The organism is Variovorax sp. efr-133-TYG-130 (assembly GCF_030208835.1).
Lineage (GTDB): Bacteria > Pseudomonadota > Gammaproteobacteria > Burkholderiales > Burkholderiaceae_C > Variovorax.
This window is the reverse complement of record NZ_JARVTD010000011.1, coordinates 1-56,491: the sequence shown is the minus strand read 5'-3', so window position 1 is coordinate 56,491 and position 56,491 is coordinate 1. Positions and strand designations below refer to the sequence as shown.

General features: G+C 66.3%; 53 protein-coding genes and 1 tRNA gene (1 of these 54 cut by a window edge). 30 read left to right on the top strand and 24 right to left on the bottom strand.

Features of this window, described 5'->3' with window-relative positions; genetic code table 11:
- Together QRN67_RS14735 and QRN67_RS14730 are read right to left on the bottom strand one after the other, a co-directional pair.
- On the bottom strand, positions 1-383 hold the 5' portion of the coding sequence (locus tag QRN67_RS14735; RefSeq protein ID WP_285412350.1) for a TonB-dependent siderophore receptor. Its footprint begins 1,804 nt before the window's first position; the window shows 383 of its 2,187 coding nt (coding positions 1-383); the start codon lies at positions 381-383; its stop codon lies beyond the left edge, outside the window.
- A gap of 271 nt (positions 384-654) precedes the next feature.
- Positions 655-1,749, bottom strand: coding sequence for a DNA glycosylase AlkZ-like family protein (locus tag QRN67_RS14730; protein WP_285412348.1), 1,095 nt, complete (start codon positions 1,747-1,749; stop codon positions 655-657).
- Positions 1,750-2,604: 855 nt separating this feature from the next.
- Here QRN67_RS14730 and QRN67_RS14725 point away from each other — a divergent pair.
- Positions 2,605-3,858, top strand: coding sequence for an alpha/beta hydrolase family protein (locus QRN67_RS14725; protein ID WP_106934951.1), 1,254 nt, complete (start codon positions 2,605-2,607; stop codon positions 3,856-3,858).
- A gap of 413 nt (positions 3,859-4,271) precedes the next feature.
- On the opposite strand, the gene QRN67_RS14715 is transcribed toward QRN67_RS14725, so the two are convergent.
- From QRN67_RS14715 to QRN67_RS14675, 9 genes are all read right to left on the bottom strand, one after another.
- Positions 4,272-5,150, bottom strand: a complete 879-nt coding sequence (locus QRN67_RS14715) for a sugar phosphate isomerase/epimerase family protein (protein ID WP_285412347.1) — start codon at positions 5,148-5,150, stop codon at positions 4,272-4,274.
- Positions 5,151-5,158: 8 nt separating this feature from the next.
- The gene (locus QRN67_RS14710; protein WP_285412346.1) at positions 5,159-6,346 is read right to left on the bottom strand and encodes a dihydrodipicolinate synthase family protein; all 1,188 of its coding nucleotides are present in this window, start codon (positions 6,344-6,346) and stop codon (positions 5,159-5,161) included.
- A 7-nt stretch (positions 6,347-6,353) separates the two neighbouring features.
- Complete coding sequence (locus tag QRN67_RS14705) at positions 6,354-7,517, bottom strand: Gfo/Idh/MocA family protein (RefSeq protein WP_081266627.1); 1,164 nt, start codon at positions 7,515-7,517, stop codon at positions 6,354-6,356.
- Positions 7,518-7,565: 48 nt separating this feature from the next.
- Complete coding sequence (locus tag QRN67_RS14700) at positions 7,566-8,996, bottom strand: enolase C-terminal domain-like protein (protein ID WP_285412344.1); 1,431 nt, start codon at positions 8,994-8,996, stop codon at positions 7,566-7,568.
- Positions 8,997-9,007: 11 nt separating this feature from the next.
- On the bottom strand, positions 9,008-9,787 hold the full coding sequence (locus QRN67_RS14695; protein ID WP_106934948.1) for an ABC transporter ATP-binding protein: 780 nt from the start codon (positions 9,785-9,787) through the stop codon (positions 9,008-9,010).
- A 57-nt stretch (positions 9,788-9,844) separates the two neighbouring features.
- Entirely contained in the window at positions 9,845-10,846 is a 1,002-nt protein-coding gene (locus QRN67_RS14690; RefSeq protein WP_285412342.1) for an ABC transporter substrate-binding protein, read from the bottom strand.
- 39 nt (positions 10,847-10,885) lie between these two features.
- A complete protein-coding gene (locus tag QRN67_RS14685; RefSeq protein ID WP_081266631.1) occupies positions 10,886-11,659 on the bottom strand; it encodes an ABC transporter permease in 774 nt (257 codons plus the stop codon).
- Positions 11,660-11,681: 22 nt separating this feature from the next.
- On the bottom strand, positions 11,682-12,674 hold the full coding sequence (locus QRN67_RS14680) for a tripartite tricarboxylate transporter substrate binding protein (RefSeq protein ID WP_285412340.1): 993 nt from the start codon (positions 12,672-12,674) through the stop codon (positions 11,682-11,684).
- 158 nt (positions 12,675-12,832) lie between these two features.
- Complete coding sequence (locus QRN67_RS14675; RefSeq protein WP_081266633.1) at positions 12,833-13,507, bottom strand: TetR/AcrR family transcriptional regulator; 675 nt, start codon at positions 13,505-13,507, stop codon at positions 12,833-12,835.
- A gap of 93 nt (positions 13,508-13,600) precedes the next feature.
- Here QRN67_RS14675 and QRN67_RS14670 point away from each other — a divergent pair, with 93 nt between their 5' ends.
- Positions 13,601-15,331 (top strand): thiamine pyrophosphate-binding protein, encoded by a 1,731-nt coding sequence (locus tag QRN67_RS14670; protein ID WP_285412339.1) that lies wholly within the window; start codon positions 13,601-13,603, stop codon positions 15,329-15,331.
- Here QRN67_RS14670 and QRN67_RS14665 read toward each other — a convergent pair.
- Entirely contained in the window at positions 15,291-15,590 is a 300-nt protein-coding gene (locus QRN67_RS14665) for a hypothetical protein (protein WP_285412338.1), read from the bottom strand. The genes QRN67_RS14670 and QRN67_RS14665 overlap by 41 nt on opposite strands.
- A 103-nt stretch (positions 15,591-15,693) precedes the next feature.
- On the opposite strand from QRN67_RS14665, the gene QRN67_RS14660 reads away from it, so the two are divergent.
- Entirely contained in the window at positions 15,694-16,440 is a 747-nt protein-coding gene (locus tag QRN67_RS14660; RefSeq protein WP_285412336.1) for a helix-turn-helix transcriptional regulator, read from the top strand.
- Positions 16,441-16,528: 88 nt separating this feature from the next.
- Here the strand turns inward: QRN67_RS14660 and QRN67_RS14655 are convergent, their stop codons facing one another.
- Positions 16,529-16,981: an SWIB/MDM2 domain-containing protein gene (locus tag QRN67_RS14655; RefSeq protein WP_081266636.1), complete on the bottom strand. Its 453-nt coding sequence runs from the start codon at positions 16,979-16,981 to the stop codon at positions 16,529-16,531.
- A 154-nt stretch (positions 16,982-17,135) separates the two neighbouring features.
- A complete protein-coding gene (locus tag QRN67_RS14650; protein WP_285412335.1) occupies positions 17,136-18,059 on the bottom strand; it encodes a DMT family transporter in 924 nt (307 codons plus the stop codon).
- A 41-nt stretch (positions 18,060-18,100) separates the two neighbouring features.
- Here QRN67_RS14650 and QRN67_RS14645 point away from each other — a divergent pair, with 41 nt between their 5' ends.
- From QRN67_RS14645 to QRN67_RS14530, 24 genes are all read left to right on the top strand, one after another.
- Positions 18,101-18,493 carry a gamma-glutamylcyclotransferase family protein gene (locus QRN67_RS14645; RefSeq protein WP_285412334.1) on the top strand — a complete coding sequence of 131 codons (393 nt, stop codon included), beginning with the start codon at positions 18,101-18,103 and terminating at the stop codon, positions 18,491-18,493.
- A gap of 227 nt (positions 18,494-18,720) precedes the next feature.
- On the top strand, positions 18,721-20,052 hold the full coding sequence (gene aceA / locus QRN67_RS14640) for an isocitrate lyase (RefSeq protein ID WP_007832492.1): 1,332 nt from the start codon (positions 18,721-18,723) through the stop codon (positions 20,050-20,052).
- 314 nt (positions 20,053-20,366) lie between these two features.
- Entirely contained in the window at positions 20,367-22,274 is a 1,908-nt protein-coding gene (gene thrS / locus QRN67_RS14635; RefSeq protein WP_106934939.1) for a threonine--tRNA ligase, read from the top strand.
- Positions 22,275-22,375: 101 nt separating this feature from the next.
- Positions 22,376-22,999: a translation initiation factor IF-3 gene (infC, locus tag QRN67_RS14630; RefSeq protein WP_285412465.1), complete on the top strand. Its 624-nt coding sequence runs from the start codon at positions 22,376-22,378 to the stop codon at positions 22,997-22,999.
- A 151-nt stretch (positions 23,000-23,150) separates the two neighbouring features.
- Positions 23,151-23,354, top strand: a complete 204-nt coding sequence (gene rpmI, locus QRN67_RS14625; RefSeq protein WP_007832497.1) for a 50S ribosomal protein L35 — start codon at positions 23,151-23,153, stop codon at positions 23,352-23,354.
- A gap of 24 nt (positions 23,355-23,378) precedes the next feature.
- Positions 23,379-23,738, top strand: a complete 360-nt coding sequence (gene rplT / locus QRN67_RS14620) for a 50S ribosomal protein L20 (RefSeq protein WP_012747009.1) — start codon at positions 23,379-23,381, stop codon at positions 23,736-23,738.
- Positions 23,739-23,850: 112 nt separating this feature from the next.
- Entirely contained in the window at positions 23,851-24,927 is a 1,077-nt protein-coding gene (gene pheS, locus QRN67_RS14615) for a phenylalanine--tRNA ligase subunit alpha (RefSeq protein ID WP_285412318.1), read from the top strand.
- Between the two features lie 41 nt (positions 24,928-24,968).
- A complete protein-coding gene (gene pheT, locus QRN67_RS14610) occupies positions 24,969-27,410 on the top strand; it encodes a phenylalanine--tRNA ligase subunit beta (RefSeq protein WP_285412317.1) in 2,442 nt (813 codons plus the stop codon).
- Positions 27,411-27,415: 5 nt separating this feature from the next.
- Positions 27,416-27,793, top strand: a complete 378-nt coding sequence (locus QRN67_RS14605) for an integration host factor subunit alpha (protein ID WP_081266764.1) — start codon at positions 27,416-27,418, stop codon at positions 27,791-27,793.
- Between the two features lie 72 nt (positions 27,794-27,865).
- Positions 27,866-28,333, top strand: coding sequence for a MerR family transcriptional regulator (locus QRN67_RS14600; protein WP_081266643.1), 468 nt, complete (start codon positions 27,866-27,868; stop codon positions 28,331-28,333).
- A gap of 26 nt (positions 28,334-28,359) precedes the next feature.
- Positions 28,360-28,436, top strand: a tRNA-Pro gene (locus QRN67_RS14595).
- A 232-nt stretch (positions 28,437-28,668) separates the two neighbouring features.
- Complete coding sequence (locus tag QRN67_RS14590; protein ID WP_172839801.1) at positions 28,669-28,899, top strand: hypothetical protein; 231 nt, start codon at positions 28,669-28,671, stop codon at positions 28,897-28,899.
- Between the two features lie 204 nt (positions 28,900-29,103).
- On the top strand, positions 29,104-29,802 hold the full coding sequence (locus QRN67_RS14585; protein WP_285412316.1) for a Crp/Fnr family transcriptional regulator: 699 nt from the start codon (positions 29,104-29,106) through the stop codon (positions 29,800-29,802).
- Between the two features lie 121 nt (positions 29,803-29,923).
- On the top strand, positions 29,924-30,184 hold the full coding sequence (locus QRN67_RS14580) for a hypothetical protein (protein WP_081266673.1): 261 nt from the start codon (positions 29,924-29,926) through the stop codon (positions 30,182-30,184).
- Positions 30,185-31,071: 887 nt separating this feature from the next.
- Positions 31,072-32,496 (top strand): EAL domain-containing protein, encoded by a 1,425-nt coding sequence (locus QRN67_RS14575; protein WP_285412315.1) that lies wholly within the window; start codon positions 31,072-31,074, stop codon positions 32,494-32,496.
- Positions 32,493-32,699, top strand: a complete 207-nt coding sequence (locus QRN67_RS14570; RefSeq protein WP_081266675.1) for a hypothetical protein — start codon at positions 32,493-32,495, stop codon at positions 32,697-32,699. The genes QRN67_RS14575 and QRN67_RS14570 overlap by 4 nt, the downstream gene beginning before the upstream one ends.
- Before the next feature lie 131 nt (positions 32,700-32,830).
- Positions 32,831-33,340: a hypothetical protein gene (locus QRN67_RS14565; RefSeq protein ID WP_081266767.1), complete on the top strand. Its 510-nt coding sequence runs from the start codon at positions 32,831-32,833 to the stop codon at positions 33,338-33,340.
- Positions 33,341-33,356: 16 nt separating this feature from the next.
- Positions 33,357-34,766 carry a CsgG/HfaB family protein gene (locus tag QRN67_RS14560; protein ID WP_081266676.1) on the top strand — a complete coding sequence of 470 codons (1,410 nt, stop codon included), beginning with the start codon at positions 33,357-33,359 and terminating at the stop codon, positions 34,764-34,766.
- A gap of 105 nt (positions 34,767-34,871) precedes the next feature.
- A complete protein-coding gene (locus tag QRN67_RS14555; RefSeq protein WP_285412314.1) occupies positions 34,872-39,572 on the top strand; it encodes a beta strand repeat-containing protein in 4,701 nt (1,566 codons plus the stop codon).
- Positions 39,573-39,758: 186 nt separating this feature from the next.
- Entirely contained in the window at positions 39,759-40,541 is a 783-nt protein-coding gene (locus tag QRN67_RS14550) for a Crp/Fnr family transcriptional regulator (protein WP_285412313.1), read from the top strand.
- 119 nt (positions 40,542-40,660) lie between these two features.
- Positions 40,661-41,332 carry a DUF1345 domain-containing protein gene (locus tag QRN67_RS14545; RefSeq protein WP_234382670.1) on the top strand — a complete coding sequence of 224 codons (672 nt, stop codon included), beginning with the start codon at positions 40,661-40,663 and terminating at the stop codon, positions 41,330-41,332.
- A 43-nt stretch (positions 41,333-41,375) separates the two neighbouring features.
- Positions 41,376-42,230: a hypothetical protein gene (locus QRN67_RS14540; protein WP_285412312.1), complete on the top strand. Its 855-nt coding sequence runs from the start codon at positions 41,376-41,378 to the stop codon at positions 42,228-42,230.
- Between the two features lie 142 nt (positions 42,231-42,372).
- The gene (locus tag QRN67_RS14535; protein WP_106934930.1) at positions 42,373-43,341 is read left to right on the top strand and encodes a Bug family tripartite tricarboxylate transporter substrate binding protein; all 969 of its coding nucleotides are present in this window, start codon (positions 42,373-42,375) and stop codon (positions 43,339-43,341) included.
- Between the two features lie 220 nt (positions 43,342-43,561).
- Complete coding sequence (locus QRN67_RS14530) at positions 43,562-43,915, top strand: alpha/beta hydrolase (protein ID WP_081266769.1); 354 nt, start codon at positions 43,562-43,564, stop codon at positions 43,913-43,915.
- A 75-nt stretch (positions 43,916-43,990) separates the two neighbouring features.
- On the opposite strand, the gene QRN67_RS14525 is transcribed toward QRN67_RS14530, so the two are convergent.
- From QRN67_RS14525 to QRN67_RS14490, 8 genes are all read right to left on the bottom strand, one after another.
- Positions 43,991-44,575 carry a DNA-3-methyladenine glycosylase I gene (locus QRN67_RS14525; protein WP_081266681.1) on the bottom strand — a complete coding sequence of 195 codons (585 nt, stop codon included), beginning with the start codon at positions 44,573-44,575 and terminating at the stop codon, positions 43,991-43,993.
- A 9-nt stretch (positions 44,576-44,584) separates the two neighbouring features.
- Complete coding sequence (locus tag QRN67_RS14520; protein WP_081266682.1) at positions 44,585-44,902, bottom strand: chaperone modulator CbpM; 318 nt, start codon at positions 44,900-44,902, stop codon at positions 44,585-44,587.
- Between the two features lie 2 nt (positions 44,903-44,904).
- Positions 44,905-45,867: a DnaJ C-terminal domain-containing protein gene (locus QRN67_RS14515; protein ID WP_081266683.1), complete on the bottom strand. Its 963-nt coding sequence runs from the start codon at positions 45,865-45,867 to the stop codon at positions 44,905-44,907.
- Between the two features lie 58 nt (positions 45,868-45,925).
- On the bottom strand, positions 45,926-46,576 hold the full coding sequence (locus tag QRN67_RS14510; protein WP_285412310.1) for a histidine phosphatase family protein: 651 nt from the start codon (positions 46,574-46,576) through the stop codon (positions 45,926-45,928).
- Positions 46,577-46,589: 13 nt separating this feature from the next.
- Positions 46,590-48,992 (bottom strand): acylase, encoded by a 2,403-nt coding sequence (locus tag QRN67_RS14505; RefSeq protein WP_285412308.1) that lies wholly within the window; start codon positions 48,990-48,992, stop codon positions 46,590-46,592.
- 94 nt (positions 48,993-49,086) lie between these two features.
- Positions 49,087-49,668: a glutathione S-transferase family protein gene (locus tag QRN67_RS14500; RefSeq protein ID WP_285412306.1), complete on the bottom strand. Its 582-nt coding sequence runs from the start codon at positions 49,666-49,668 to the stop codon at positions 49,087-49,089.
- Between the two features lie 27 nt (positions 49,669-49,695).
- Positions 49,696-50,334, bottom strand: a complete 639-nt coding sequence (locus QRN67_RS14495) for a CDP-alcohol phosphatidyltransferase family protein (protein WP_081266687.1) — start codon at positions 50,332-50,334, stop codon at positions 49,696-49,698.
- Positions 50,335-50,445: 111 nt separating this feature from the next.
- Positions 50,446-51,186 (bottom strand): glutamine amidotransferase, encoded by a 741-nt coding sequence (locus tag QRN67_RS14490; protein WP_285412305.1) that lies wholly within the window; start codon positions 51,184-51,186, stop codon positions 50,446-50,448.
- Positions 51,187-51,239: 53 nt separating this feature from the next.
- Here QRN67_RS14490 and QRN67_RS14485 point away from each other — a divergent pair, with 53 nt between their 5' ends.
- From QRN67_RS14485 to QRN67_RS14475, 3 genes are read left to right on the top strand one after another with little or no spacing between them, the layout of a single operon-like run.
- The gene (locus tag QRN67_RS14485; protein ID WP_285412304.1) at positions 51,240-51,749 is read left to right on the top strand and encodes a hypothetical protein; all 510 of its coding nucleotides are present in this window, start codon (positions 51,240-51,242) and stop codon (positions 51,747-51,749) included.
- Between the two features lie 13 nt (positions 51,750-51,762).
- Positions 51,763-52,230, top strand: coding sequence for a ribonuclease HI family protein (locus tag QRN67_RS14480; protein ID WP_285412303.1), 468 nt, complete (start codon positions 51,763-51,765; stop codon positions 52,228-52,230).
- Positions 52,231-52,277: 47 nt separating this feature from the next.
- Positions 52,278-52,550: a DUF3297 family protein gene (locus QRN67_RS14475; RefSeq protein ID WP_285412302.1), complete on the top strand. Its 273-nt coding sequence runs from the start codon at positions 52,278-52,280 to the stop codon at positions 52,548-52,550.
- Between the two features lie 25 nt (positions 52,551-52,575).
- Here the strand turns inward: QRN67_RS14475 and QRN67_RS14470 are convergent, their stop codons facing one another.
- Positions 52,576-53,442 (bottom strand): DUF2272 domain-containing protein, encoded by an 867-nt coding sequence (locus QRN67_RS14470; RefSeq protein ID WP_285412301.1) that lies wholly within the window; start codon positions 53,440-53,442, stop codon positions 52,576-52,578.
- Between the two features lie 693 nt (positions 53,443-54,135).
- Entirely contained in the window at positions 54,136-56,181 is a 2,046-nt protein-coding gene (locus QRN67_RS14465; protein ID WP_285412299.1) for an ATP-dependent nuclease, read from the bottom strand.
- Positions 56,182-56,491: the final 310 nt, after the last annotated feature.

Sequence of the window (56,491 nt, the reverse complement as noted above, 5' to 3'; positions counted from 1 at the left end):
GAATCGACGCGGCTGTCGAAGTAGCTCGACACCACGCCGGCCGTGTAGTTGGTGGTTTCGCGCAGCGTGAGCGCGCCTTGGGCCTCCATCTGGTCGCGCGTGACCACCGAGATGGCCTGCGGCGTCTCGATCAGCGGGGTGTCGGTCTTGGTGGCGCTGCCGCCGCGCCTGGCGACGAAGCCGGTGACCGGGCCGGTCGCGGTCTCGCCGGCATCGCCCGTCACGGTGACCGTGGGCAGCGCCTTGCGGGTTTCGGCGGCGTCGTCCTTCTCCTCGGCGTAGGCCGGCACGGCGGCGCCCAGCGCCAGGGCGGTTGCCGCGAGCGTGACGCGGCGGGTATGGGAATGGCGCCAAGCGGGGCGCCGATGCTTCTTCGATGTCATGTGCAGCTTCTCCTGTGTCCTGCGTTTGGGGGGAGTGGCTGCGGCGCGCGACGAATGCGGGCGCGCCATGGCTTCTCGTCTCTGATCCGGTCGATGCGGTTCGGACGAGCGCAAACCGGCGGCTGGCTTCGGGCTGGCGGCCGGTGGGTTTTATGGGTTCTTGTTGCGTCGTCGCGGGCAGCTGTCGAAGCTGCGGTCTTCGTTCCTTCGAAGACGGCTGGCGCCCGTTGCGGGCAGCTGGCTGAGGCTGGCGATTATAGGAAGAAAGGCGTCATCGTCCCGCGAGAAACAGCGCCATTCGCTGCAGTTCGTCGTCGAGCGCCGCGCGGAATGCCGCGTCGCGCGGCTTCCTGCCGGCATAGCCGAACACCGGGTTCATCCGTCCCTCGGCCGAGCTGCCGAAGTTGCCCCAGCCGATCACCCGGTCGTGCCACAGCATCGGCAGCGCGTAGTAGCCGAACTGGCGCTGGGGCGCGGGTGTGTAGGCCTCGAACTTGTAGGTCCAGCCCCAGAGCAGCTCGAAACGGCGGCGGTCCCACACGACAGGGTCGAAGGGCGCGAGCAGGCGCACCGCATCGTCGGGCGCGTGGCGGCGCGAGGCCGGGTTCTCGTCGGCGGGCCAGTACCAGGTCGTGCCGTCGATGCGGCAGCTCGCGAGTTCTTCGCGTGCGATGCGCAGCGCTGCCTGCGTCTGCGCCGAGAGATGCGGCGCGCCGTAGCCGAGCAGGCGCACGAGGTAGGTGAGGCTCGCGGCCGGCAGCGGCGCGTATTTGCGCACCACCAGTTCGATGAGCGCGGCGGCGCGTTGTGCGCGGCCGGCTGGGCTGTCGTCGGCGGGCTGGTGCGTCACGGCTTCGTAGACGCGCGTCCCGCTGTCGCGCCGCACCACGCGCAGCATGCCGCGGTAGTGCATGTCGTCGAGCAGGTGCGTGGTGGCGTTGCTCGAGCCGCCCCAGTAGTTCGTGATGCGGCCATGCGCGAAGTGCTGTTCGACTTGTCGTGGATGCACAGGGCCGTGTTCCTGCACATAGGCCAGCACGTCTGCAGCCTTGCGCTGTGTGTCGGCGTCCCACACGCGCTTGGCTTCGCGCGGATGCATCAGCGCCAGGTGTTCGCGCGGCAGGAAGCCGTAGTTGACGAGGCAGTCTTCTTCGATGGCGAGCCGTGTGTAGCGGCTTTCCAGATCGCCCGCGCGGTAGTCTTTTACGCGGTGGCGCAGGGTGAGGTCTTGTGCGCGCGCAGGTGCGCGGATCGGGTCGGCCTGCACGAAGCCGAGTTGGCGGATCGCTGCCGGCAGCGTGGTCGGCTTGAAGAGGGTGCGCGCGACGGCGTAGCGGCGCAGGTCGTCCAGGGTCGGGGCGGGCATTCGCGGATTGCAGCACAGGTCGCGGCTTTGCGCTTTGCTGCGCTGTTGTTCAGGGCGCGATCACGTCGATGGGGTACCTTGCTCCGCGAATGTCCCCCGGCCTTCGGCCTCCTCCTTTATTTCGCTGCGCAAGGCACCCCATCGACGTGATCGTGAAGCGCCGTCGTGGAAGCTGCATTTGTTGGCGCTCTGCGGGACTACGTGTCGCATGAAACGGCTGCTTTGCCCAGTTCTTCTCTAGAGTCAATGCCCCTGTCACTCAGCACCCCACCAAGGGGAGAAGGAAGGCGCGACACCCCACCACTGCCCAGATGTTTGAAGGCTGCTTGCCTCGCGGCAGGTCGTCGGTGCGAAAGCAGCGATGCAGATGCGAGGTATCAAAAGGCGACGGCCGGGGTGTTAGAAGCACCCCGGCCGTCTGACCAGGTTCGTGCACACACCTTGGAAGGAACGCACAAAAATGGCTAGCAAGACTATAGCCCGGCCTCGCACGCCGGTAGCTTCCGCAGAAACCGCCCAAGACCCGGCGGATCTTCTCGAAAACACACTCTCTCAACTCGAAGCGCTCCTGTGGGTCTGCCACGGGGAAGACATCGACTGGTGCAGCGGCGATGGGCCTCGACGACTGGACAACCTGCTTTGGCTTGCGGCCGATCTTGCTCGCAAGGCTGGAGAGTTGTTTCAGGTGAACGAGATGGCGCGACGTGGAGCGCTTGGGGCTGGCGGTTAGCGGCTGGTCTGCGGGCCGCGGATTTCGCGGCCCGCCTGGGGAACGGGTTGCTGTCAGTCGAGCACTCGTGGTGTACGCTCCCCGTCGTCCACTACCCAACGTTTGAAGGTGTCGCTCGATAGCCGATGACCGCAGACCAAGAGATCACCACAATCTGGCCCGGATTCATGAGCGCCCTGGAGCCAGACGCATCGGAGAGCACAGGCGCCGCTGCTCTTCCGGCAGACATCGCGGTCGAGAAGCCGTCTGCCGATCTGCCGGCATCAATTTCAGCTTGGTCCGGGGAGTGGTCAGGATGGGCCGATCAGGGCCGGCGCTGCGACGTCAAGCTGATAGTCGAACGGCTTTCCCGGCGCGCCGCCACGATCGTTTGTGCGCGAGCATCTGTGAGCCATGATCCTTTTAACGAACGTCTGCTCGCGCAAATTCACGGAAACGAACTTCGCGGTCAGCTGAAAAGTGGCGCAACCCTCCAGCTTCGAATGAGAAACCCGAGTGTTGTTGAGCTTTTGTGGCGAGAGCCGGACGGCCGCTGGATCGCTGGTGTCCTATCACAGCTGAGTGCTGGAGGACGGCGCATCATCGAACGCGTGCCCACCGGCATGTTCGAGCATGGTGAGCAGATCACGCTTGAGATGGTGACGTTCAAACCGGATGGGCCGGGTCCTTTCCCGACGCTTGTGTTCAATCATGGTTCGACGGGTATCGGGAATGATCCGTCTGTGTTTACCAGCACGGTGACCAGTCCAGCATTGGCGAAGCACTTCAACGACCGCGGCTGGATGGTCGTGTTCCCCCAACGGCGCGGGCGCGGAAAGTCAGGGGGAATTTACGACGAGGGCTTCGAACCAGATCGGTCGCAGTACTCTGACGATCCCCAATATGCTCTTCCAGGCTTCGAGCATGCGCTGGTAGACGTGGCGTGCGTTGTGGAGCACCTGCTTGCGAGGCCTGACGTGAACCGTGAACACTTGATGATCGGCGGCCATTCTCGTGGAGGCTTCCTTGCACTGGCATCTGCCGCGTCTCGACCCGATCTCTTCGGCGCCGTCCTAAATTTTGTGGGTGGCTGGGTTGCTGAAAATGGGCCTGCATCCGAGATGATCAATACTGCTATTGCCCGAAGAGGCGCGAAGTTCTCCGGTCCCAGCGTATGGCTATACGCGGAAAACGACCCCTTCTATAGCGTTGCTCATAGTCAAAAGAGCTTTAACGCCTTCTTGCTTGCTGGCGGTCAGGGGCAGTTTCATGCACTCGATACACGTCCTGGGCAAGACGGCCATCACATCCTTTCCTTGACCGACCTATGGGGACCAGTCGTAGATGGTTTCCTGGATCGCGACAGCAACCTGAGTCGCGGGCCTTCCACGTCGAACTGACCAGTGAGAGCGGTCACATTGGAGGCCGCTTTGAAGCCGGAAGCCCAAGGAAAGCCAATTCCGGGCTCGAAATCGTCCGTCGACGTGAGGCAGCCACGCAGCGGAAGTTGCAGCATTGACCCGTCAGATCAGGAGATTGCCCGCCGGGCTGATGAAGACTGGCCTGGAACCGGGGGCGCGAGATGACTGCTCATCGCAAGTTCTCCGTAGCAACCGACGTGGATGTGTACTTCTGCGTCGTTCTGAGCACTTGTTGATCGGCCGAGCACCAGCAACGTGTCCTCGTGTACAGGGCATCGGGTGCTCCCCGCAGCGAAATAAAGGAGGAGGGGCGCAGCCCCGGGGGACATTCGCGGAGGGGAGTACCCGATGGCCTGTGCACGCGCCCCGAACACGGCGAACACAGAGCAGCGCTAGACAGCCCGCTTGTGCCGCTCGATACAGACTTCCAGAGTCTCAGCCCCAGCCCGCTGCCACCAGTCGAGATTCGAAAAAATCTCCACTTCGCTGAAGCCAGAGAACCCCGCGTCCTCCACCCACCCCCGGATCTTCTTCAGCTCGACCACCCCGTCACCCATCATCCCGCGATCGCTCAGCAGATCGCGCGTGGGCGTGAGCCAGTCGCAGACGTGATACGCCAGCAGCCGCTCGGGGCCCGCGCGGGCGATCTGCTGCTGCAGCTTCGGGTCCCACCACACGTGATAGATGTCCAGCGCCACGCCCAGCATGCCGCTCTTGCCCGCGTCGAGCTCGTCGCACAGGTCGAGCGCATGCTCCAGCGTGTTGATGCACGCACGGTCGGCCGCCTGCATCGGGTGCAGGGGCTCGATGGCCAGCGGCATGCCGACCTCGCGGGCGTACTCGAGCGATGCGGCGATGCCGTCGCGCACTTCGCCGCGCGCGCGGCCGATGTCCTTGTAGGCCGCCTTGCCATCGAGCGCACCAGGCAGCGCGCCGACCACCAGCACCAGGCAGGGCGCATCGAGCGTCTTCGCTTCGTCGATGGCGCGGCGGTTGTCTTCCAGCGCGGCCTTCAGGCCCGCTGCATCCGGCGCGGGGAAGAAGCCGCCGCGGCAGTAGCCCGAGAGGCCGATGCCGTGCGCCTTCAGCTGCTTCGCCACCTTGTCGAGACCGACAGCCGCCACCTGGTCGCGCCACGGGCTGATCGCGCGGATGCCGCGCTCGGCGCACTGGTCGATGATGCGGTCCAGCGGCACCTCGGCGCCCAGTTGCTTGCGAACCGTGGCGGTGTTGATCGACAGCCAGTCGTGGTCTTGCGAGAAATCGCGCATGGGCTGCTTCAACCTTCCACGCCGTGCAGGGCCAGCAGCGTCTTCATGCGCTGCACAGCCAGCTCGGGCTGCTCCAGCAGGTTGGCCGCATCGGCCAGCCGGAACAGTTCCGCAAAGTGCTGCAGCGAGCGCGTGCTCTGCTGGCCGCCGACCATGGTGAAGTGCTTCTGGTGGCCGTTGAGCCAGGCCATGAACACCACCCCGGTCTTGTAGAAGCGCGTGGGCGCCGCAAAGATGTGGCGCGACAGCGGCACCGTGGGGCCGAGGATGTCGTGGAACTTCTTCTCGTCGCCCTGCGCCAGCGCCCCGAGGGCCGCGCTGGCCGCGGGGGCGATGGCGTCGAAGATGCCCAGCAGTGCATCGCTCTTGCCGTGCGTGGGCTCGCTGCCGAAGCCGTCGCCCGCGATTAGCTCGGCGTAGTTGAAGTCGTCGCCCGTGTACATGCGCACGCCGGCCGGCAGGCGGCGGCGCATCGCAATCTCCTTGTCTTTGTCGAGCAGGGAGATCTTGATGCCGTCGACCTTGTCCGGGTGCGCGGCGATGATGCCCAGCGCCGTGTCCATGGCCGCATCCACGTCCTTGGTGCCCCAGTAGCCGGCCAATGCGGGGTCGAACATGTCGCCCAGCCAGTGCAGCACCACGGGCTGCTCCGCCTGGCTCAGGATGCGGTCGTACACGCGCTCGTAGTCGGCAGGGCTCTTCGCCACGCGGGCGAGCGCGCGGCTGGCCATCACGATCAGCTTGCCGCCCAGGGCCTCGATGGCGGCCATCTGCTCTTCATAGCCGCGGATCACGTCGTCGACGCTCTTCACGCTGTCGATGTCCAGGTGGTCGGTGCCGCAGCCCGAAGCCACCAGCGCGCCCGGAACGTCCTTGGCCGCATCCAGCGAGCGGCGGATCAGCTCCAGCGACGTGGGCCAGTCCAGCCCCATGCCGCGCTGCGCGGTGTCCATGGCCTCGGCCACGCCCAGGCCCAGCGAGAACAGGTGGCGGCGGTAGGCGATGGTGGTGTCCCAGTCGACCGCGCATTGCAGCCACGGGTCGATGGCGGCCAGCGGGTCGGCCACCACATGCGCGGCCGAGTACGCAATGCGGTTGAATTTCACGCCCGCGCCGGGCTTGACCGGCGCGGTGCCGCGCAACGCGTAGGGCGCAAGCGCGCCGCCTGCGGTGGGGAGGGTGAGGGAAAGCGCCATGCCTGCCTCAGACCTTCAGCGCCGGCACGTCGACCCAGCGGCGGTCCTGCCACGATTCGAGCGCGGCCTCGACCAGCTGCACGCCCTTGGCGCCTTCGGGCAGCGTCCACTTGTAGGGTGCGTTCTCGACCACGTGGCGGATGAAGTGCTCCCACTGGATCTTGAAGCCGTTGTCGTAGACCTGCGAGTCCGGAATCTCCTGCCACTGGTCGAAGAAGTTCATGGTCTGCTTCTCGTCGGGGTTCCACACCGGGCGCGGCGTGGCCACGCGCGACTGGGCGCGGCAGCTCGACAGGCCGGCCACCGCGGAGCCGTCGGTGCCGTCGACGTGGAAGGTCACCAGGTCGTCGCGGCGCACGCGCGTGACCCAGCTCATGTTGATCTGCGCGATGACCGGTTCGCCGTTGTGGCCGGTGAGTTCGCAGGTGGCGTAGGCGGCGTCGTCGGCGGTGGCCTCATACGGCTTGCCGGCTTCGTCCCAGCGCTTGGGGATGTGCGTGGCGCCAATGCACGACACCGACTTCACCTCGCCGAACAGGTTGTCCAGCACATAGCGCCAGTGGCACATCATGTCCAGGATCATGCCGCCGCCGTCTTCCTTGCGGTAGTTCCAGCTCGGGCGCTGGATGGGCTGCAGGTCGCCTTCGAACACCCAGTAGCCGAACTCCAGGCGCACGCTGAGCATGCGGCCGAAGAAGCCGGCGCGGCGCAGCATGTCGAGCTTGCGCAGGCCGGGCAGGAAGAGCTTGTCCTGCACCGCGCCGTGCTTGAGGCCCGAGCCTTCGGCCAGGCGTGCGATTTCGACGGCCTCGTTCAGGTTGGTGGCAATCGGCTTCTCGCAGTACACATGCTTGCCGGCGCGGATGGCCTTGGCCAGCAGCGTGGGGCGCATCTGCGTGGTGCCGGCGTCGAAGAAGATGGTGTCGTCCTTGTTCTCCAGGGCCTTGTCGAGGTCGGTGCCCCAGCGCGGGATGTTGTGCGCCTTGGCCAGCGCTTCCATCTTCTCGGCGTTGCGGCCGATGAGGATCGGGTCGGGCATCACCTTGTCGCCGTTCGACAGCGTGACGCCGCCTTGCGCGCGGATCGCGCAGATCGAGCGGATCAGATGCTGGTTCATGCCCATGCGGCCGGTGACGCCGTGCATGATGATTCCGAGACGTTGGGTGGCCATCGTTTTCTTCCTTGAGATGCGAGAGAGACAGGGATTGAAGAGGGTGCTTCAGTAGACGGAACGCATGGCGTCCCACGAGATGCCGGCGCCGGGTTTGCCGGTGGCAAAGCCGGGCGCGTTGGCGAGCGAGGACAGATCGAGCTGCCCTTCGCGGATGGCGAGGCGCACTGCGCCGTCGCTGGGTTCGTAGAGGCCGGGATGCAGCTTCAGCAGCGCCTGCTGCTCGGCCTCGGGCGAGGCCGCGAGGCCGTTGACGTAGTGGTGGCCGTTGCGCTCGACGTGCGAGAGCCCGAGCCAGGCGACCAGCGCCAGGTCCTGCTGCACGCCGATGCCGGCCTGCATGGTGAGGTCTTCGCCGGACAGGAAGTGGCGTGCCGTGTCGCCGGCCGCGTTCCACTGCGCGCAGCGCGCGGCATTGACGATCGACTTGTAGAAGCCCTTGCAGCTCTTGCTCGACACGCCGGTGTAGCCCAGCGTTCGGGCCTGCACGAAGGCGTCGAGCGTGCTGTCGGATTCGTCGATGAGAAGCGGAATGCGCTTGCCCAGTGCCGACACGTCGCGCTGCAATGCGGCGTCGCGGCGGATCGGCTGCTCGACGAACGCCGTCTTCTGCACCAGCGTGCGCAGCGAGGGCGTGGACAGCATGCGGTCGAGGAACGCACCGAAGCCGTCCGCGTCGGCGTACTGCTCGTTGCCGTCGAGCGTCACGAGCTGGGCGTGCCCGTCGATGACGTTGGCGATGCGTTCGAGCCGCGCGATGTCCTGCGCGGTGTCGCCGCAGAGCTTGAGCTTGAAATGCGTGAGGCCGTAGCGGCGCACGGCGGCTGCGAGCGTGGCGGGCAGGCCGTCATCGGGCGCATCGGGCAGCGCGTCGCTGTCGTCGACAGCATCGGCCAGGCCCACGGTGTGGCGCGCGGCGATGCGGGTTCGCGGCGATTGCCTGGCCAGGAAGCCCGGCATGTCGAAGCCCGCGAGGTCGTCGGCCAGGCCGCTTCCTGCGATGTCGATGCCGGCGAGGTTGCCGCTCATCGCGGTAGCAAAGCCCAGGCCGCTGTGCAGGCACAGCGCGTCGAGCAGGGCGCGGTCGATCAGCGCCGGGCCGTAGCTGGCCACCAGCGGCTGCAGGCCCTTGGCCTTGGCGCGGCCCTGCAGCGCGGCGTAGTTGGAGGCGAAGTGCGTCCACGCGGTCTGGGCGTCGGCCTCGGCGGTGTAGGCCTCGCGCGCATCGCGCAGGGCGAAGCGCAGTTGCTCGAAGTTCTGTTCGTTGGTGAGCGCGGGGTTCTTGTCGAACCACTTGGGCACCATCATCTCGGCGGCGCAGCCCTCGGCCGTGCGGCCGTCCGCGAAGCGGATGCGGGCCTTCACGTAGACCTGAGGGCAGGCCGTGACCGTGGCCGCGCCGAAGCGGAACGGCAGCCGCAGCGCCACGTTGCGCTCGGCGAAGCGGATCTCCTCGACATGAAAACGGATCGCGTCCATGGCCGTCGCCTTCAGTGGTCCAGGATGCCCTGCGAGAAGAAATGCGCGCGCACCAGCTTCGTGTAGGCCCCGAACTCGGGCGAGGCCATCATGTCGAGCGTGCGGGCGCGCGGCAGGTCGATGTCGTACACGGCGGCAATGGAGCCGGGCCGCTCACTCATCACGATCACGCGGTCCGACAGGAAGATGGCCTCGGGAATGCTGTGGGTGATGAGCATCACCGTCTTCTTCGACGCCATCCAGATGCGCTGCAGCTCCAGGTTCATCTTCTCGCGCGTCATGGCGTCCAGCGCGCCGAAGGGTTCGTCCATCAGCAGCACCGACGGGTCGTGCAGCAGCGCACGGCAGATCGATGCACGCTGCTGCATGCCGCCCGACAGCTGCCACGGGTACTTGCCCTCGAAGCCCTTCAGGCCGGCCATCTCCATCAGGTTGCGTGCACGGGCCTTCGCGGCGTCCATGGGCAGATGGCGCATCTCGGCCTGCAGCAGGATGTTGTCTTCCACGCTGCGCCAGGGCAGCAGCACCGCGCTCTGGAACACGATGCCCACGTCTTTCTGCGGGCCCTTGATGGGCTTGCCGGCCAGCGTGAGGCTGCCGCCGCTGATCGGCAGCAGGCCCGCCACCATCTTCAGCAAGGTGCTCTTGCCGCAGCCCGAGGGGCCGACGACGGAGACGAACTCGCCTTCCCCGATGGCGAAGTCGAGCGGCTTGAGCGACTCGACCGGGCCGTCCTTGCTTTGGTAGATCTTCGAGACGCCGCGCGCTTCGATCAGGTTGACTTGGGACATGGAATGCGTGAGAGGTGGCGGCAGCGAAAAAGCGCGCGGTTCAGGGGCAGGGGCGGGTCAGGGCAGGAAGTCGAGGGTGACGTAGTCTTCGGGCTTGCCGCGCGTGGAAGCGTCCATGCCGCCGTACTGCACCAGCAGGTCGAGCGAGTCGCTGACGTTCTTCATGGTCACGCGGAACGGGCGCTGGTTGGCGGTTTCCTTCGTGTGATAGAGGGCGATGCTCTGCTTCATGCCCACGATGAGCGTGTCGCGCACGCCGGCCTTGGCGTTGGCCTTGAGCATGGCGTCGACCGCCGCCTCGGGGCTCTTCTCGGCGGCTTCCGCGGCCTTGGTGGAGGCGCGCATGAAGCGCTTCACCAGGTCAGGGTTCTCGGTCAGCAGGTTCTTGTTGGTGATGATCCCGGAGCTGATCTGGTTCACGCCGGAGTCGGCGAAGCGGATCGGCGTCACGGGCTTGCCGGTGGCGTCCTGCAGCTTGATGGCCTGGTCCATCACGTAGCCCAGCAGCAGGTCGGCCTGGCCGTTGGTCACGGCATTGAGCTTGGTCTGGCCGTCGCCAGAGACGATCTTCACCTGGTCGGGCTTGATGTCGTTGACCTTCAGGAAGAGCGGCCACATCTGCGACATTGAGTCGCCGGGCGTCACGGCCACGGTCTTGCCGATGATGTCCTTCGGCGTCTTGATGTTCTTCTCGGTGAAGCCCATGACCGACATCGGACTCACCTGGAACAGCACGCCGGTCGACTTCAGCGGCGCGCCCTTGGCGGCGGCCTTGATCATGGTGGTGACGTCGATGTAGCCGAAGGTGGCCGACTTGGCGGCCACCGCCTGCGCGGTGACGGCGGAGCCGCGGCCTTCCTGGATGTCGAGGTCGATGCCCTCTTCGGCGTAGAAGCCCTTTTCCTTGCCGAGGAAGAAGGGCGCGTGCTCGCTGTACAGGTACCAGTTGAGCATCAGCGTGACCTTGTCCTTGGGCTTGTCGCCCTGGGCATGGGCCGGCGCCATGGAAAAGGTGGCGAGCGCTGCTGCGGCGAGCAGCGAGGGAAGCAGTTTCTTCATGGTGTTGTCTCCGGGAGTTGTCGGTTTTTGCGAAGTAACTCAGTGCGTGTGGCGCTGCGAGGCATGCCACGGAATCATCACGCGCTCGACCAGGTCGACCGCGACGAAAAGAATGACGCCGATGCTCGACAGGACCACCAGCGCGGCAAACATCAGGGGCAGGTCGAAGTTGCCGTTGGCCACCTGCAGCACGTACCCGATGCCCGAGTTGGAGCCGACGAATTCACCGACCACCGCGCCCACCACGGCCAGCGTGACCGACACCTTCAGGCCGCTGAAGATCTGGGGCAGCGCCTGCGGCAGGCTGATCTTGAAGAAGGTCTGCAGGCGGCTCGCGCCCATCGAGCGAGAGAGATCGAGCATGTCGGGCTCCACCGACTTGAAGCCCATCACCGTGGACACCACCACCGGGAAGAAGCCCAGCAGGAAGGCGCTGATCACCTTGGGGAAGATGCCGAAGCCGAACCACACCACGAACAGCGGCGCGATGGCCACCTTGGGAATGCTCTGCGAGAACACCAGCAGCGGGTACACATACGACTCGACCACGCGCGAGTAGGCGATGACCATCGCGATCGGAATGCCGATCAGGATCGTCAGGCCGAAGCCGCCGAGCGTGGCGAGCGTGGTCTTCCAGCTTTCGGCGAGCAGGTGCGGCCAATCGGCCGCGAGCTGCTTCACCACCTCCCACGGCGGCGGAATCAGGTAGGCGGGAATCTTGAAGAGGCGGATCGCCAGGTCCCACAGCACCAGCAGCATCAGGATCAGCAGGAAAGGGCGCAGGGCAGGGGAGAGCAGGAGCTTGCGGAGCATGGAGGTGCCGGGACTTTCTGGCTTACTGTTGGACCGACAGGCCGGCGGCCTTCACGAGGTCGGCGTTGCTGGCGATCTCTTCCTTGATGTAGGCGTCGAACTGCGCGGGCTTGAGCGTCCACGGATCGGCGCCGAGCTTGGCGAAGCGCTCCTTCACCTCTGGCGTGGCCAGCGCCTTCGCCACTTCGGCGTGCAGCCGCTCGACGATGTCGCGCGGCGTCTTGGCGGGCGCCATCATTCCGATCCAGAAGTTGAACTCGGAGCCGGGCACGCCGGCCTCGGTGGTGGTGGGCACGTCGGGCAGCGCGGCGGCACGCTTGGGCGAACCGACGGCCAGCGCCAGCAGCTGGCCTTCCTTGATCTGGCCGATGACCGGCGCGATGGGCGAGAAGTAGTAGTCGACGCGGCCGGAGAGCACCTCGGTCACGGCTTCGCCCGACCCCTTGAACGGGATGTTGGTCGCGTCGATCTTCGCGGCCAGCTTGAATTTTTCGGCGTTCAGGTGCGTGGCGCTGCCCTGTCCGGCCGAGGCGAAGTTCATGCTGCCCGGCTTGGCGCGCGCGGCGGCCAGCAGCTGCGGCAGGGTCTTGATGTTCTTCGACGGCGAGATCACCAGCGCGTTGGGCAGCGACGAGATCGGCGTGATGCCGGCGAAGTCGTGCACCGTGTCGAAGGGCAGCTTGGCGAATGTCGATGGGCTGACCGTGTGCGACGACGAGTGGATCATCAGCGTGTAGCCGTCGGGCGCGGCCGTGGCCACCGCCTGCTGCCCGATGGTGCCGCTGGCGCCGCCGCGGTTGTCGATGACCAGCGGCTGGCCCATGCTCGCGCCCATCTTGTCGGTGATGGCGCGCGCAATGATGTCGGTGGTGCTGCCTGCAGCGAAGGGCACGATCACGCGGATCGGCTTGGACGGATAGCCGTTCTGTGCCGAGGCGATGCCCGGCAGCAGGGCGGCGATGCAGGTCAGCGAGGCAACGGCAGTGGTGCGTGCAGCGCTTGCAAAGAACTTCATGGATGTCTCCGCGCGGTCGGGCCGCTTCTTGTGTCGATCAATTCACCATTGAGTGAATTATGGATTTTAGAAATGGCCGCGCCGCAGCGTCAACGGCCGCTGCCTAGTGAATACCCGGAGAGTCGGAGGGCGCGCCGCGGATGTGCGCGCCCGGTGCGTCAGTGCAGGACGTAGCCCAGCACGAGGTCTGTCATGTGCGAGAGGCGTTGCGCCATCGCCTTGGGGGCCCGCAGGTCACGGCCGAAGATGGCCGACAGCGTGTGGTTGTTCGACAGGTAGAAGTAGCACAGCGATGCGATGGAGATGTAGAGCTGCACCGGGTCCACGCCGGCGCGGAACAGGTTGTCGCGGCGGCCGCGTTCGAGCACGGTGTCGAGCAGCTGCACCAGCGGCGAGTTCATTTCCTGGATGCGCTCGGAACGCTTCAGGTGCGACGCGCAATGCAGGTTCTCGCTGTTGAGCAGCGTGATGAACTCCGGGTGCTCCAGGTAGTAGTGCCAGGTGAACGACACCAGCTGGCGGATGGCCTCCACGGGGTCGATCTCGTCGAGGTGCAGGCGCTGCTCGGCCTCGCGGATGTCGGCGTACACGCGCTCCAGCACCGCCAGGAACAGGTCGTCCTTGCTGCCGAAGTAGTAGTAGATGAGGCGCTTGTTGAGCCCGGCGCGCTCGGCGATGCTGTCCATGCGCGCGCCGGCGAGCCCGCGCGCGGAGAACTCGTCGCGCGCCGACGCGAGGATGGCGAGCTGCGAGCGATCGGCGTCGCGCGAGCGTGGCTCGAGCGTTTCGGTCGCTTCATGGGCGTCGGGCGTGGAGTCCTTGGGGGCCTTCATGTCGCGAATTTAACCAATTGGGGAATTAACGCAAGGCGTCTGCAGGGGGCGCACATAATTGCCGGAGACATTCGTAGCGAGGTTCTTCTTCACATGAGTACATCACAACCCGCAGGCCACCTGATCGTGGAGTGCCTGGTCGAGCAAGGGATGAATATCGCGTTCGGCGTGCCGGGCGAAAGCTTCCTGGCGGTGCTGGACGGTTTTCATGCATACCGCGACCGCGCGCGCTTCATCGTCAACCGGCAGGAGGGCGGCGCGGCCTTCATGGCCGAGGCGCACGGCAAGCTCACGGGGCGCCCGGGCGTGTGCTTCGTGACCCGCGGCCCGGGCGCGACCAATGCGTCGATCGGCGTGCACAACGCCTTCCAGGACTCGACGCCGATGGTGCTGTTCGTGGGCGACGTCGGCAGCGACTTCCGCGACCGCGAGGCCTTCCAGGAGGTCGACTACGGCAGCTTCTTCGGACCGAGCACCAAGGGCTTCGCCAAGCGGGTGGAGCGCATCGACGACGCCGACCGCATTCCGGAGTACGTGGCGCGCGCCTTCGCCACCGCAATGAACGGGCGGCCGGGCCCGGTGGTGCTGGTGCTGCCGGAAGACATGCTGCGCAGCGAGACCAGCGCGCGGCCGCTGGCGCGTGTGGAGGCTGTCGAGCCGTGGAGCGACCCTGGCGCCCTGCGCACGCTGCGCGAGCTGCTGCTGAAGTCGCAGCGTCCGCTGGTCATCGCGGGGGGCGGCGGCTGGACGACGCAGGCCGCGCAGGCGCTGCAGCGCTTTGCCGAGAACTGGCGGCTGCCGGTGGCGAATGCCTTCCGCTTCCAGGACACCTTCGACAACCACCATCCGCTGTACGCGGGCGACGTCGGCATCGCGATCAACCCGAAGCTTGCGCAGCGTGTGAAAGATGCGGACCTGATCCTGGCCATCGGCCCTCGCCTGGGCGAGATGACGACCGGCGGCTACACGCTGCTCGAAGCGCCCAAGGCGAGGCAGACGCTGGTGCACATCCACGCGAGCGCGGAAGAACTCAACCGCGTCTACCAGGCCGACCTGGCCATCAACGCCGGCATGAGCGCCGCCGCGCGCAGCCTCGAGGTGCTGAGCGCGCCGCCGACGCTGCCCTGGGAAGAATGGGCCCTGCAGGCCCACGCGGACTACGAGGCCAACCTCGAGCCCCAGGCGCTGGCCGGCATGCCCGCCGAAACACCGCGCGGGCCGGTCGACATGGCGGCGGTCGTCGCGCTGCTGCAGAAGCACCTGCCGGCGGACTCCGCCATCACCAACGGCGCGGGCAACTTCGCGAGCTGGGTGCACCGCTACTTCCGCTATCACGGGCTCGCCAAGGGCGCCAAGACGCAGCTGGCGCCCACCAGCGGTGCGATGGGCTACGGGGTGCCGGCCGGCATTGCGGCCAACCTGGCGACGGGGCGTGTGGCGTTCACCATTGCGGGCGACGGCGATTTCCTGATGACGGGGCAGGAGCTGGCGACGGCTTCGCAGCACGGCGGCAAGAGCATCGTCGTGCTGCTGAACAACGGCATGTTCGGCACCATCCGCATGCACCAGGAGCGCGAATACCCTGACCGCATGAGCGGCACGGCGCTGCGCAACCCCGACTTCTGCGGCCTTGCGCGCGCCTACGGCTATGCGGCCGAGCGCGTAACGCAGACGTCGCAGTTCGAGGCCGCGCTGCTGCGCGCGCTGGCGGCCGACACGGGCACGCTGATCGAGATTCCCCTGGACCCCGAGGTGATCACCACGCGCGGCACGCTGGCGTCGATCACGCGCGCGGCAAAGCAGCAGCAGCAGGCGCGGGGCTGAGCGCCGCGCGATGACGTGCCACCTCGGCGCGCAAGGCGGGCGAGCGCAGTTCGAACACGTCGAACAGGCCCAGTGCGTCGAGCGTGGGAATCAGGGAAGCCAGGTCTTGCTCGGCGGCTTGCCTGTCGGCGGCCGGCATGCTTGCGTCTTCGAGGATGCGCACGTTGGCGAGGAAGGCGGCCACCGATCCCTTGCGCAGGGGCTGGCCGTCGATGACGGCGAAGTCCTGGCCGTCGGGCAATACGTCTTGGGCTCTCATCTTTGTTCCTTTGAAGGGGCAGTGAAGATGAGACCGATGCTAGGCAGCAGCGGGTCTTCGGGCTTGCGGCGCGGGGCCAATCGATACCGCCGGCGGGCCACCCATGGCTGTTGATGGCCCTGTGAAGCTCTGGATCAGCGCCTACGAGGCGCCGCGCGTCACGGGCTACCACGCCCATGAGGACGGGCAGCTGTTCGCCTTGCGCGAGGGTTTGCAGGTCATCGAGACGCCTTCGGGCCGCTGGGTCCAGCCACCGGGTTGGATCGGATGGATCGCGCCGCGCTGCGCTCACGCGGCGCCGCAGAGCTTCGGTCCTACGGCGGGCTGGAGCCTGCACGTCGATGCTCGGTTGGCCGGACTCCTGCCCGATGGGCCGCATGTGTTTGCCGCAACGCCTCTGGTGCAGGGGCTGGTCGACCGGCTGACCTCGCTCGATGCTTCTGCCGGTTCGCTCGATGCGCGCCGCGCGCGCTTGGTCGGCGTGCTGGTCGATGAACTCGCGGTGGGCGAACGTCCTTCATTGCACCTGCCGATGCCGCAGGACAAGCGCCTTGCCACGATGGCCGCCGCGCTGGCCGACGACCCGTCGCTGCCCGACACGATCGACGATTGGGCCGATCGCATCGGCATGGCCCGCCGCACGCTCACGCGCCGCTTCGCTGCCGAGACCGGGCTGAGCTTCGCGCAGTGGCGCCAGCAGGCGAGGTTGCTCAAGGCGGTGGAGCTTCTGAGCCTGAAGGAGCCGGTGACGGCGGTGGCGCTGACGGTGGGCTACACCTCGGTCAGCGCCTTCATAGAGGCCTTCCGCAAGCACTTCGGGCGAACGCCGTCGCGCTTCTTCGAGGCGTGAAAGGCACCTGAAAGGCCCCGCACGCAGGCGAAAAAAAAGCCGGCTGGAAGCCGGCTTCTTGATTCAGGAGCGCGAGGCCCCTGGGCGCTTACTTGACGTGCTTGCCGATCAGCGCGGCCAGTTCGAACATCGACACTTGGGCCTTGCCGAAGATTTCCTTCAGCTTGGCGTCGGCGTTGATGTTGCGCTTGTTGGCCTTGTCTTGCAGGTTGTTCTTCTTGATGTAGTCCCACAGCTTGCTCACGACAGCGGTACGCGGCAGCGGCGTGGACCCGACCACGGCAGCCAGTGCGGGGCTGGGGGTCAGTGCCTTCATGAACGCTGCGTTGGGCGTGCGCTTCTTGGCGGGAGCAGCCTTCTTTGCGGGAGCGGCCTTCTTTGCAGGAGCAGCCTTCTTCGCCGGTGCGGCCTTCTTGGCGGGAGCAGCGGCCTTCTTTGCCGGTGCAGCAGCCTTCTTGGCCGGAGCGGCCGCCTTCTTCGCAGGAGCCGCAGCCTTCTTTGCCGGAGCTTTCTTGGCCGGAGCCTTCTTTGCAGTTGCCATGGTTGATTTCCTTTTTTGGTTGAACACTCACCAATGAAAAACTTGCGTCTCCAGTGGCAATGCGGATGCTAAATGAGAAGAAACGCGTTTCCAAGGGAAAAAGCGCTTTTTTCATTGGGAGTTGTTGTTTTTTCAGAGGGGAGAAGCCCCGTTTTCACCGCCGGCGCCCGGGCCACGTCGCCAGCACCACGCCCACGAGTGCGATCACGAACGCGAGCAGCTGTGTCGAAGAGAGGCTTTCGCCCAGCACGAGCACGCCCACGAGGGCCGCGCTGACCGGCAGCAGCACAGCGAAAACACCCGCTTGTGCGGCTGGTACGTTGCGAAGTCCGGTCATCCAGAGCCACACCGTCCAGATGCTCGCCGCGAGCGCATAGGCCACGAGCAGTGCCCATGTACCGAAGCGCACGGCGGTGAAGTCGAACTGCAGCGCGAACCAGATGCCGAAGGGCATCGACAGCACGAAGCCCCAGAGGTTGATGAGCGACGCGATGCGTTTGGGGCCGAGCCGTCCGGTGAGCGACTTGCCGATCACCGCATAGGCCGTCTCGCAGAGCACCGCGCAGAACACCAGCAGGTTGCCCAGCCAGGGCATCGACGCCGGCGAGGCGGAGGGCGTGGCCGATGCATGCGCGGGCGAGAGCGCCAGCAGGCCGATGCCGAGCGCGGCGCATGCGATGGCCAGGCCGATGCGCACCGTGATGCGCTCGCGCAGGAAGAGCCAGCTCGCGACAGCCACGCAGGCGGGGATCGACGCCATGATCACGCCGGCCGACACAGCGCTCGTCAGGCTCACGCCGAACAGCATGCAGATCGAGAACAGGAAGTTGCCGAGGAACGATTCGAGGAACACGAGCCAGCGCGTGTGCGCCGTCATGGGTGGCTCGTCGGGCGTGCGCTTGAGCCAATGCGGCATGGCCAGGGCGGCGATGCCGAAGCGCAGCCATGCGAGCAACAGCACCGGGAAGGCGGCAACGAGGGGCTTGGAGAGGGCAACGTAGCCGCCGACGAGCGACATGCTCAAGGCCAGGCAGCCGTAGGCCACGAGGCGGCCTGGTGTGGGGGCGGCGGAGTTCAATAGACTGAAGTTTTCGTAGTTGCTGGGAAGGCGGTTTTTCGATGATGCCCCACGTTTTTGTTTACGGCACGCTGCGCCGCGGCGGACGCAACGACATCGCGCGCTACCGGCCCGCGCCTGTGCTGGTGGGCGAGGCGGCGATCGGCGGCACGCTGTACGACCTGGGGGCTTATCCGGGCGTGGTGCTGGGCGGGGCGCGGTGCGTGAAGGGAGAGGTGTATGCGATCGACCCCTCGGTGGAGGCGGCGCTCGATCTGCTCGAGGAGGTGGCCGACGATGACACGGGCGAGTACATCAGGCGGCGGGTGCGCGTGGAGGTGGGCGGGCGGTGGGTCGATTGCCTGGTGTACGAGATCCATCCGTCGCGCATCGTGGGCCGGCGCGTCATCGAAAGCGGGGATTGGATCGCGCACGCGGTGCGCATCGGTGCTTGATTTTCACCACCGAAAGATTGATTGCGCATTGCGAAATCTTTCGCTGCTGCGCCGCAATATTTTTTCTCAATACGAGAAAAATAATTTTGCATTGAGAAATATCTCTGTAAGTGGTTGATTTCAATGAGTGAAAAATATGTCTTCTATAAGACATAAGAGTCCGCAGCCGGATTAAAGTAGCTTCACGGCCGCAGCGCCCAACCCTCAATCAACCTCACGGAGTGACCATGCCCCAGACCCTCACAGAACAACTCAGCCGCGAACAGCAAATCGCCGCCCTCGAAAAAGAGTGGGCCACCGACCCCCGCTGGAAGGGCGTCAAGCGCGGCTACAGCGCGGCCGACGTGGTGCGTCTGCGCGGCTCGTTCCCCATCGAGCACACGCTGGCCAAGCGCGGCGCGGAGAAGCTCTGGGACAAGATCAACGGCGGCGCCAAGAAGGGCTACGTGAACGCGTTCGGCGCCATCTCGGCGGGCCAGGCAATGCAGCAGGCCAAGGCCGGTCTGGAAGCCGTGTACCTGTCGGGCTGGCAAGTGGCAGCCGACGGCAACACGTCGGAAACGATGTATCCCGACCAGTCGCTTTACGCCTACGACTCGGTGCCGACGATGGTCCGTCGCATCAACAACACCTTCCGCCGTGCCGATGAAATCCAGTGGGGCCGCGGCATCAATCCGGGCGACAAGGAATTCATCGATTACTTCCTGCCGATCGTGGCTGACGCGGAAGCCGGCTTCGGCGGCGTGCTGAACGCCTTCGAGCTGATGAAGAACATGATCGCCTCCGGCGCTGCCGGCGTTCACTTCGAAGACCAGCTGGCCGCAGTGAAGAAGTGCGGCCACATGGGCGGCAAGGTGCTCGTGCCGACGCAGGAAGCCTGCGAGAAGCTGATCTCGGCCCGCTTCGCCGCCGACGTGATGGGCGTGCCCACCATCGTGCTGGCCCGTACCGACGCCGAAGCCGCGAACCTGATCACCTCCGACCACGACGCCAACGACAAGCCCTTCCTGACGGGCGAGCGCACGCAGGAAGGCTTCTACCGCGTCAAGAACGGCCTGGAGCAAGCCATCAGCCGCGGCGTGGCTTACGCCCCCTATGCCGACCTGGTGTGGTGCGAAACCGGCGTGCCCGACATCGGCTTCGCCCGTGAGTTCGCGCAGGCCGTGCACGCTGCCTGCCCGGGCAAGCTGCTGTCGTACAACTGCTCGCCTTCGTTCAACTGGAAGAAGAACCTCGACGACAAGCAGATCGCGTCGTTCCAGGAAGACCTGTCGGAGCTGGGCTACAAGTACCAGTTCATCACGCTGGCCGGCATCCACGTCAACTGGTTCAACACCTTCCAGTTCGCCCACGCATACGCTCGCGGCGAAGGCATGAAGCACTACGTCAACATGGTGCAGGAGCCCGAATTCGCGGCGCGCGACAAGGGCTACACCTTCGTGTCGCACCAGCAGGAAGTGGGCGCAGGCTACTTCGACGACGTGACCACCGTCATCCAGGGCGGTTCGTCCAGCGTGAAGGCGCTGTCGGGCTCGACCGAAGAAGAACAGTTCCACTGATCCGCGGGTCTATTTCGCTGTCACTTTGAGCCCGGCCGCGCGCCGGGCTTTTTTGCGCCCGGGATCAGGCCTCGAGGATGCAGCGCCCGCATCCCGAGCGGGCAGCGGCTAGAATCGCGGACTCTGCACTCAACAAGAGCGAGAAAGGCACCTTGGTTATGACACCGCGAACTACTCCGCAAGGATTCAGCGGCTTTTTCTTCACTGAAGGAAAAGGCCGGTAGCCCCGCGCACGCTGGTTTCTGCCAGCTCTACAACCAAGCAAAGCGCGGTCTTCCACCGCGCTTTTTTGTTTTTCTCCCCGAGGTTTTCACATGATCCAGATCACGCTCCCCGACAACTCGCGCCGCGAGTTCCCCGGCCCGGTTTCGGTGGCCCAAGTTGCCCAGTCCATCGGCCCCGGCCTGGCCAAGATGACGGTGGCCGGCAAGGTCGACGGCAAGCTCGTCGATGCCAGCGACGTCATCGACCATGACGCCAAGCTGCAGATCATCACGCCCAAGGACGACGAGGGCCTGGAGATCATCCGCCACTCGACGGCCCACCTGGTCGGCCACGCGGTGAAGCAGCTCTACCCGACGGCCAAGATGGTGATCGGCCCCGTGATCGACGAAGGCTTCTACTACGACATCTCGTTCGACCGCCCCTTCACGCCCGAAGACATGGCCGCCATCGAGGCGCGCATGCGCGAGCTGATCGCGCAGGACTACGACGTGATCAAGAAGATGACGCCGCGCGCGGAAGTCATCGAAGTCTTCAAGTCGCGTGGCGAAGACTACAAGTTGCGCCTCGTCGAGGACATGCCCGACGAGCAGGCCATGGGCCTCTACTACCACCAGGAATACGTCGACATGTGCCGCGGCCCGCACGTGCCGAACACGCGCTTCCTGAAGGTCTTCAAGCTCACGAAGCTGGCAGGCGCCTACTGGCGCGGCGACGCCAAGAACGAGCAGCTGCAGCGCATCTACGGCACGGCCTGGGCCGACAAGAAGCAGCTCGACCAGTACATCCAGCGCATCGAGGAAGCCGAGAAGCGCGACCATCGCCGCCTGGGCAAGGAGCTCGACCTGTTCCACATCGACGAAGTGGCTCCAGGCGTGGTGTTCTGGCACCCGAAGGGATGGGCGATCTGGCAGCAGGTGGAGCAGTACATGCGCGGCATCTACCGCGACACGGGCTACTGGGAAGTGAAGGGCCCGCAGATCCTCGACAAGAGCCTGTGGGAGAAAACGGGCCACTGGCAGAACTACCGCGACAACATGTTCACGACGGAGTCGGAGAAGCGCGAGTACGCGCTGAAGCCGATGAACTGCCCGGGCCATGTGCTGATCTTCAAGAGCGATCTGCGCAGCTACCGCGACCTGCCGCTGCGCTACGGCGAATTCGGCCAGTGCCACCGCAACGAGCCCAGCGGCGCGTTGCACGGCATCATGCGCGTGCGCGGCTTCACGCAGGACGACGGGCACATCTTCTGCACGGAAGACCAGATCCTCGACGAGTGCATCGCGTACACGGCGCAGCTGCAGAAGGTCTATGCCGACTTCGGCTTCACGGACATTCTCTACAAGGTCGCCACGCGGCCGGAGAACCGCGTGGGCTCCGACGAACTGTGGGACAAGGCCGAGCACGCGGTGATGGAGTCGCTGCGCCGCTCCGGCGTCGACTTCGTCATCGCGCCCGGCGACGGTGCCTTCTACGGCCCGAAGATCGAATACACGCTGCGCGACGCCATCGGCCGACAGTGGCAGTGCGGCACGATGCAGGTCGACTTCAACACGGCCGAGCGCCTGGGCGGCGAATACGTGACGGAATCGAGCGGTCGCGCACACCCTGTGATGCTGCACCGCGCGATCGTCGGCAGCCTGGAGCGCTTCATCGGCATGCTGATCGAACACCACTCCGGCGCAATGCCCGCATGGCTCGCTCCGGTGCAGGTTGCAGTGCTCAATATCAGTGAAGGGCAGGCCGATTACGCTGCGCAAGTTGCGAAAACGCTGCAAAATCAAGGGCTTAGGGTCCAGCTGGATCTGCACAACGAAAAGATTACGTATAAAATACGGAAGCATTCGTTGCAAAAGCTCCCTTACATCGTTGTCGTAGGTGACAAGGAAAAGGAAGCAGGTGCCGTCGCAGTGCGCGCCCGGGGAAATCAAGACCTCGGTGCAATGTCCCTCGAATCGTTTGCACAACGGCTCGTCCAGGATGTTGCTGACAAGCGTTGATTTGTCTCTGAAACACCCTATATGTTTCCTTGCCAAATCGTGCCGCTTGTCCGCGAGGACTGAACGGCGTTCGCTACAGATTTTGTAGCAAATTTTGAAGGATTCTGACCATCGCTACTGCATTTCGCGACCGCCGCCACCGCGAGGAACGCCAACACCGCCTGAACCGGGAAATCATGGCCCCGGAAGTCCGCCTGATCGGCCCGGATAACGAGCAATTGGGTGTCGTGAGTCTTGCCGAGGCCTTGCGCCTTGCCGGTGAGCAGGACGTGGATCTGGTGGAGGTCGTCGCGGCGGCCAATCCGCCGGTGTGCCGCCTGATCGAGTACGGCAAGTTCAAGTACCACGAGCAGAAGAAGGCGGCCGAGGCGAAGTCGAAGCAGAAGGTCATCGAGGTCAAGGAAATCAAGTTCCGCCCCGGTACCGACGATGGCGACTACAACATCAAGATGCGCAACATCAAGCGCTTTCTTGAAGACGGCGACAAATGCAAGATCACGCTGCGCTTCCGCGGTCGCGAGATCACGCACCAGGAGCTGGGTCTGGCACTGCTGCAACGCATTCGCGACGAACTGGGCGACCTGATCATGGTCGAGCAGTTCCCGAAGCTCGAAGGCCGGCAGATGATCATGATGATCGCGCCAGGGCGCAAGAAGGCTGGTGGCGGAGCGCCAAAGCCTGCGACCGACGCTGCTGCACCGGCGGCGACGCCTGCGGCGGCCTGAGGTCTGCGGTAGAGAGGTTTTGAAGGGATTTCGCCTCTGCCCGCACTTCGCAAGAAGGGCTGGCAGGGGCGAGATAAAGAAGTGTCTCGGGGCCAACAAGTCCGTGGAGCATCCATGGCGCCTCACGAGCACAAACTAAAGGAGCATTCACATGCCCAAAATGAAGACCAAGAGCAGCGCGAAAAAACGTTTCCGCGTTCGTCCCGGTGGCACCGTCAAGCGCGGTCAAGCCTTCAAGCGTCACATCTTGACGAAGAAGACCACCAAGAACAAGCGTCACCTGCGTGGTGCAGTCGCAGTGCATGAAACCAACATGGTTTCTGTCGCCGCCATGCTGCCCGGCCGTGGCATTTAACTTAGACGAACAAGGAGTACACACATGCCTCGCGTCAAACGTGGTGTAACGGCTCGCGCCCGCCACAAGAAAGTTCTCGCACTCGCCAAGGGTTTCCGCGGTCGTCGCGGCAATGTCTTCCGCATCGCCAAACAGGCGGTGATGAAGGCGGGCCAATACGCCTACCGTGACCGCCGTACCAAGAAGCGCGTGTTCCGTCAGCTGTGGATCGCGCGTATCAACGCCGCCTCGCGTGAACTGGGCCTGACCTACAGCCAGTTCGCCAATGGCATCCGCAAGGCCGGTATCGAGATCGACCGCAAGATGCTTGCGGACATCGCCGTGCACGACAAGGCCGCATTTGCCGGCATCGTGGAGCAGGTCAAGGCCAAGCTGGCTGCTTGATTCTGCACAGCAGGCTGCCGCCTCCGGGCGGCTTCCTGCGCCCACGGCTCAAGGGCTGGCGCTTTAAAAGGCTCCAGCTCTTTTTTATTTCCCCTCGAAGATTTTTGTTGCTATGAACGAGTTGGACTCCCTTGTCGACACCGCACGCGCCGCCTTCGCCGAAGCGAAAACGCCCGCAGAGCTCGAAAACGCCAAGGCCCAGTTCCTCGGTAAGTCGGGCCGCATCACCGAGCTGATGAAGGGCATGGCCGCGCTGAGCGTCGAAGAGAAGAAGTCCCGCGGCGCGGCGATCAACGTGGCCAAGCAGGCCATCGAGGCCGCGCTGACCGATCGCCGCCAGCAACTGGCCGACGAAGAACTCTCCCTGCAACTGCGCGCCGAAGCCCTCGACGTGAGCCTGCCCGGCCGCCGCCGCATTCCGGGCGGCCTGCATCCCGTGAGCCGCACCCTGGAGCGCATCGAGGAAATCTTCTCGAGCATGGGCTTCGACGTGGCCGATGGCCCCGAGATCGAAAGCGACTGGCACAGCTTCACCTCGCTCAACAACCCGCCGAACCATCCCGCGCGTTCGATGCAGGACACCTTCTACGTCGACATCAACGGCGACGACGGCATTCCCTACAACCTGCGTCCGCACACCAGCCCGATGCAGGTGCGCTATGCGCATCAGCACATCAAGAAGTACGCCGCCGAGTTCGCCGCCGCGGCGGCCGACACAACCGGCACCGTGAAGGCGCCCGAGATCCGCGTGATCGCGCCGGGCCGCACCTATCGCGTCGACAGCGACGCCACCCACTCGCCCATGTTCCACCAGTGCGAAGGCCTGTGGCTCGGCGAGAACGTGAGCTTCAAGGACCTCAAGGTCGTCTTCACCGACTTCTGCCGCATCTTCTTCGAGCGCGACGACCTCGTGCTGCGTTTCCGCCCGAGCTTCTTCCCGTTCACCGAGCCGAGCGCCGAGATCGACATCCAGTTCGCCAGCGGCCCGCTGGCTGGCCGCTGGCTCGAGGTGTCGGGTTCGGGCCAGGTGCATCCGAACGTGGTGCGCAACATGGGCCTCGACCCCGAGCGCTACATCGGCTTCGCCTTCGGCATGGGCCCTGACCGGCTCACGATGCTGCGCTACGGCGTGAACGACCTGCGCCTGTTCTTCGACGGCGACCTGCGTTTTCTCTCGCAGTTCCAGTAAGCCCCCTCCATACATAGAAAAACCAGATCGAGATCGAAGAGATGCAATTCCCGGAATCCTGGCTGCGCGAGTTCTGCAATCCGCCCCTCGACAGCGCCGAACTGGCCGAAACGCTCACCATGGGTGGTTTCGAGGTCGAAGAGCGCCGTCCGGTCGCGCCGCCCTTCACGCGCATCGTGGTCGGCGAAATCAAGGAAGCCGAGCAGCACCCGAATGCCGATCGCCTGCGCGTGTGCCAGGTCGACGTGGGGCAGGGCGCCTTGCTCAACATCGTGTGCGGCGCGCCCAATGCGCGCGTCGGCATCAAGGTGCCGTGCGCGCTCGTGGGCGCCGAACTTCCGCCGGGTGAAGACGGCAAGCCTTTCCTCATCAAGCTGGGCAAGCTGCGCGGCGTCGAGAGCCAGGGCATGCTGTGCTCGGCGCGAGAACTGCACCTGAGCGAAGACCATGGCGGCCTGCTCGAGCTCGCTGCCGACGCGCCCATCGGCGCCGACGTGCGCGATGTGCTCAAGCTCGACGACTCGCTGCTCACCCTCAAGCTCACGCCCAACCTGGCGCACGGCCTGAGCGTGTACGGCGTGGCACGCGAACTCGCCGCGCTCACCGGCGCGCCGCTCAAGACGCCGGCCATCGCGCCGGTGGCCCCGGCGTTCAGCGACGTGCTGCCCGTCAAGGTCGAGGCGCCCGAGCTTTGCGGCCGCTTCTCGGGCCGCATCGTGCGCGGCGTGAACACCAAGGTGGCCACGCCGGCATGGATGGTCGAGCGCCTGGCGCGCTGCGGCCAGCGCAGCGTGACGCCGCTCGTCGACATCTCGAACTACGTGATGTTCGAGTACGGCCAGCCCAGCCACATCTTCGACCTCGACAAGATCCATGGCGGCCTCACCGTGCGCTGGGGCAAGGCGGGCGAGCAGCTCAAGCTGCTCAATGGCACGACCATCACGCTGGACGACAAGGTCGGCGTGATTGCCGACGACCGCGAGGTCGAGTCGCTCGCCGGCATCATGGGCGGCGACGCCACCTCCGTTTCGGACGACACGCGGAACATCTACGTCGAGGCCGCGTTCTGGTGGCCTGCCGCCGTGCAGGGCCGCTCGCGCCGCTTCAACTTCTCGACCGACGCCGGCCATCGCTACGAGCGCGGCGTCGATCCGAGCCGCACCGTGCAGATCATCGAGCGCATCACGCAGTTGATCGTCGAAATCTGCGGCGGCCACGCCGGCGCGATGGACGACCAGAAACTGCACGTGCCCGAGGCCGTCCCCGTCACGCTTCGCGTGGCGCGCGCCGCGCGCGTGATCGGCATGCCGCTGACGCAGGCGCAATGCGCCGACGCGCTGAACCGGCTGGGCTTTGCCATCACCGAAGGCGAAGGCACGCTGACCGTGACCCCGCCGCCGCATCGCTTCGACCTGCTCATCGAAGAAGACCTGATCGAAGAAGTGGCGCGCTTGATCGGCTTCAACAACCTGCCGACCACCGCGCCGCTCGCGCCCATCACGGCCCGTGTGCGGCCCGAGGCGCAGCGTGGCCGCTTTGCGGTGCGCCGCGCCGTTGCGGCGCTGGGTTATCAGGAAACGATCAACTTCAGTTTCGTCGAGGCGCATTGGGAGCAGGACCTTGCCGGCAATGCCAATCCGATCAAGCTGCTGAACCCGATCGCCAGCCAGATGAGCGTGATGCGTTCGTCGCTGCTGGGTTCGCTGCTGCAGGTGCTCAAGTTCAACCTCGATCGCAAGGCGCCGCGCGTGCGTGTGTTCGAGCTGGGCCGTGTCTACCTGCGCGACGACAGTGTCGCCACCACCGACAGCACCGTGCGCGGCGTTCATCAGCCGATGCGCGTGGCGGGCCTTGCATGGGGCGATGCCGACGAAGCGCGTTGGGACGGCAAGCCCGAGCGCATCGACTTCTACGACGTCAAGGGTGACGTGGAAGCACTGCTCGCGCCGCTGGTGCCGAGCTTCGAGGCAGCCGAACATCCCGCGCTGCACCCGGGCCGTTCGGCACGCGTGCTGGTCGACGGCAAGGCCATCGGCTTCGTCGGTGAACTGCATCCGCGCTGGCGCCAGAAGTGGGACTTTGCCCAGGCGCCGGTGCTGTTCGAACTCGATCTCGACGCAGTGACGGCGCGCGCCGTGCCCCTGGCGCAGCCGGTGCCCAAGCACCAGGCCGTGGAGCGCGACATCGCCGTCGTCGTGGCCGAAGCCGTCACGCACGACGCGCTGATGCAGACCATCCGCGCGGCTGCGGCCGCGCAGGGCCTGCTGCGCGATGCGACGCTGTTCGACATCTACCGTCCCCAGCCGCTGCGCGATGGCGCCGTGGCTGCGCCCGGTGCGCTGGCACAGGGCGAGAAGAGCATGGCGGTGCGCCTGAGCTTCCAGAGCGACAGCGCCACGCTGACGGACGAGCAGGTCGAGCCTGCGGTGCGTGCCATCGTCGAACAATTGGGCGCCAGGCTCGGCGGCCGCTTGAGAGGATGAAGAGAATGAATGCTGCCGACTTCACGCTCGAGGCCCTGGAAACGCCTGCGCTCACCAAGGCGCACCTGGCAGACCTGCTGTTCGAGCAGATCGGCCTGAACAAGCGTGAGTCCAAGGACATGGTCGAGGCGTTCTTCGAGCTCGTGGCAAGGAGCCTCATCGAAGGCACGGACGTGAAGATCTCGGGCTTCGGCAACTTCCAGATCCGCGTGAAGGCGCCGCGGCCTGGGCGCAATCCACGTACCGGCGAAGCCATTCCGATCGGCGAGCGCCGCGTGGCTACTTTCCACGCCAGCGCCAAGCTCAAGGAACAGATTCACGGCAGCATAGAGCCGCAGGGCGGTGCGGCGACCGAAGTCGAGTGGAGCCTTGGCACCGAGTGAATGAATAGTGCTTGGTGCTGCGCGCTTGCGTAGAGTAATCTCTAAGGTTTCCCGCGCACAGTCTTGATTTCAATGGAGAAAACGCTCCCGCCGATTCCTGTCAAACGCTACTTCACCATCGGTGAGGTGGGCGAGCTCTGCGGCGTCAAGCCGCATGTGCTGCGCTATTGGGAGCAGGAGTTCACGCAACTGCGGCCCATGAAGCGGCGCGGCAACCGCCGCTACTACCAGCACCACGAGGTGCTGATGATCCGCCGCATCCGCGACCTGCTCTACGACCAGGGCTTCACCATCAGCGGTGCACGCAACAAGCTGCAAGAACTGGTGCAAGGTGAGCGCGATCGCCGCAAGGCCGGTGGCGAACTGCCGCTCGAAGGCATGGAAGCGATCGAGATCGAGCAGGAAGAATTCGATGCGGCCGTGCAGGACGCGCCGGCACCCGTGGCTGCCGCTGCGCCGAAGATGGCCGATCTGTCGCAGCTGCTGAACCTTCGACGCGAACTCTTTGAAATTCGTGAGCTGCTGACCGTCGGACACTGAATTTTCACAGCTATAATTGAGAGCTTCGGTGTGTGGCGCAGCCTGGTAGCGCACTTGCATGGGGTGCAAGGGGTCGAAGGTTCGAATCCTTTCACACCGACCAAATCAGTAGATGGAACAACGGCTTACGCTCACAAGGCGTAGGCCGTTTTTCTTTGCACGTGACAAGCAGAGGTTCACCCGGCCTGGACCTGCGGTGACACTGACGCCCTCAGTCTTGGACGAGATGTTTTTCACGATTGCCAAAGGTTGTGCGCAATGCTCGACGAGCAGATTGGCGCTTGTGAACTAGTTCCTGTGCCTATGGGACGGTGCCTTTTATCCTCAAGACCATGATGAGAGCACCAACCCACATTCTTGACCTGCCCGATGGTTGGACTGCTGATTTCGAGATCGTCCGCACCCTTCATGGCTCCTATGCCGGCATTGCCAGGCTGAGCCTCAGTGGTGTGCAGAAGTGCGCGTTGGTCATCACCCAGCAACTGACCTGGGACGGCGCCTTCGAGCGCGCATGTGCGCGGGCCGCCCACTTCGTACGGGAATGGATTTCAAGCGCTCGGGAGTGATGCAGGCTTTTCTGCACGCATAGATAGCGCTCTTCTTGAAGGGCTCCGGCTAGATATCGCCGAGAACTGCCAAAAAGTACCGAATCGGAAGAGGGTCAGTCTCTGGACTGAGACGTCCGGTCAAGTCCGTGTATGACGAGCCAGCACTCTCTGTATCCGCCTTGCGACGCCAACGTCGCGGCGGCCCGGAGACCGCTTCCCGTCATGTACCTGCATCCACTTCTTGCCAAGTTGCCCGCCCTCGAGCGCGACGCGCTCGTCCAGTCCAGCGAACTGCGCTCATACCGGCGCAACGCCCCGGTTCTCGCTGCCGGTGATTGGACAAGCCAAATCTACTGTGTCGCGAATGGCCTTCTACGCGTAGCGGCCCCGGGCGGCGGCGATGGCACGGACGTCACGACCGATTTCATTCGTCCCGACGACTTCTTCCTCGGCCCATCCTTGAGCGAGGACAGGTACCAAGCCAGGCAGGGCTTGATCGCGGTGCTGCCGTCGTCGGTGTACCTCGTTCCGGCCGCCGCACTGCGCGAGTTGTGCGCGAAGCATTCAGAGGTGGCGCTCGGTCTGCTGGGGCTTGCGATGAATCGAATGTCCGGCATTCGCGGGCAGATGCGCAGCGTGTCGGAACTGCCGACCGAAGACTTGGTGAGCCGCGTGCTTCAGCAGTTGACCCACTTGGCACCAGCAGGTGCTGGCAGCTACGACAGGCGCATCACGCAGTCGGTGATCGCCTCTTACTCGGGGCTCTCGCGCGAGGTGGTCAACAAGACGATGCGCAGTCTGGAGAGCAGGGGGCTCGTGCGACGCGACGAGGACGGAATTCATGTGCTGCCGCAACTCGTGGAGACTCCGGTGCCGCCTCGGGTATCCGGTACATCGACCGGATGCAGCCAGCGCGTGTAGTGCGTAGGAGCGGCGGGCGACGAGGAAGGCGAGAGAACGATCGCGCCATTAGAAAAATCTTCTTCTCATACCAAGGAACTAATTCCTTGGTGTGACACTGCCCCCGGCCTATTCTCGGCGCATGAGTTCAACGCAACAACAACAACTTCTGGTCGAACTGCCCGACGGGTGGTCGAGCCGGATCGATATCAAGCAAACCACCAATGGCCGCTACGCGGGTGTCGCCGAATTGAGCCTGCAGGGGCTCAAGTGGGGCGTTCTGGTCTTCATGCAGCAGCCGTCGCTGGAAGCCGCGCTGGCACGTGTGCGGCTGCGGGCCAGCCAGTTCGCAAGAGAACGGATTTCGCTGCTCGACGTCGAAGCGCGGATGCAGCTGCACTGAGGCTCAAATGAAGAAAGCCCGCGCAAGGCGGGCTTTGGGATGCGGTCGTGGACTCTCTCACGCAGTCCGAGGTTGCGCAGATTTTCATTTGCCCATGTTTTTCCTATCCCGCGCATGAAGATTGCCAAACCACGCGCGATGGCAAACGCGGCACCATCGATGTTCTCCTTGGACAAGCTTGGAAGAACATCATGAAGACACTCAGAAAGCTCATCGGCGGCGCCATCTCTCTCGCGGGCGCGGTGGTGATCGTTGCCCAGCTTCATGTGATCGTGCCCGGGGCCTGAAGCCCACACCGGCCGGTTGATCTAATGGCGGAACGGCTCCCGGAGCCGTTCGCACAGCCATTGCGCCAGTTCGCTCTCGCTCCAGCTCAGTCCCGTGAGCCGGCCGATGTTCTTCGAACATTGTTTACAAATGTGAGCAGGAACACATCCACGGGCCGAAAGCGAATGCCAACGGCTACTGTAATCCGTAGTATTCATTTTGTTTCAAATGTCCTACGGAGCTTGCAACGTGATGGTTCAAAGATCCCCGTTCTTCCGAACGTACAAGCCACGCCATGCCGTGCGCGGGTCTGCCTCACGAACGCGTGGCGCCGATGAGTCGAGGGCCACGTCCATGCCTTATTCCTAGCTGCCGCAGCGCGAGCGCAGGCGTTCTCCGCCTGACGCTGCGCACCACCTCGCCGTGACCCGATAGCCGATCGCGAGGCCTCCTGAAAAGAAGGCCCGTCGTGTGACGGCTGTCGCCTGCGCGTCGAGTTTCCAAAAGTCCGGTTCGAACCCGCGTTGCGACGTGGGATGGCCGACTGTTGCCGCAAGAAACGCGGTGGCTCCTTCTTCTCTTGTGTGACTTCGACGCAGAAATTTTCGACCGAGGATGCAATGCCTGCTCTCTCTCCGCTGACAACCTGGCCTCTCGGCGCGGACCTGCCCGCCGGCTGGGCACCGCGTGCGTCGGCGACGGGCGACGCGGCAAACGACCGCCCGCCTCGCGATGCGAGCGACGCGCAGGACACGATGCGCATTCCCTATGCGGACTCGGTGCCCTTCGTTTCCACCGTGCCCGCCGAGCTCTTCGCGCGCCAGCCGCGGCACAGGCCTTGCGCCTACGTCTTCATCGCGAACCTGCCGCACCTCGCCGAGGCCTACGGACAAGATTTCGCGTCGAGCGCCAGCCGCGAGATCCAGCGCCGCCTGTGCGCGAATTTCCTGTGTTCGGCCGAGACCGATCTCGCCCGCCTGCGCGACGATTGCTTCCTGCTCTGGGCCAATGATGCCTTCGCGGCCGGCACGGTGCGCGCCGGCTCGTCCGTGAGCCGTGAGCTTGAGACGCTGCTGGCCGAACTCGGCGCGGAGCCGGTGCGCGCCGGTGGGATCGCCGCAATGGCGCAACTGCATGCCGACTGGATCGAGGTGCGCCCGCCCGAGGAACTCGGCACCGCCGAGATCGAGCTCACGCTGTGGACCGCGCAGCCTTTCCCCGAGTCGGGCGAGAGCAGGGCGGACGGATGGCGCCAGCGCTACCGCGCCGACATGGACGTCGCCGTGCACGTCAGCGAGGCCGTGCTGGCCCAGGGGCTGAGCTTCGGATGGCAGCCCGTGGTGCACGCGGGCGGCATCGCCACCATCTTCTACAGAGAGGGCCGCCCGCGCATCGCGCCGAGCCGCGGAGAGCCCGCGTCGCTCGCGCCGGAGGTTTTCCTGCCATGCCTGCAGCGCCTGGGCCTTGCGCGCGCCTTCGACCGCCTCGTGCTGCGGCGCGCGATGGAGGCCCTGAGGCTGCGTCCTTCGGCGCACATCGGCGTGCGCATCAGCGCGCAGAGCGCCAAGCCCGATCACTGGTGGGCTTCGCTGCTGTCGGCGCTCGACGAAGAGTTTGCGTTGGCCTCGCGCCTGGTGATCGAGATCACCGGCAGCAGCGGCCTGCCCGACCTCGAGGCGGCGCGCGATTTCTGCGTGCAGCTGCAGTTGCGCGGCTGCCGCATCGCGCTGCGCGACTTCGGCGGCGGCGGCGACAACCTGGCGGCCGTGCAGGCCTGCCGCCCCGACATCGTGAAGCTCGACGCTTCCTTCCTGCGCCGTGCACGCAGCAGCGCCTTCGGCCGCGAGTGCCTGCAGGGAATGGTGTCGCTGTGCAGCCACTTCGCGACGCACGTGGTGGTCGATGGCGTCGAGCGCGAGGACGACGTGCACGTCGCCCTGGCCGCGGGCGCGCAGTGGCTTCAGGGTTACAGCGTTCGCGGCAGCGAGCCGCAAAGCCACGCCGAGGCGCCTGCCGCCCGGCGCCAACAGGTGGACTTCTCATGAACATGCCTACGGACCTGCACCTTCGCCTTGCCCGGTTGAACACCGAGCTGCTCCAGCTGCAACGCGCAGTGCAAGACCTGATGCAGCAATGCGTCATGCACTCGGACAACGCGAGTGCGGACGACATCGTCGCCAAGGCCCAGTACCTGGCGCTCGAAGCCGCGTTGCGCATGCCCGATGCGCGCAGCACGACGCGCGCATGACACCGCTTCTCCTTTCAACGTTTCCTCTCTCCCGCAGAAATCCTATGCCTACCCAACTCGTCCAGGTTCCCCCCGGCGCGCGCCACCTCCGGTTGCGCCAGCGCTTGTCTTTCGTTTCGCTCAGGCACTTCATGCAAGTGGGTGTGCATGCGTTCTTCGTGGTCGCGGCAGTGGGGGCTTCGGCCAACAACGTGGGCGAGAACAGCGCCTGGCAGTTCCAGACCTCCGCGGACAAGGCCAACCAGGCCGCGGTGCAGGACATGATCCAGCGCAAGAAGGCCGGCAGCTACGGGGCGGCCAACTACACCACCAACAACTACGTCGGCAAGCAATACAACTGCGACATCACGGCCACGGCACAGGGCAACCAGGGCACCAACAGCACGGTCGCCAATTCGCCCAGCACCAGCGGCCCGGCCGCCAATTCCACGGGCAATGCCAACACGGGCTATGGCGGCGCGGGCACGGTGACGACGGGCCAGGCCAATACCGGGACCGTCGGCTCGTTCGTGAACGGGTCCACCAGCAGCAGCGTGCAGGGCTGGTCCAGCCAGGCCCTGAACTCCAACCAGACCAACACCGGCAACCAGAGCGCCAGCGTCGGCGGCAGCTCGGCATGCGCATTCGGCGCGCTCAACTGACAGGGAAGAAGAAAGAATGATCACGTTCGAGTCGATCCGCGCATTGCCGCGCGTCAAGAAAACGGCCGCGTCGCGCGGCCTGCTGGCGGCAGCCGCCGTCATGAGCCTGGCCGGTTGCGTGACCGCGCCGCAGCAGCAGCTTGCGCCGAAAGAGGCGCCCATCGTCCTCGGCCCCGCCGTGCGCGAGAACATCACGCCGATGGAGCCCGTGCTCGCCTGCTTCGGCGACCACGTGGCCGCCATGCAGCGCCCGCCCATCGTCATCACCGTGGGCGACGTGAAGGACTACACCGGCAAGTACAGCATCAACGAAGGCAACGCCATCACGCAGGGCGGCGCGCTGATGGTGTATTCGGCACTCGGCAAGCTCGGCGGCGCGGTGCAGGTGGCCGAGCGCTTCGACCCCGTCATCGCCGAACGCGAGCTCGGCTATGCCGACCGCCGCCAGCTCGGCGACGGCCGCACGCACCAGCTCGCCGGCCCCAACGGCGGGCAGGTGGTGCCGTGGCTGCCGTACTTCGGGGGTTCCATCAACAAGTCCGACTACTTCATCGTCGGCGGCATCACCGAGCTCAACTACAACATCAACTCCGGCGGCGCCGAGGTCGCGGTGAACCAGGTGGGCATCAAGGCGCGCACCTTCAGCCAGTCGGTGGGCGTGGACCTGCGCATCGTCGACACCAAGACGCTGATGATCGTCAAGACCATCAGCCTGACCAAGCAGTTCAACGGCTACGAGGTCGGCTTCAACGTCTTCCGCTTCTTCGGCAGCAAGCTGTACGACATCGACGTCGGCGCCAAGGGGCAGGAACCCGTGCAGATGGGCGTGCGTGCCGCGCTCGAAGAAGGCGTGGTGCGCCTGGTGGCCGCCGTCTCCAAGGTCGACCCCGAGCCTTGCCTGGGCATGCGCATGAACGACCAGCTGCAGATGGTGCCGGCCGAGAAGCTGCGCAGGGTCGCCAACCCGCTGGTCGATTCGGCCGGCACGCCGGTGCAGCAGGGCGAGGCCGTCAACGCGGCCAGCCAGACCGGCGCCAGCCTGTCGGGCTCCAGCGTGCAGATCCCGTTCGAGTTCGGCGCCGCCGCGCTCACGGGCGGCACGCTGAACCTGCTCGACCAGATCGCCGCGGCCGCCGCCAAGGGCGCGACCGAAGTCGTGCTCGTGGCACGCGACACCGAGAACTGGGACGCCGGCAAGCGCGACATGTTGACCGACCAGCGCATCGGCGTGGTCACGTCCGCGCTCGCGTCGCGCGGGATCGCCCCCGGCGGCATCAACGTCACATGGCGGCCTGACAAGGCGGACACGTCGATCCATCGCGACGGTCCCGGCCTGCAGGAGATCGCCAAGCTCCGCGTGCAGGGCGCGGGGAGGGGTGGACCGGCCCGCACGGTCCGCGAGGAGAACGCAACCGGAGGGAAGTAACCGACACCGAGTCCCCAACCGCACCACCACCACCACAACGCATCACGTTTCCAGATCGGTCCCCTTCGGGATCGAGTCAGTCATCCGATCCAAAAAGGAAAATCCATGAAGAAGAATCGCAAGAATCACGGCGCCGGCACCCCGGCGCTCGGCAGCGTCGGCCTTGCAGTGCTCGCCATGCTGATGGGCAGCGGCGCGCAAGCCGCCGATGTGAGCTTCGGCACCCCGTCCACAGTGACGGTCACGGGCCACAAGACCGTGCAGAGCGTGCAGGGCAACACCGTCGGTGTTTCCGCCGACACCTCGGACACGACGACCGGCGTCACCGTGGTCGGCCCGCAGGCCGGCACCAGCAACACGACGACCAACAACCAGGTCAAGCCCACCGCCATCGGCAACACCTTCACCAACGCGATCGACCTGTCGCTGACCGGCACCGCTCCCGACTCGAGCGCCGAAGGCTCGGCTTCGCTCGGCGTGCAGACCAACAGCGGCGTGGTGTCGAGCACCGCCAACAACAACGTCGTGAAGGTCGACCTGACCGGCTTCACCAGCGGCAGCGCTTCGAACACGGCCAACACCATCGCGGCCAGCACCACGCTGAACAGCGGCTCCTCGACGATCGCCGGCACGGTGCCGAACGACTACACCTCCGGGACGGCAGGCATCACGAGCATCAGCTACACGCCCGGCGGCAACTCCGCCACCGCGCAAGGCAGCATCGCCATCACCTCGGCGCAGATGGGCACGGGCGCCGCCTCCAGCGCGACGGCCGGCGAGAACGAGGTCACGCTGAGCCTGACCTCGCCCGCCACCGCCACCGTGACTGCCGGTCCGGTGCTCGACAACAACACCGTCTCGGCCACTCTCAAGGGCAACGCCGCGACCAGCACGGCCAGCATCCAGCCCGGCGGCGCGCCCACGTTCGTCGGCTCGGCCGTCGTGTCGAACCTGCAGCTGAACCAGGCTGCCGGCGTCGGCGTGACCCACAGCGCTGTCACCGAAGGCACGACCATCGGCGCGACCGTGGCCGGCAACGCCCCGGGCGTCACCAACACCCTGACGGGCGGTCTCTCGGTCCAGGGCAACACCGTGTCGAGCGCGGCCACCGGCAATGAGTCGCTGGGCGCGGCGGGCGTGGCGGGCAACCGGATCGTGCTGGGCGACGGCATGTCCGTCACCGGCTCCGGCGGCCCGGGCTTCAACAACGCAAGCTTCAACGGTGGCGCCTTGTCGAACGTCGTGGCGGCCGACCTGGCGATTCTCAACAGCCAGGGCAATGTCGGCGTCTCGCTTTCCAGCCAGACGCAGGGCACGTTCATCGGTGCCGCGGTGCAGTCGATCGACAACGGCTCGGTCAATCTGTCGGGCAACAGCGTGACCTCGGCAGCCACCGGCAACGCGGCTTCCAGCGCCATTGCCAGCGGAAATAACGCGGCTGCATTTGCAGCCACCGCCGCGCTGGCCAGCCAGCAGAGCAACTACCGCGCCAGCGTGGAAGCCAGCACCGGCCCGTCGGCTGTCGGCGTGATCTCCGGTTCCGAGAACGGCACCAACAACGCCAGCACGCTGACCGTGGGCAACAACCGCATCGCGGCCACCGCTTATGGCAGCAGCGTGAGCCAGAACCTGTCGCTCGAAGCGAATGCAATGCCCCTGGTCGGGACCGCATTCCTCAACGGCGGCAGTACGCCCGACGGCAACGTGAACGCCAACGGCGCGGCAACGGTGTCGAACCTGCAAGGCAACTACGGCGCCGCGGTCAGCGCCACGAACGCTCTCTCCGTCCTCGGCCTGAGCGCCGATTCGCGCGGCACCGGCGGCGACACCATCAAGGCGAGTGCCTTCGCGGTCAACGGCAACACCCAGGAAGCAGTGGCTGTCGGCAACAGCGCGGGCAATGCGCTGTCGCTGACCGGCACCAGCGTGGGCTCGGGTGCCGGCGTGGCCAATGTGCAGGTCGTCGACGGCAACTCGCCGGTGCAGGCCGAACTCGTCGGTGCCACGGCCACCGCGTACCTCGGCACGCATTCGACCGACACCAGCGTGGCGCTGACCAACAACCTGCAGCGCGCTGTCGGCTACGCCAATTCGGCATCCAACACTCTGAACGTTGCGGCCAACGGCGCCAACGTGGCTGCGGCGGGTGGACCCGCTTCGGTCGTGTTCGCTGCCGGCAACAACGTCATCGCCGGCTACGGCGTGCTGAGCAGCCAGTCGGCGCTCGGCGACGTGACGGCCAGCGCATCGGGCACCGCGCAGATCCTGCCGGTGAGCGCACTGCAAGTGCTGGTTGAAGGCAACGTCACGCGCGGCACCGTCACCAACGAAGGCAACGCCTTCGTCGGCGCGGCCTACGGCAACGACGTGGCCAACGGCGCGAAGCTCGCGCTGGGCACCGGCGTGACGACCATCGGCTTCTCGTCGGTGGCGAACGTGACCAGCGTGCAGAACGCGGCCGGTGCCGTCGAGGCAGCCGCGTCCGGTGGCTCGGTGGTGAACACGAGCATCGAGGACAACCTTGCGAACTCCTCGGTATCGACGTCGACCAACCAGATCCAGGCGCTGGCCTACGGCAACCGCGCGAGCGGCAACACGCTGTCGGTGACGGGCAATTCGCTGTCCACCGCAAGCACCGCAGGTGTTCGCCAGGGCGCCGTGTCGAACGTCGGGCAGCTGATCACCGATGCTTCGTTCAGCGTGCAGAACGTGCAGACCGGCTCGGGCTCCGTCACCGCCACCCAGCGTGACACGACCACGAACCCGGCTTCGCCACTCGCCGCACAGGTGCGCACGGACATCGGCGGCTCGGTCACTGGCTCCACGGTCGCGTCCAACGGCAACAGCTCCAGCGCCGCCGCAACGAGCAACAGCGCCACCAACGGCCTGACGCTTGCCGGCACCACCATCGCCACCTCGGGCGCGCTGCAGAACTCGCAAGGCACCAGTGCCGACGTGAATGCGCTGATCGGGTTGGCGGGCATCCCGGGTAGCCCCGGTACGCCGGCAGCGCCGTTCAATTTCAATGCAACCGGCAGTGGTCTGATCGGCAACGTCGCGGACAGCCAGGTGACCTTGACGGGCGGTACGCTGACGGTGGCGACGTTGGGCCTGACGACTGCACAGATCAACTATCTGACGGCCAACGGCTGGACCATCACCGGCGGCAACATCAGCGGCCCGGCCACGCTTCTCGGCACGATTCCGCTGTCGTCGTTCGTCGCTATCAACAGCGGCGGCACAGCCCCGTTCTCGGCCACCATCCCCGGCACGCCCGCAACGGCAGCCGTCGCGAACCAGGGCGGCGTCACCGTCGCCGTGGCCGGCGCGGTCACCAACTCGCAGCTGAGCGTCAACGGCAACACCGCCAACGGCGCGGTCACCGGCAACACCGCCACCAACAGCGTGTCCGTCACCGGCGGCAACATCGCTGCGGGCAACGGCGCCACCGTGGCAACGGCGGGCACGCTGCCGCTGGGCTCCGGCACCGGTGCGCAGGCCGACCATGCGCTGTCGAACGTGCAGCAGGTGAACGAAGGCGCAAGTCTCACGACCAGCGTGTTCGGCACCTATGCCATCGACACAACTGCGGGCGCGGCCATCTCGGGCTCGACCCTGAGCGTGTCGAACAACAGCCAGCGCGGCAGCGCGGTCGCCAACACGGCGGCCAACAGCGTGGCACTGAGCGGCAACAGCGTGCAGGCCACCACGGCGCTGGCGTCGCAGCAGAGCAGCGCGGCTGCAGTGTCGGCCGGCTCGGCACTCGAGCTGTACGCACCGGGTGCGGTGTCGAACTCGTCGGTTGCTCTTTCGGGCAACAAGAACGTGTCGCTCGGCGTGATCAACGACGTGACCAACACGCTGGCCGTCACCGGCACCAACGTGACGCCCGTCGGCGCCGCCGTCAACGCGACCCTGAACCCGGCCACCGCCACCGGCGACCATGTGCTGAACAACAACCAGGTTGCCTCCACCAGCGTGAGCAGCACGGCCAGCACGCGCCTGTACAACCAGGACCAGGTGGCAGCCGCCACCGCGGGCCTGGCGAACAGCAGCGTGACCGTGACCGGCAACAGCACCGCAGCCGAAGCTTCCGCCAACCGCGCCGACAACAGCGTGGCCCTGAACGGTGCGGCGCTGCAAGGCGCCAACGCCGGCCTGGTCAACACGCAGAGCAGCTCCGCGGCAGTGGCGTCCAACGCCACCACCTCGGCCACGTTCCAGCTGAACGGCACCGCACCGGCCTCGGCCGCGGCGCTGAACAGCGGCGTGACGATCGACGGCAACAGCACCACGTCGCTGGCTCGCGGCAACGCGGCCACCAACGCGCTGAACGTCGCGGCCGGCAGCAGCTACGGCACCTCGACCGCCGGTACGGCCGGCAGCACGCTGGGTACCACGCAGGCCACGGCCGCCGTGCTGAACACCCAGGGCAACTCGGGTGCGGTGACGTCGAACGCCACGGGGACCTACCAGGTCGCGCTCAACGGCCAGGCCGTGGGCACCGTGCCGGGCCTGACCAACGGCACGGCGGCTGTCACGGGCAACACCGTGGCCGCGCAGGCGTACGGCAACAGCGCGACCAACACGCTGACCGTGACGGCACCGGCCGCCGGTCGCCCGACCGCCGCCATCGGCAACTACCAGACCAACAGCGGCGCCATCGTCGCGACGGCCACTGGTGTGAACTACGGCGTGGGCGTGACGGGTGCGACCAACGGCAGCACCCTGCGCGCCGCGGGTAACCAGGTCACCGCCACGGCGGTGGGCAACTCCGCCGTGTCCACGATCGCGTCGGCCCGCTAAGGGTTGCCGCTCCAGCCCCGGCGGGATTTCCCTCGCCGGGGCTTCTTGTCCGCCCGGGCCGCTTGCGCGGTCCGGCGTCGCAGGCCCCAAGGGCGGGGCCATGCCGGGTTGGGCAATCCCGTATGCCGGTTCCGGATCGATCCGCATCGCTTCCGGCTTGCCCTCTCGCCAGGAAAACCTTCAGCCATGTATCTGCATCCCCTCATAGCCAAAGTGCCGCCCGCCGAGCGCGCGGCGCTGGTCCAGTGCAGCGAGTTGCGCTCGTACCGGCGCAACGACGTCGTGCTCAACGCCGACGAATGGACGGACCGCATCTACTGTGTGGCGAGCGGCCTCTTGCGCGTGGTCGCGCACGGCCGCGAAGACGGCGGCGACGTCACCACCGACTTCATTCGCCAGGACGATTTCTTTCTCAGCCCCTCATTCGCCGAAGACCGCTACCAGGCCATGCAGACGCTCGTCGCGGCCTTGCCGTCTTCGGTCTACCTCGTGCCCGTGGCGGCCGTGCGCAAGCTGTGCGGCCAGTACCCGGAAGTGGCCATCGGCCTGCTGGGTCTCGCCATGAAGCGCATGTCGGTCATTCGCGGGCAACTGCGCCGCATTTCCGCGCTGTCGTCCGAAGACCTGGTCAGCCGCGTGCTGCACCAGCTGACCCAGCTCGCCCCGGCCGTGACCGGCGGCTACGACAAGCGCATCACCCAGTCGGTGATCGCCTCTTACTCCGGCCTTTCGCGCGAGGTGGTCAACAAGACCATTCGCGACCTGGAGAGCCGCGGCCTCGTGCGACGCGACGAGCACGGCGTGCACGTGGACGCCGATTTCGCGGCCACCGACTTCGGCGGCCTGTTGCCGGTGGAGGAGAACCTCTCGCACATCGAGCCGCACCAGGGCAATCCGATGTTCGCGCCCGACATGCTCGACGGCTCACGCGGTTCGGCCGACCGGACCGGCAAATCCGGACGGCCCTGATCAGCTTGCCTGCACCTGCGAGGTTTTCCATGAGATGAACCTGGGGCGTGGATGAAGTTCGCCCGCAGTCGCCAGTTCGGCGCGCGCGCCGTATCCTCGACGGCGTTCTGCGGATCCACATGAAAACTTCAAGACACCCACTTCTTCGCCCGCTGGTCGCGCGGCCGCGGCTCTTCATTGCCGCGGCCATCGCCATCGCGGTCGGCATCCTGCTGCCGTCGGCCATCGAGGCCCACCTGGTCACGCGGCTGCTCATCGCATGGAACACCGGCGCATGCCTCTACGTGGCGCTGGCCGCGACGATGATGATCCGGTCTTCGCCGCAGCACATGCGCTACCGGGCGCAGCTGCAGGACGAGGGGCAGATCGTCATCCTGGTGCTGGTGGTGGTGTCAGCCATCGCGAGCCTCGCGGCCATCGGCGGGGAGCTGGCCGTGGTGAAGGACATGCACGGCTTCGAGAAGATCGCGCACATCGCGCTGGCCGGGCTCACGGTGATGTCGTCGTGGGCCTTCACGCAGATGATGTTCACGCTGCACTATGCGCACGACTACTACGCCGCAGTCAGCAAGGGGCGCAAGCCCGGGCTGCAGTTTCCCGATGACGAGGTGCCGACCTATGGCGACTTCTTCTACTTCTCGGCAGTGATCGGCACTTCGGGGCAGACGGCGGACGTGTCCTTCGTGTCGAAGCCCCTGCGGCGCATCGGCTCGGTGCACTGCATCCTCGCGTACCTGTTCAACACGACGGTGCTTGCGCTGCTCATCAACATCGGCGCAAGCCTGTTCTGAGCGGCCAAGGGAGGGGAAATGCGGGCGTGCCAATAATGGCGCCATGCTTTCTTCGAACCGACTTTTCCCGACCCGTTTCCTCCTGTTGCTTGCGTTGCTGCTGGCCCCCTTGATGGGGTGGGCGCAAAACCGCGCGGAAGCGCTGCTGCAGTTCGAAGGCGTGCAGGCGCGCTACCAGGCTTCGTATGCGCCGGGCGCGGTGGCGCGCGGTGCGCGCGAGCTGCTGGAGCCCGACGACCAGGCCATCGCCGACAAGGCCCTGAAGGCACTCGACGCCGCCGCCAGCCGCGCATTCAGCGCCAAGGCTTCCGTGGCCGCGATCCATCAGGAAGTGGCATCGGCCGGCAACGGCGGTGCCGCGCCCAGCCCCCAGGTGCTGGCCGCCGTCGCCCGCTTCGCGAAGCTGCGCGCCGACTACGCCGCCATGAGCGAGGCCGGCAAGGCCGAGTTCTTCAGCCGCGAACGCGCCAAGCCGGCCGACCCGGTGCGCACCGAACTGCTCGAACGCATGGCCGTGGGCGACGTGCGCGAAATCGATTTCTCGAGCCAGCTGCTGATGAGCGCGGTTGTCAAGCAACTGGCGCGCGGCAACGGCGGCCAGCTCAGCGCCTTGCCCGACAGCACGCTCGACATGGCGCTGGACACCCTGTGGTCGCGCGGCGTGACCTCGACGCGCCCGCGCAACCTGATGATCGTGGCGCGCGAGTTCGAAAAGCAGGTCACGCAGGCGCTGCTGGCCGCGTCGCCCGACGAAGACGTGGCCGCCTTGCTGGCCTGGCGCAACGAGCCGCAGGCGGCGGCCGAGCGCGAGGCGCTGGTGGGCACCTACCGCGCCGAGGTCAAGGGCAGCGGCGGGGTGGCGCTGCGCACGCTGATACGTGGCTGGCCGCGCTCCTGAGCGCAGCACCCGCGTTGCCGCAGGGGCGGCCCCCGGCGGTCGCCGTCGCATATCCGGAGGCGCGTGGCATCATGAAAACGCCCGGCGTCCCGGGTTCGATCCTTCTTCCTCAGATCCCACAACAACACAGGAGACCTCACTCATGTTTCCCATCCGCATTGTTTCGCTGGCCATCGGGCTTGCCGTGTCGGTGATCGCACAGGGCGCCGCCGCCCAGGCATGGCCCACCAAGCCGATCCGGCTGGTCGTTCCCTTTTCCGCTGGCGGCGCCAACGACCTGATGGCGCGCGCGGCGGCCGAGGGCGCGTCGAAGCAGCTCGGCCAGCCGGTCATCGTCGACAACAAGCCCGGCGCGGGCGCGATCCTGGGAGCCGACGTGGTCGCCAAGAGCGCCCCTGACGGCTACACCTTTCTCGTGAGCGCGGCCGGCGTGGTGTCGAACAGCATGATCAAGAAGAGCATGCCGTACAAGGACGATGCGCTGGTGCCGGTTGCGATGATCGGTCTGGCGCCTTCGGTCATCGTGGTGCCGGCCAATGCGCCCTACAAAGACTTGAAGGAGTTCGTCGCGGCCTCCAAGAAGTCCGGCGGCGGCTTCCACTGGGCCACCGCGGGCACGGGCAGCACGCCGCATTTCGTCGAAGGCATTCTCGAGACGAAGTACGGCAGCAAGCTCGACGTGGTGCCCTACAAGAGCGGCTCGGAGTCGATCACCGCGGTGCTCGGCAGCCAGGTCGAGGCCACCTCGGAAGCCAGCATCGTGGTGCTGCCCTATGTGAAGAGCGGCAAGCTGAAGGCGCTGGCCGGCACCTGGACGCAGCGCATTTCGGCGTACCCCGACCTGCCCACGGCGGCGGAAGAGGGCTTCCCCGAAATCCGCATCGCCCACTGGGCCGGCGTGCATGCGCCGCGCGGCACGCCCGACGCCATCCTGGACAAGATGGCCGCGGCCGTCGACGCCGCGATGAAGGCCCCGGCCACGGTCGAGCGCCTGAAGGGCATGGGCATCGAGCCCATCGGCGGCACGCGGGCGAGCTTCACCAAGTTCGTCGACGAAGAGCGCGTGCGGCTTGGCGGCGTGGTCAAGGCCACGGGCATGAAGGAAGACTAGCAACTGGCACGCAATGTGCGTGCAGCTTGTCGAGCCGTGAGCGGATAGGCAGATCGGCACGTTTCCAGCGCATGAAAGGGCAATTGAGTTAGCGGCGTCAGAAAGTTCCTCGTCATTGTTTCAATTTCATGAACACTGCGGTTCGATTGAATAGGGTTTTCCCTAGGAATCGTGGTGCACACTTGAGGCACTCAAAAGCCCAATGAAGAAGGAAATTGAAATGAAGACCTCGAACATCCTCGCCGCCGCCGCTCTGTCCCTGCTCGCCGCCGCTGGCGCCCACGCAGAAACCTACGAAGGCGTGCAGCCCCTGACCTCCGGCTACAGCCGCGCCGACGTGGCGCCCCAAGCCGTGGCAGCCGCCCGTGCCGGCAACGCCTACGGCGACAACGAAGGCGCCGCATCGACCGCAACCCCGGTCCTGGCCGCTTCCGTCGACCGCGCCACCGTTCGTAGCCAGGCCGTCGCCGCTGCACACGCACCCGGCCAGAACCTGCGCCCCGAAACCTTCGCCGGCAGCGTGATCCCCGCTCAAGCCAAGAGCCTGAGCTTCACGCGCCAAGCCGGCCTGTAATCGATGAAGGCGGCGCAAGCCGCTTCGGTCACAAGCCAATGAAAACCGGACCTGCGAAAGCAGCGTCCGGTTTTTTCATTGGGGCCCGGCTTTGTGCCTGGCGCCGTGCCTGTGGCAGTCCGCGGCATGGTCGTCGACGATGCCGGTGGCCTGCATCCATGCGTAGACGATCACCGGCCCGACGAACTTGAAGCCGCGCTTTTTCAGTGCGGCGGAGATTTCCTCCGACAGCGGCGTCTTCACAGGCACGCTTCCGGTGCGGTTCACGATGGGCTTGCCGCCCGCCATGCCCCAGATGAATTCAGAGAAGTCTTCGCCCGCCGCCTGCATGGCGAGGTAGGCGCGCGCGTTGCCGATGGTGGCCTCGATCTTCGAGCGCGAGCGCACGATGCCGGCGTCCTGCATGAGCCGTTCGATGTCGGCTTCGGTGAACTTGACGATCTTCTCGGGCACGAAGCCCTTGAAGGCTTTGCGGAAGGCTTCGCGCTTGCGCAGGATGGTGAGCCACGACAGGCCGGCCTGGAAGCCGTCGAGCATGAGCTTCTCCCACAGCGCGCGGCTGTCGTGCTCGGGCACGCCCCATTCGGCGTCGTGGTAGGCGGCCAGGAGCGGGTCGGTCTGGGCCCAGGCGCATCGGATTTTCGGGGGCTGTTGGCTCATCCCGCCCGCCTAGCCCAGCCTGTGCGCGTGCAGCATCGCCTTCAGCCGCCGCACTTCGTGCTGCAGGTCGAGGATCAGCGCCGCCGCGTCCAGCCCCACGCCGAAGTCGCGTTCCAGCCGGCGCGCCTCGAGTGCGTATTGCAGGTCGGTGCTCGAAAACTGCCAGCGCTCGGGCTGTGTCTCGGGCGTTTCGATGCGAAGGATGCCGACCTCCACCAGTTGCACCACCCATGCGGTGTCGGCGCCCACGGCATGCGCCAGGTCGCTGGCCGCGAGCGGCTGCGAGGCGCTGATGGCGGTGGCGGTCGTGAGTGTGAAATTCACCATGCTCAGACTCCCAGATGCTGGCGTGGGTTGAACGATGCCGTGGCTTGCGCCAGCTGCTCGTAGGCCTTGCGGGCATCGTCGCTGTCGGCGGGCGGCAGCGCGATTTCGATCAGCAGGTACAGGTCGCCGGGCGTCTTCCCCGCGAGGCCCCGGCCCTTGAGCCGCAGCTTCATGCCGCCGCGCGCATTGCGGGGCACGGTCACCTCGACCAGGCCGCCGGTCGGCGTCGGCACCTGCACTTGCGCGCCCAGCGCCGCCTCGGCGGGCGTGACGGGCAGCGTCATGTACAGGTCGCGCTCTTCCACGCGGTACAGCTTGTGCGGCGCGATGCGCACTTCGAGGTACAGGTCGCCCGGCGGCTCGCCGCCGTGGCCGGGCATGCCTTGCCCCGCGAGGCGGATGAACTGGCCCGGGTGCACGCCCGGCGGAATCTTCACGCTGAGCGTGCGGTTCTCCCAATGGGGATGGCCCTGCGCGTCGAGCGTCTGCGCGCGCAGCGTGATCTCGCGCTCGGCGCCGTTGAGAGCGTCTTCGAGGGCGATCTCGATGGCCGCGTGGTGGTCTTCGCCGCGCGCCTTGTAGTTCTTGCGCGTGGCGCCGCGCCGCTCGGCCTCTCCGAAGAGCGAAGAGAAGAACTCGCTGAAGTCGGCGTGGTCCGCGGGGCCCTGGTTGGGGCCGCGGTGGAACTCGAAGCCTTCGTCCCAGCCCGGCGGCGGCTGGAAGTGGCCGTCGGGGCTGCCGCCGCGCGCGACGCGCTCGGCCAGCGCGTCGTAGGCGGCGCGTTTTTCCTTGTCGCCCAGTACGTCCTTGGCCTCGTTGATGTCGCGCATGCGCTTCTCGGCGTCGGGCTCCTTGCTGACGTCGGGGTGGTACTTGCGGGCGAGCTTGCGATAGGCCTTGCGCACCTCGTCGTCGGACGCGGTGCGGTCGATGCCCAGAGCGCTGTAGTAGTCCTTGAATTCCATGGTGTGTGGCGGTTCGTTGTATGGACGGCTGGTATGGCTCGGGGCGCTTCGCGGGGTGCTAGGCCAGGGCCGCCTCGCCGTCTGTGTCTGCATGCCGCCGCAGCGGCGTCACGGCCCATGTGGGGCCGCTGCGTTCGAAACGCAATGGCTGCGCATTGCCCAGGAGCTTGAAATCGACCGGCACGCCCAGCAGCGCGGCCAGGGCGTACAGCGTGCCGCCGTGCGCCACCACCAGTACCGGGGCGGGCTGGCGCAGGGCTGCGTCGAGCGCGGCGCGCTTGCGCACGACGAACTGCGTGAGCGTCTCGCCGCCCTCGGGCTCGCAGGCCCAGTCGATGTTGGCCGACGAAGTGCCGATCAACGCGCCGAAATTGCGCTCGCGCAGCGCTTCGTGCGCCGTGGGCGCCAGCCGCAGCGCGGCGGCCACCGTGTTCGCGGTGTCGAAGGCGCGCCGCGCATCGCTGCAGACGATGGTGCGGATCGGCTCGCCCGCCAGCAGCCCGGCGGCGCGTGCCGCCTGCTGCAGGCCGAGTTCGCTCAGCGGCTCGTCCGGCGCCTGGAAGATGCGCTGCGCATTGCGCCCGGTCTGGCCGTGGCGCAGGAAGTAGAAATGGTCGCAGGCCGGCGAGAGCGGCTGCGCCGCCGCGATGCGGATCAGCTCGTCGAGCCCGCCCGCGGCGGTGTGGGAAGGGGAAGTCTGTTGCGGCATGGACGAAATGATGTCAGTACGCGAGCTGCAGCGGCGCGCCCTCGCGCTGTGCCCGCACGTCGGCGGGGTGGAACGGCAGCGGGTGCCACTGCTTGGCCGCGAACAGCGGCAGCTGGTCGTAGGCGCGCGGCGAGGCCGGGTCGCTGCTCTGGCCGTAGGTCAGCAGGCCCTGGGCGACGGGGCCGTTGGCGTCGAAGGTCACGACCTGCATGTAGCTGCTGCCGTAGTTGACGTTGTAGCCCTTCGGGTCGATCAGCGACTGGCCCTGCGACTCCAGCTTGTTGAGCACGCCCTCGAACTCGTCGCCGCCATGCAGCGCGATCTTCTGGCCGCGCACCAGGCGCGATTGCGGCACGCCCAGCGGCACGTCGGCTGCGAAGCCGGCGGTGCGCAAGATGCCGACCGCCTCGCCCAGCGCCTTGAACACCGCGTCGCGCGTGGCGGGCGCGGCCATGTCGAGCCCGACCGGCGTCGCCACGGGTTGGGTGGGGTCGAAGGGCACGCGCCAGACCTTCGGTACGTCCTTGGTCTTGCGCCAGAACTCGCGGAACAGCGCCGCGCCCTTCGAATCGGCATTGCTGGTGCGGTCCCAGGCCGACAGCACGCGGCAGCCGAGGGCCTGGTCGGTATTCAGCGTGCCGGCACTGGCCCGGCAGGCGGCCTGCAGGTCGTCCATCACCAGCATGCCGGCGAGGTTCTTGTCGCGGAAGATCACGCTGCGCAGCTCGGCCGCGCCCATGCGGTTGCCGGGCAGGCCGTCGCTGCCCGCCAGGCGGCCCCGGATTTCCATGATGGCGCTGCGCGTGCGCAACCGCTGCGGCACGCCCACGGGGCCTACCAGCGGCGAGACGCCCGCCATCGGCGCGGTCTCGGGGTTGCTGAGCCAGAAGCTGTCGTTGCTGTTCTGCACGTAGTCCGGCGTGATGACCACCGGCATGCGGGCCGGCGCGATGACGCCGGGCGCGGCGGCCGCGCTGTCGCGGTTCCAGGCGCAGGCGCTGCGCGAACCGTCGAGCACCGGCAGCCCGGCCGCATTGAGCAGCGCGGCGGCGGCGGGCGAGGGCGCGCAGGCCTTGAGCATGTCGGCCGACACGTCGGGCACCACCGACAGGTCGGCGTACATGGCGTTGCCGTCGCGGTCGGCGGCGATGGTGTTGATCCACGGCATGCCCTGGTTGCCCATGGCGGCGCGCAGCTCGGCCACGTTGCGGGCCTGGGCCATCTTCATCCAGCTCTCGGCCGAGCGCACGTTCAGCGTGTTGGCGTCGCGGATGGCGTAGGCCTTCTGCGCGGTCCAGCCCAGGCCGGCGCGCGGCAGCGAGATCACCGGGCCCCAGTCGGTCGAATAGAAGGTGTGCTGCAGCGGCGCGGCGCTGCCGCCCGTTGCCGCGGCCGGCAGCACCACGGTGCGCGCCACCATCTTCTTCGGCTGGCCGTCGACCAGGTACACCGTCGGGTCGCTGGGGTCGAGCTTCAGCTCGTACAGCGTGAAGCGCTTGCCCGTCGACACGGTGTGCGTCCAGGCCACGTCCTTGTTGAAGCCGATGGCCACCACCGGGCTCAGGCCGCCGGTGGCGCCCATCACGTCGACCTTGCCGGGAATGGTCAGGTGCATTTCCCAGAAGCGGTTGGTGCCGGTCCAGGGGAAGTGCGGGTTGCCCAGCAGCAGGCCGCGGCCGTCCGGCGTGGCGTTGCGCCCGAACGCCCAGCCGTTGGAGCCGAGTTCGCCGCCCTCGGGATTGGCGTTGAAGCTGTGGCGGCCGATTTCGGCGACGGCTTCCTTCAGCGCGACCGGCGCGGCGCTCGTCCTGGCGCCGGGGGCGGGCGGCACTGCGGCCAGCACCGCGCCGGCCAGCGCGCCCAGGCCGCCCTGGATCATCGACATCTCGGTGGCGCGCGACAAGTCGGCCGCCGTCATCGGCCGCACCCAGGGCTTGCCGCGGCATTCGGCGGGCAGGCCATTCGCGCCGGCATCCTGCAAATAGCGGTTGTAGCCGGCCACGTAGCCGCGCAGCGCCGCCTGCACGTCGGGGCTGGTGGTGGCGCCCGCGCGCGCCAGGGCCGCGTCGTCCATGTGATAGCGGATGAACAGGTCGATCTGCGCATTCGGCGCGCGGCCCAGGCCCAGGTCGCCGGTGTTCTGCGGGCCCAGGAACTGCGAGCGGTCGCCGCGCAGCGTGAGCAGGTGTTCGGCGGTCTGGCAGACGTTGTCCTGCGCATGCGCATAGGCGCTGCCGTACGCAAGCCCTTCGTAGTCGGGCGCGGTGATGTGCGCGATGCCGAAGGTGGTGCGTTCGATGGTCACGCTGCGCCCGCCGGGCGGCGGCGTGCTCGCGCAGGCGGCGAGCAGGGCGGCCAGGCCCATGGAAAGGGCAGTGAGCGCAAAACGGGAGGGCGTGGCGTTCTTCGATGTCATGCGGGCGTCTCTATTGTTGGAATGGAACAAGCAAGCCGATTAAAGGACGAGCCTTTGCCGCGCGATGTCACCAGCGCGGCATGCCGCGCCGTATTCAGCCGAATTTCATGCCCTTGGGGCGGGCCTGCAGCCGGTTGATGTAGGCGTCGATCTTCGGGCGGTTCGAGCGGCCGCCGAATGCGCGGTGCCAGATGAACATGGAGCCGATCATCACGTCGGCCGCCGTGAACTGCGAGCCGAACAGGTAGGGCCCGTCGCCGAGTTCGCGCTCGACCGCATCCTTGGCGGTCTCGAAGTCGGTCCAGCCGCGGGCGCTGTTGTTGCTGCGGATCTTCAAGAGGCTGTCGCCCATCGCCGGCTCGAGCTGCGAGGTCGAATAGACCATCAGCGACAGGTAGCGCCCCCGGTCGACCGAGCCGACAGGCGGTGCCAGCCGCTTGCCGGGAAACTTCTCGGCCAGGTACATGCAGATGGCCGCGTTCTCGAACACGCGCGCGCGGCCGTCCACCAGCGCGGGCAGCTTGCCCGCCGGGTTGATCTTCAGGTACTCGGGCTTCTTGTGCGCCTTCTCGCGGATGAGCGTGGTCACGATCTCATAGGGCGCGCCGGTCTCGTCGAGCATCCATTTGGCGACCTGCGAGCGGCTTTGCGGGTCGAAATAAAGCTTCATGGTCATCGCGGTGTCTCCTTGGTCTGGCGGAACTCAGAACTTCGGAATGCGCAGGGTCTTGCTGATCATCAGCGTGCCCGAGAGCGCGAACATCAGCACCAGCGGATGCAGCTGCCACGGGCCGATGGTCCAGGCGCCGCCCCATACCGAGGCACCGATGCTGCCCTGCCACGCGGCATAGGCCAGCACGGCCACCAGCACCACGCTGGTGGGAATGGGCGTGCCCTCGAAATACTTCACCTTGTCGGCGCCGGCGGACAGCGCCTCGGCCGTCACGTTGTAGCGCGCGAGCCGGCTCACGCCGCAGCCGACGAAATAGATCAGCAGCACGCAGTCCCAGCCGCCGTTCAGCCCCGCCGCAAAGCCCAGCGCGGCCGGCGCCACGCCGAAGGAAATGATGTCGGCCAGCGAGTCGAGTTCGCGGCCCAGGGCCGACTGCGTCTGCCGCCAGCGCGCGATGCGCCCGTCGAACACGTCGAAGATGAATGCCGCGGGCGCCAGCGCCGCCGCCCACAGGAACTGCGGGAGCGACTGGCTGGCCATGAAGGCCATTGCCAGGAAAACCGCGCCCACCCCGCATGCCGCATTGCCGAGCGTGAAGACGTCGGCCAGGTGGAATTCCCGGATCATCGAAAAATGCTTGCGAGCCGGCGCGGGCGAGGGAGTGGTCATGGAAAGGTGTGGAGCGATGGGCGAATGGACCGCACCTTAACCCAAGCGCCGGGCGCCCCTTGTAGTCGCGGTCCGACGGCTACAGAGGGCCGCGATGGACCCCGATCGGGCTCAAACGCCCTGGCGCGCCTCGGCGATCCGCGCAAAGCGGCCGAGCAGGCTGGCGGCCGCGCCGGTCTCGCTCACGCCGTTGCGCAGCGCTTGCGGGTCGGCGCCCATGGCGGTCAGTTCGCCGCGCAGGTTGTCGATGTAGCCGCGCATCGCCTCGGCGTCGAATTCCGGATGGAACTGCACGCCCCAGGCATGCTTGCCTGCGCGAAAGGCATGCACCGGCTCATGCGCGCTGGCGGCCAGCGGCACCGCGCCTTCGGGCAGGCGCAGCGCGCTCTGCCAGTGCACCGCGTTGGCCGGAAACTGCGCGGGCAGGCCGCCCAGCAGCGGGTCGGTGGCGGCTGCCTCGGTGAGCGACACCGTCACCGTGCCGACCTCCGCGCCGCCCGGGTGGTTGCCGGCCTCGCCGCCGAGCGCATGCGCCAGCAACTGGTGCCCGTAGCAGATGCCGAGCACCGGCGTGTCGAGCGCCACCGCCTTCGCGAGCCACGCGGCCGTGGTTTCGCTCCACGGTTCGCGGTGCGACACCATCGCATGCGAGCCGGTGACGACCACGCCGGCCACCTGGACGGGGTCGGGCAGGGTGTCGCCGCGGCGCGGGTCGATCACCAGGATGGGAAGCGTCTGCGTGCCGAGTCCGTCGGCAACCCAGTGTTCGAAGTCGCCACGGCGGGCGCGCAGCGCGTCGAAGGTGCCTCCGACCTTGACGATGACGAGGGGGAGCGGGGGGCTGTTGTCCATGACGCGATCATGCCGCAGGTGCGCTGCGGCCCCGCTGCGGCTACAGTGGCGCGATGCGCGCATTGGCACTCCTCATTCCGGCGATCCTTGCCGTGGCCGCGGCGGCGTCCCCCGGCGGTGCCCGCGCGGAAGTGATCCGCTGCACCGATGCCAGCGGCGCCGTCTCTTACACCAACGTCGAATGCCCGGCAGGCAGCAAGCAGGCCCGGCAGGTGCCTATCCTCGAATCGCCGCCGCCCGACCCGGCGCGCCGCGACTCTTCGTCCACGCCGCAGCGCTCCGCGCCGCCGTCTCCGCCGCCATCCTCGCCGCCCAGCCGGGTGGCGAGCAACCCGCCCTCGGGGCCGGCCATCATCCCGCGCTTCCCCGCAGAGACGCAGCCGCAGCCGGCGGCGGAGCCACCGGGCGTCGTCGTGTTGAGCCCCGATCCGTACTACGACCCCTACTACGACGGCGCACGCCCGATCCGCAGGCCGCGGCCCCCGCATGCGGTCGACCCCGGTCCGCCGCCCGGCCAGCGGCCCTGCCAGAACCTGGCCGGCATCAAGCGCAACAACTGCTGAACAAGAAGAGCGAATGAGCGGCGACGGTTCCGTGGCCACGGGGCTCCCGTGGGTGGTTCACTGCGACGGCAGCGCCATGCCCAACCCGGGCCGCATGGGCATCGGCGCAGTCATCACCGCGCCCGACGGCAGCCGGCACACGCTGTCGCAGGCGACGCACGCCATCGGCTGCAACAACGAGGCCGAGCTGCTGGCGCTGACCGCCGCGCTCCACGCATTGCGCGACAAGGGCGCCACCGCCGTGCTGGCCTACAGCGACAACAGCACGCTGGTCGAGCAGCTCGCCGCGCCGGGCGCCAGACCCATCGAGCGCATGGCCCCGCTGTTCGACGATGCCCGCGCGCTGCTCGGCAGCTTCGCCCAGGCGCGTGTGCAATGGATTCCGCGCCACCGCAACGGCGAGGCCGACGCACTGGCCCGCGCCGCGCTCGGCTTCGGCCCCAAGCCGCCGCCGAGGCACGGAAAGAAAAAGCGTCGTTAGAGTGCCGCGGGGGTAGGGGCCGGCCGGAGCCCCTATCATCACGCGCCATGACCGAAGCCACTCCCACTCCTTCTTCTTCTTCTTCTTCCCTCCCGCCCCTTCCCGACCACCTGTCTTCCGATCCGCGCAGCCCCCACCACCTGGCGGCCGCCTTCGAAGGCGACATCGGCATCCGATTCAACGGCAAGGAGCGCCTCGACGTCGAGGAATACTGCATCAGCGAAGGCTGGATCAAGGTGCCCGCCGGCAAGACGCTTGATCGCAAGGGCAAGCCCCTGCTGCTCAAGCTCAAGGGCAAGGTCGAGGCGTACTACAAGTAAGCGGCGCGCTTTTTTTGTTTCTCGATCAGCGCCACTGAAGCAGCAGCGACCACGGCTGCCGGCTCATGTGGCGGTCGATGCAGCCCGCCGCGCCGGGCGTGCATCCCTCGGGCAGATAGCTCGGGTCCAGCCAGCGCGTGCCCGGCGCAAAGTCCAGCCGGCGCCGCGTGACCGACTGCAGCACGTTGCCGCCAATCGTGTCGAAGCCCGTCGCATCGACGGCCACCACCACATCGCAATGCATCGGCAGCGCATCGCCGCCGGTGGGCCGCGTCGCCAGCACCTCGCCGATCTTGTCGAAAGTGTCGAGGTCCGCGCCAGCGCCGCGCGCCTGGCAGACCAGATCGCCCACGCGAGGCGGCGTGCGCGTCAGGTCGCAGGCACGCAGGGCGTAGCGCGTCGGGCGCCCGGCCTGCTCCTCGATGCCTGCCTGCCACGCGGCACCCGCGTAGTCCACGTGCGCTTCGGAGAAGACGAACTCGTCTCCCGCCAGCCCCGCCTGCCGCGCGAGCCAGCTGATGAAGGCCGCCGACCACGGCGTGTCGATCACCGCGACCCGCTTCAATGCGACATCGACCGCGCGCAGCTCCGGCGAGTCCAGCCCCTCGTCGGGCCCCACGCCCATGCCCTGGAGGCGCGCGGCCGAAGCCTCGTTCAGCGACTGCATCAGCAACTGCCGGTAGGCCGGCCGCAGCCCGCCGTAGCGCACTCGCGAAGGCAACAGCGGATCGACCGCCTGCCAGTAGCCGACCACCCGCTCCCAGGGCGCAAGGCCTGGCACGGTGCGGCGCGTGTCCTCGGCCTCGGAGTCGCCGTCCGTCGTCATGCGGCCCTCGGCATCCATCGTCTGCCCGCCGAAGGCTTCGTGCTCCTGCATGGCGAAGGTGGCCATGGCAAGGGCGCGTGCGGGGGAGGGGGATTGGAGCGCGGTGTCGAGGCAGCCTGGGGCGGCGAGTGCCGGCGCGCAGGCGCTGGCGAGGCACAGGGCGGCCAGGGCTGACTTGGCTTGGTGCGGGAGAGAAGAGGGGGAGGCGTTCTGTCGCGGCATGTGGTCGGGGAGCATAGCCCGGTGTGTCGCGCGGGGGGTGCAGGCAGAACTCGGATACCGGTGCTGGTTTTTTTCCTGCGGCAATCGCTGGCTGACACTCTGCTTGGTGAGGGCGGCGTGTGCGGGCGGATCTTGTGGCGAAGACTTGATGGTGCGGGCGATGGCAGTGGCGGGCTTTTGCGCCTAGGGGCGGCTTTGCAGCGATTGCGGTCTGACAAGGTAGTAGGGCGGAAGGCCTCGACCGGCCTCCGTTCGCGCCGACAACATCAGCCCTCGTCCTTCCTCAGGCGAACGCGGAGGCCCGGCGGGCTCCAGCTCTTGGAGTGCCGCTCGTGCCATGTCGCTCATATTCGCAGGCAGTTCCGGTACAGCGATCGACTTTCTGGCTTTCACGCCTATTCCCTTTTTTTGAGCCACGGTTCAGACCTGCGCGTCTACGAAGTCGCAGGACTGCGTCAAGAACGAGCGCAGGTTGCGCGAGATCACACGCTGCAGGGCTACCGGATATGCCGGGTATCGGAGACTCGCGAAGGTCAATCAGCCTCCCTCCGGTAGCGCTGAGTCAGAGGTGGGCGAAGCAGCTCCTGTTGCCGGTGCTGCAGCAGGTCCCTTGAAGCGGATATGGTTTGCCTGTCCGTTCGCCTCGGCCCAGTCCTTGATCTTGATGCCCAACCAGGTCAGGTAGTCGCCGGTACCCAGCGCGCCGTCAGCGAATGGCTCGTACTGGTCTGAGTCCTGCAAGTCCGCCATTAGGGCCTGGACTCGCAGCGCCATGGCATCGTCCTTGGCCACCGTCAGATAGGTGTTCAGCGGCTTGTCCTTGGACTCCTCCTCCTCACCGCCGAGGAAGCGCTCGAAGTCGGGCACGCTGATCCTGTGCCGGGCGGCCAGGCCAGCCTTTCGGGCCTTGAGCACTGCCTCGCGGATTTTGCCGTTCTCGGTCCACATGCCGTTGCGGTGCCCGTTCGATTTGTATGGCGGGTCTACATCGTGCACGATGCCGAAGTCAATCTTGAAGTGGGTCATGACCTTTATAAGCGGCACCAGAATGGCTTTGCCCCTAGCGCGGATGACTGTCACCTCGTCCATGAGTCCGTGCCCACGCTCAATGATGGACGACATGAAGGCAGCATGCTCCGTGTCTCCCTCGACGAGCACGGGGTAGGAGCCGAAGAACACTTCGGAGAAGCTCGGGTCGATGTGCTGGAGGGCCTGCAGGCGCTGCTTGTCGTCGTCTTGGAACTCGAATTCAATTTCGTCCGAACGATAGGTCTTAGGCGCCATCGGCGCATCGTCATCTTCACTCTCGCGTTCAAGGCGAATGATGGTCGTGTGATCCTCGAACGGGTTGACGAAGTGGGGCGAATGGGTGGTCATGATGACTTGCCAGTCGGGATGTTTCGCCAGTTCGTACAGGTGGCGTTGCGCAGCCCTTGCAGCCATTGGGTGCAACGCGTTCTCCGGCTCATCGATCAACAGTAAGTAGCCCGGAAACGCTGGGTCGTCCTCGCTGTCGGGAATGTTGCCGTCTTCGTCGTGAGCTTTCAGGCGTGAGGTGGATTCCGCGATGATCTTGTCGTAGGCCTGCAGATCAGCTTCCTTGGCTTTCCCCGGTCCCTTGTCCGCCTCCTTCTTGCGCTTCACCCGGGCTGCTTCCAGTTCCTTCTCCAGCCGCTTCCTGTACTCCTGCCGGACCTCGTTGTCGCGTGACAACTCGTTGTGGACCTGGAGCATGGACCAGAAGAGCGCGCGCCGTGCGCCGGTTCCCTGCTGGTGGAGCGACGTCTGCGTCTTTCCATCCTGGACGATAAGACTTGAGCCCGTTTTGAGGAGGTCGGCGAGCTTGGGCACGATCGGACTCGCCGCGACGTTCAGTTTCACGTCCAGGCGCGGGAACACCCGCTTGAACCCTTGTGCCACTCGGCCTGATATGCCGTTGAAGTGCTTCTCGTGCACGCCGCTTAGTGATTTGACTCGCGTCGTGACGCTTGCAAGAGCGAGGGAAAGCGCGGACGCCGGATCGATCCGTTCCTTCTCTAGGCCGACCAACAGCGGACCCAGCGCTAGGGTGAGCAGCATCTCCTCGGTCTTCGCTGCGTCATCCAGCGACCCGATGCGAAGCGCACGGGGCAACCTGGAATTGAAGACTGGATCCGCGCCCCCGGCCTTGCCGTCCTCAGCCCACGCCCCCTTTGCGTCGGCGCCTCCAGACGGATCCCAAGTTGTGCGGACCTTCTGATACTTGTCGGGTGCCCATTGCCAGCGGCTCTTGACGATTCGCAACCCGTCCTTCGCCTCCTTCCACCGCGAATCGACGTTACCAATGCTGTCTGGGATATGAACCTCCAGAATCACTTCGGAGGGCTTGTCCGACGGCGCATGCAGGCAGCGGTCCTTGTTCTCATCAAACTGGACTGAACCTTTGGCCAGTTCGTAGGCTCGCAGGATGGTGGACTTGCCTGCGTTGTTCTTGCCGACCAGGCAAACAACATTGTCTAGTTCGATCTCTACGCCGTCGTCGCCGATGCATCCGATGTTGCGCACGGTGATTCGTACGAGCTTGGATCGATTTGCTCCTGCCATGTGTATCCCCTATTGCATAAATATGTTGTTGTTAAACAGGCGTAGTAGCAGTGGCGGCAGGACGATAAACGCCGGACTTTCGCCGGGCGCCTGTCCGCCGAGTCATCGGTACTAGGTGACCGGTGTTGGCGAGAGCCTCCGCTCGGGCCTAGAACTGTGAGTGACTCAGATCAGCCTAGAGCCGACTTTTCATCGCACCTTACGATGCGAGCACACCGCAATTTCTGATGTTCAGAAAGGCTGCTACCCGTACCTCTGTTGATTTCCATCCAGAAGTGACCCACTTGGCCCGGTGATTTCCATCTAAATC

Coding starts and splice junctions, on each gene's coding strand:
- QRN67_RS14730 (WP_285412348.1), bottom strand. CDS start 1,749: ATGCCCGCCCCGACCCTGGACGACCTGCGCCGCTACGCCGTCGCGCGC.
- QRN67_RS14725 (WP_106934951.1), top strand. CDS start 2,605: ATGACCGCAGACCAAGAGATCACCACAATCTGGCCCGGATTCATGAGC.
- QRN67_RS14715 (WP_285412347.1), bottom strand. CDS start 5,150: ATGCGCGATTTCTCGCAAGACCACGACTGGCTGTCGATCAACACCGCC.
- QRN67_RS14710 (WP_285412346.1), bottom strand. CDS start 6,346: ATGGCGCTTTCCCTCACCCTCCCCACCGCAGGCGGCGCGCTTGCGCCC.
- QRN67_RS14705 (WP_081266627.1), bottom strand. CDS start 7,517: ATGGCCACCCAACGTCTCGGAATCATCATGCACGGCGTCACCGGCCGC.
- QRN67_RS14700 (WP_285412344.1), bottom strand. CDS start 8,996: ATGGACGCGATCCGTTTTCATGTCGAGGAGATCCGCTTCGCCGAGCGC.
- QRN67_RS14695 (WP_106934948.1), bottom strand. CDS start 9,787: ATGTCCCAAGTCAACCTGATCGAAGCGCGCGGCGTCTCGAAGATCTAC.
- QRN67_RS14690 (WP_285412342.1), bottom strand. CDS start 10,846: ATGAAGAAACTGCTTCCCTCGCTGCTCGCCGCAGCAGCGCTCGCCACC.
- QRN67_RS14685 (WP_081266631.1), bottom strand. CDS start 11,659: ATGCTCCGCAAGCTCCTGCTCTCCCCTGCCCTGCGCCCTTTCCTGCTG.
- QRN67_RS14680 (WP_285412340.1), bottom strand. CDS start 12,674: ATGAAGTTCTTTGCAAGCGCTGCACGCACCACTGCCGTTGCCTCGCTG.
- QRN67_RS14675 (WP_081266633.1), bottom strand. CDS start 13,507: ATGAAGGCCCCCAAGGACTCCACGCCCGACGCCCATGAAGCGACCGAA.
- QRN67_RS14670 (WP_285412339.1), top strand. CDS start 13,601: ATGAGTACATCACAACCCGCAGGCCACCTGATCGTGGAGTGCCTGGTC.
- QRN67_RS14665 (WP_285412338.1), bottom strand. CDS start 15,590: ATGAGAGCCCAAGACGTATTGCCCGACGGCCAGGACTTCGCCGTCATC.
- QRN67_RS14660 (WP_285412336.1), top strand. CDS start 15,694: ATGGCTGTTGATGGCCCTGTGAAGCTCTGGATCAGCGCCTACGAGGCG.
- QRN67_RS14655 (WP_081266636.1), bottom strand. CDS start 16,981: ATGGCAACTGCAAAGAAGGCTCCGGCCAAGAAAGCTCCGGCAAAGAAG.
- QRN67_RS14645 (WP_285412334.1), top strand. CDS start 18,101: ATGATGCCCCACGTTTTTGTTTACGGCACGCTGCGCCGCGGCGGACGC.
- aceA (WP_007832492.1), top strand. CDS start 18,721: ATGCCCCAGACCCTCACAGAACAACTCAGCCGCGAACAGCAAATCGCC.
- thrS (WP_106934939.1), top strand. CDS start 20,367: ATGATCCAGATCACGCTCCCCGACAACTCGCGCCGCGAGTTCCCCGGC.
- rpmI (WP_007832497.1), top strand. CDS start 23,151: ATGCCCAAAATGAAGACCAAGAGCAGCGCGAAAAAACGTTTCCGCGTT.
- rplT (WP_012747009.1), top strand. CDS start 23,379: ATGCCTCGCGTCAAACGTGGTGTAACGGCTCGCGCCCGCCACAAGAAA.
- pheS (WP_285412318.1), top strand. CDS start 23,851: ATGAACGAGTTGGACTCCCTTGTCGACACCGCACGCGCCGCCTTCGCC.
- pheT (WP_285412317.1), top strand. CDS start 24,969: ATGCAATTCCCGGAATCCTGGCTGCGCGAGTTCTGCAATCCGCCCCTC.
- QRN67_RS14605 (WP_081266764.1), top strand. CDS start 27,416: ATGAATGCTGCCGACTTCACGCTCGAGGCCCTGGAAACGCCTGCGCTC.
- QRN67_RS14600 (WP_081266643.1), top strand. CDS start 27,866: ATGGAGAAAACGCTCCCGCCGATTCCTGTCAAACGCTACTTCACCATC.
- QRN67_RS14590 (WP_172839801.1), top strand. CDS start 28,669: ATGAGAGCACCAACCCACATTCTTGACCTGCCCGATGGTTGGACTGCT.
- QRN67_RS14585 (WP_285412316.1), top strand. CDS start 29,104: ATGTACCTGCATCCACTTCTTGCCAAGTTGCCCGCCCTCGAGCGCGAC.
- QRN67_RS14580 (WP_081266673.1), top strand. CDS start 29,924: ATGAGTTCAACGCAACAACAACAACTTCTGGTCGAACTGCCCGACGGG.
- QRN67_RS14575 (WP_285412315.1), top strand. CDS start 31,072: ATGCCTGCTCTCTCTCCGCTGACAACCTGGCCTCTCGGCGCGGACCTG.
- QRN67_RS14570 (WP_081266675.1), top strand. CDS start 32,493: ATGAACATGCCTACGGACCTGCACCTTCGCCTTGCCCGGTTGAACACC.
- QRN67_RS14565 (WP_081266767.1), top strand. CDS start 32,831: ATGCAAGTGGGTGTGCATGCGTTCTTCGTGGTCGCGGCAGTGGGGGCT.
- QRN67_RS14560 (WP_081266676.1), top strand. CDS start 33,357: ATGATCACGTTCGAGTCGATCCGCGCATTGCCGCGCGTCAAGAAAACG.
- QRN67_RS14555 (WP_285412314.1), top strand. CDS start 34,872: ATGAAGAAGAATCGCAAGAATCACGGCGCCGGCACCCCGGCGCTCGGC.
- QRN67_RS14550 (WP_285412313.1), top strand. CDS start 39,759: ATGTATCTGCATCCCCTCATAGCCAAAGTGCCGCCCGCCGAGCGCGCG.
- QRN67_RS14545 (WP_234382670.1), top strand. CDS start 40,661: ATGAAAACTTCAAGACACCCACTTCTTCGCCCGCTGGTCGCGCGGCCG.
- QRN67_RS14540 (WP_285412312.1), top strand. CDS start 41,376: ATGCTTTCTTCGAACCGACTTTTCCCGACCCGTTTCCTCCTGTTGCTT.
- QRN67_RS14535 (WP_106934930.1), top strand. CDS start 42,373: ATGTTTCCCATCCGCATTGTTTCGCTGGCCATCGGGCTTGCCGTGTCG.
- QRN67_RS14530 (WP_081266769.1), top strand. CDS start 43,562: ATGAAGACCTCGAACATCCTCGCCGCCGCCGCTCTGTCCCTGCTCGCC.
- QRN67_RS14525 (WP_081266681.1), bottom strand. CDS start 44,575: ATGAGCCAACAGCCCCCGAAAATCCGATGCGCCTGGGCCCAGACCGAC.
- QRN67_RS14520 (WP_081266682.1), bottom strand. CDS start 44,902: ATGGTGAATTTCACACTCACGACCGCCACCGCCATCAGCGCCTCGCAG.
- QRN67_RS14515 (WP_081266683.1), bottom strand. CDS start 45,867: ATGGAATTCAAGGACTACTACAGCGCTCTGGGCATCGACCGCACCGCG.
- QRN67_RS14510 (WP_285412310.1), bottom strand. CDS start 46,576: ATGCCGCAACAGACTTCCCCTTCCCACACCGCCGCGGGCGGGCTCGAC.
- QRN67_RS14505 (WP_285412308.1), bottom strand. CDS start 48,992: ATGACATCGAAGAACGCCACGCCCTCCCGTTTTGCGCTCACTGCCCTT.
- QRN67_RS14500 (WP_285412306.1), bottom strand. CDS start 49,668: ATGACCATGAAGCTTTATTTCGACCCGCAAAGCCGCTCGCAGGTCGCC.
- QRN67_RS14495 (WP_081266687.1), bottom strand. CDS start 50,334: ATGACCACTCCCTCGCCCGCGCCGGCTCGCAAGCATTTTTCGATGATC.
- QRN67_RS14490 (WP_285412305.1), bottom strand. CDS start 51,186: ATGGACAACAGCCCCCCGCTCCCCCTCGTCATCGTCAAGGTCGGAGGC.
- QRN67_RS14485 (WP_285412304.1), top strand. CDS start 51,240: ATGCGCGCATTGGCACTCCTCATTCCGGCGATCCTTGCCGTGGCCGCG.
- QRN67_RS14480 (WP_285412303.1), top strand. CDS start 51,763: ATGAGCGGCGACGGTTCCGTGGCCACGGGGCTCCCGTGGGTGGTTCAC.
- QRN67_RS14475 (WP_285412302.1), top strand. CDS start 52,278: ATGACCGAAGCCACTCCCACTCCTTCTTCTTCTTCTTCTTCCCTCCCG.
- QRN67_RS14470 (WP_285412301.1), bottom strand. CDS start 53,442: ATGGCCACCTTCGCCATGCAGGAGCACGAAGCCTTCGGCGGGCAGACG.
- QRN67_RS14465 (WP_285412299.1), bottom strand. CDS start 56,181: ATGGCAGGAGCAAATCGATCCAAGCTCGTACGAATCACCGTGCGCAAC.